Genomic DNA, 57,671 nt, shown 5'->3' on the forward strand with positions numbered 1-57,671 from the left:
CACCGCAAGGATGGAGAAAAACTGAAACTGGCAGGTGAGAAAGTAATACATGAAGGTGCTTTCACTCCGGGCAACGGTTGGCAGGAAGTACGATTTGCTGCTCCGGCGAAAGGACGTTATTTCTGTTTGGAAGCGCTTTCTCCGCAAGCAAATGACAACATCGCAGCAGTGGCAGAGTTCGATGTCCTGGGAGCTGATGGCAAACCGGTATCTCGTGAACATTGGAAGATTCGTTATGCCGATAGCGAAGAAACGCGTAGCGGCAACCGTACAGCCGACAAAATATTCGACTTGCAGGAATCTACTTTCTGGATGACTGTGGATAATGTCCCTTATCCTCATCAACTGGTGATTGACTTGAGTAAAGTGGAAACAGTGACCGGCTTCCGCTATCTGCCCCGTGCCGAAAAAGAATATCCGGGCATGATTAAAGAATATCGGGTGTATGTGAAATCTGCCGACTTTAATTACTAAACTATTGATGTACAAGCATTGAAATGATAATAGATATGAAGAAAAATATAATCCTTTTCGCACTCCTCTTCGTAGGAGTGTTGACTGGATATTGCCAACAATCTGCCTACCTGTTTGTTTATTTCACCGGCAATCGCATGAGTGAAGAAGCCGTCAGGATGGCTGTTAGTCTCGACGGATATAATTATAAAGCTTTGAATGGAAATCAACCGGTACTTGATTCCCGGGTGATTAGTTCAACAGGCGGAGTGCGCGATCCTCATATTTTACGTTGTGAAGATGGGAAGACATTTTATATGGTAGTTACAGACATGGTATCTGCCAATGGATGGAGTTCTAATCGCGCCATGGTATTGCTGAAATCGAAAGACCTTGTACACTGGACTTCCAATATCGTAAATATCCAGAAGAAATATCCCGATCAGGAAAACCTGAAACGTGTGTGGGCGCCACAAACGATTTATGACAAGGAAGCCGGAAAATACATGATCTATTGGTCCATGCAACATGGCAATGGCCCGGACATCATTTATTATGCTTATGCTAACAAGGATTTTACCGATATAGAAGGAGAACCGAAACCACTGTTTCTTCCGAAAAACGAAAAGTCATGTATTGACGGCGATATCGTCTATAAAGACGGGCTTTATCACCTGTTCTATAAAACGGAAGGGAATGGAAATGGCATTAAGAAGGCTACTACTTCCTCTCTGACCTCCGGACAGTGGACGGAATCAGATGACTATAAGCAGCAGACGAAGGATGCAGTAGAGGGTGCGGGCATCTTTCCATTGATTGGCTCGGATAAGTATATCTTGATGTATGATGTGTATATGAAAGGCAAATACCAGTTTACGGAAAGTGCTGATTTGGAACACTTCAAAGTGATTGACCATGCCGTTAGTATGGATTTCCATCCACGTCACGGTACTGTTATTCCGATTACTCAAAAAGAATTGCAACGCCTTTTCAAGGCGTATGGTAAACCGGAAGGTTTCTGATCCAAAGGAGGAAGATCAAAACCCATCTAAATTAGAAATCATCCTCGCCACAGCTTCTTGTCGCGAAGATGATTTCGTTGAAAGGAAATTTGGGTACCTCTCATCTACAAATTCAATGAATTTCAAGCGGGTAATTTTCATTTCCAGATAAATACATTCACCCTTTCGTCTTTTTTGAGTTATTAAGATAAGGTGGATTCACTAGTGTAATCCAGGAAAATAGTATACGATATTGGAAAAAGTGTATATTTTACCCTTGTTTACTTGTTTCTTATATATTTTTAAGTGTAAAACAACCAATTATAGCTTGAAATATATCAGTTAGAATAATGAAAATCTTAACTTTGCGATTGATAATCTTAATGCAATAGATACCATGAGAAAATTATTCCTGTTTTTAGTTGTCTTGTTTTTGTCGTTTCAGCAAGTCACTTTAGCTGCAATCAAAGAAATGACGAGTACCCCCGATTCGGTTTATCTCTTTTCCTTCGCTACTTCCGGAGACGACGGACGTAGCGGGCTTCGTTTTGCCTGGAGCATGGATAAGGAAAACTGGTTTGAAGTCGGCCGGAACTACGGATATCTCCGGTGTGATTACAGCCGTTGGGGATCACAGAAGAAAATGCTCGACCCTTATTTGAAACAGTCGCCCGCTGGCGAATGGATATGTACCTGGAAATTGAATGATCGTGATGGATACGGTCAGGCCACTTCTAAAGACTTGATAAACTGGACCAGCCAGAAATATCCCCGTACTACTTCCGATTTTAACGGAACAAGAGTGAAAGCCGTAGTTGCCGGAGAGGAGCAGAAAGGAACTATCAACCGGGTAGCGTGGACTTTGGTAGATGGATTAAATAAGAATTATGGCTGGAATCAATATCGGAACTCATTGCATGGAGAACGTCCGGTACAGGATGGAGAACGTTTTGCCGGTTTGAAGCCTGTAAAAGCAACGGTCACCGTACAACCCGAACGTGCCAAGGCCATCAGCGATGTCTTGTTGGGTGCTTTCTTTGAAGATATTAATTATTCGGCAGACGGAGGACTCTATGCAGAGCTGATCCAGAACCGTGATTTCGAATACGACCCTTCAGACAGGGAAGGGGATAAGAACTGGAATAGTACTCATTCCTGGACATTGAAAGGAGATAAAACCACTTTCACTATTGCTACTACCGATCCTATTCATGCCAATAATCCGCATTATGCCGTATTGAATGTAGAACGACCGGGAGCCGCGTTAGAAAATACAGGCTTTGATGGTATCGCGCTGAATGTCGGAGAGAAATATGACTTTTCCATATTTGCGAGGGTTCCGCAGGGGCAATCAAACAAATTGCAGGTTCGTTTGGTAGATAGAGAAGGAAATATATGTGGAGAGACTTCTCTGACTGTGTCTTCCCGCCAATGGAAAACGTATAAAGCAGTGATTACTGCCAAAGCCACCGCAGATACTCGCCTCGAAATCATTCCCCAATCTGCTGGAGAATTGAATCTGGATATGATTTCTTTGTTTCCGCAGCATACATTTAAAGGACGCAAGAACGGACTCCGCAAGGATCTGGCTCAAGTGTTAGCTGACATTCATCCCCGTTTCATCCGTTTTCCCGGTGGCTGTGTGGCTCATGGTGATGGTCTGAAGAATATCTATCAATGGAAAAACACAGTCGGTCCGTTAGAAGCAAGAAAGGCGCAACGTAACCTTTGGGGATATCATCAAAGCATGGGACTGGGATATTTTGAATATTTCCAATTCTGCGAAGATATTGGCGCAGAACCGCTTCCGGTATTGGCTGCCGGTGTTCCTTGCCAGAACTCTGCCTGTCACGGTGACTTGAGAGGCGGGCAGCAAGGCGGTATCCCAATGAGCGAAATGGGTGCTTATATTCAGGATATTCTTGATCTGATAGAATGGGCAAACGGCGACGCTAAGAAGACAAAGTGGGGAAAGGTACGTGCCGAAGCAGGCCATCCGAAACCTTTCAACCTGAAATACATCGGTATCGGAAATGAAGATCTCATCACCGATATCTTCGAAGAACGTTTTACAATGATATTTAATGCCATCAAAGAAAAATATCCGGAAATGATCGTTGTAGGTACAGTAGGACCGTTCAATGAAGGTACAGACTACGTAGAAGGATGGAAACTGGCCGACAAACTGGGTGTGCCGATGGTGGACGAACATTATTATCAGACTCCGGGATGGTTCCTGAACAATCAGGATTTCTACGATAAATACGACCGTTCGAAAAAGACAAAAGTATACCTGGGCGAATATGCGACTCATATCCCGGGACGAAAAGCGAATATCGAAACTGCACTGACGGAAGCTCTTTATCTTGCTGCCCTGGAACGCAATGGAGACGTTGTACACATGACTTCTTACGCTCCTCTTCTCGCCAAAGAAGGACATACCCAATGGAATCCGGATTTGATTTACTTCAATAACCGGGAAGTGAAACCGACCACCGGATATTATGTGCAGAAACTCTACGGACAGAATGCCGGAAACGAATATTTGCCGTCGAAGATCACTTTGGATAATAAAGACGATAAAGTGCAGAAACGTTTTGCTTCTTCCATTGTCCGCGATTCGGCAAGTGGAGATGTGATTGTGAAGTTGGTCAACTTACTTCCAGTAGAGGTGAATACCCATGTCGACCTTTCCGGAATCGGTGCGGTACAGCCTTCTGCAAAGAGAACCGTACTGACCGGCAAACCGGCAGATACTCCGCTACCTGTTGAAGATACGGTGGAAGTGGCAGAAAAGTTTGATTGCCAATTGTCTGCCTACTCTTTTACGGTGATCCGGATAAAAAAGGCTAATGAGAAATAACAGGAAATAAATGAAGAACATAATAACATGAATAATATGAAGAAGATAATAAGCGCTCTGCTGGCTGGTTGCTGTCTGACTTCGCTGATGGCACAAGACGTGGTCGTGAAAGGACCGGATGAAAAACTGCAATTGGTTGTCTTTACTTCCCTTGCCGAAAAGCCAAGTTATTCCATTACCTATAATGGGAAAACCATGCTGGAAAAATCACCTTTGGGTATGAACACGAATATCGGTGACTTTGCTAAAGGAATGAAACTGACAGGGCATACGGTCACCCCTATTGATACTGTCTACCATCAGGATCGTATTAAAACCTCACAAGTGCATTATCAGGCAAACGAGCTGAACTGTCATTTTGAGAATCCGAAAGGGCAGAAAATAGACGTTGTCTTTCGTGTCAGCAACAATGATGTAGCTTTCTGTTATACCCTGCCGCGTCAGGACGGAAAAGGGAGTGTAACGGTGACTGCCGAAGAAACCGGTTTCCGTTTTCCGCAACAGACTACTACTTTCTTGTGTCCGCAAAGCGATGCCATGATAGGATGGAAACGTACAAAACCCAGTTATGAGGAAGAATACAAGGCAGATGCTCCGATGAGCGACCGTTCTCAATACGGGCATGGTTACACATTCCCTTGCCTGTTCCGTATCGGTGACGATGGTTGGGTGCTGGTCAGCGAGACAGGAGTGGACAGTCGATATTGCGGCTCACGCTTGAGTGATGTGAGCGAAGGTAATCTGTATACGATTGCTTTCCCGATGGCAGAAGAAAATAACGGTAACGGGACTTCAGCTCCGGCGTTCGCTCTTCCCGGTGTCACTCCCTGGCGTACCATAACTGTTGGCGAAACTTTGAAACCGATTGTGGAAACAACTGTTGCGTGGGATGTCGTGCATCCTCTTTATGAAACAAAATATGACTACCGTTTCGGACGCGGCACATGGAGCTGGATTCTTTGGCAGGATGGTAGTATCAACTATGACGATCAGGTGCGATATATTGATTTTGCTGCGGCAATGGGATATGAGTATGCGTTGATTGATAACTGGTGGGATACGAACATCGGTCGTGACCGCATGAAGTCTTTGGTAGAATACGCACGTAGTAAAGGCGTGGAACTCTTCTTATGGTATAGCTCTTCCGGTTATTGGAATGATATTGAGCAAGGACCGGTTAATCACATGGACAACGCCATTATCCGCAAACGCGAGATGAAATGGTTACAGAGCCTCGGAGTAAAAGGCATTAAAGTTGATTTCTTTGGTGGCGACAAGCAAGAAACGATGCGCCTGTATGAAGATATCTTGAGTGATGCCGACGATCACGGCCTGATGGTGATCTTCCACGGTTGTACAATCCCTCGCGGATGGGAACGCATGTATCCGAATTATATAGGTAGTGAAGCCGTACTGGCATCCGAGAATATGGTATTCAACCAGCACTTCTGCGATAAAGAGGCTTTCAATGCTTGTCTGCATCCGTTTATCCGTAATACGGTGGGTAGCATGGAATTTGGCGGCTGTTTCCTGAACAAACGGCTGAACCGCAACAATGACGGAGGAACTACGCGTCGCACTACTGATATATTTCAATTAGCCACTACCGTGTTATTCCAGAATCCGGTACAGAACTTTGCACTTGCCCCCAACAACCTGAAAGATGTTTCCCCTGTTTGCATGGACTATATGAAAACGATTCCTACCACGTGGGATGAGACGTGTTTCATTGACGGATATCCTGGAAAATATGTCGTGTTGGCACGTCGTCACAATGATACTTGGTATCTGGCTGCTGTGAATGCAGGAAAAGAAACATTGAAGTTGAAACTGGATTTAGAAATGTTTGCCGGAAAAACGGTTACCCTGTATAAGGATGATAAGAAAGGAGAGCCACAGCTTGTGCCGTTGAAAGTGAAAGAGAACGGTAAAGTGCAGCTGGAGATTCTTCCACAGGGAGGTGCTGTATTGGTAAACAAATAGATGATATCTCTATCGTTTGTTGTGGGATCATGTGGCAATGATTGTTCGGTAAAAGTTTGATAGAATCAATATTTATAGCATAATTTATGTAGCACTTTTTATGCTACACAAATTGTGCTATGAATAATTGTTTGAATATAAACAATATAGACTGCTTTCTTTATTCTTTGAATGAAACCATATTTGAGAAATGTTTCGTGGATATAATTCATTCAGTTGTGGTTGCAGACATTGCCTTACGCTGGTATACTAAAATAATCATATTCAAGAAAACACTCTTCACCTTTCACAATGCCCTGTTCATCGGCATTAGCGGGTGAAGGGCTGGCTTTCACCTTCCTTTCACCTTTCTATTCTGGCTTTCACAGCTTGTCCAGTCTTCTGCTAACTCTTTCATCTATAGTTGGCAGAAGAAGTGTTAATAGATAGCTTCCAAACTATTATAGGAAAACTTCTTTTCTATAAGGGATAAACTTCCTTTGTATAGGACCCAAACTTTCTTTGCATTATAAGAAAACTATAAATGCAAGCTTTGATTATATAAATGAAACTTCCATTTATATAATTGCAAGTTTTGTTTTTATAAACGCAACTTTCATTTATAGATTGCATTTATTGAAAAGTAAGTTTACATACTGGTAATAGGAAGTTTACCTATAATCAAAAGAAAGTTTGTTATTAATGAAAGAGAGGGTAGTTAGTAATGGATAAGGAAGCAGGTAAGGTATGTTTTCAGAAGCATAGATAGAGAAGTGCCATATAGGATTAGGAAACCGGATTATCAGAAAAGCATTTTATGTGTATATATAAATGACCTGCTCGACCAGAAAATCACTTTGTGTTGAAATCGGGTAGGTTCTTTTTATTGAGTGAACTGATAGGTGAAATCCCTATCCCTATCGTATTATATGGTAAACGCGGGCTAAAATCGAAGTGCAAATGCTCTGTAATATCGTGCATTTAGCGGAGAATGATTGTTTTTTAGTCCTTTTTTGACACATAAGTGTACCTTTATATTTAATGTATCATCTATCTTTGTAAACAAGAAATCTTATTTAATATCATGAATATGAATAGACATTGCAGAATAATCAAGTGTATATTATCAGGAGTCGTTTGTGCGTTGTTACTGCCTGTATCAATGCAGGCACAGAAGAACACGGCATTTATCCCCGGACAAGTGTGGAATGATACGGATGGAAATCCGATCAATGCCCATGGTGGCGGACTTCTTTATCACAATGGTACTTACTATTGGTATGGTGAATACAAGAAAGGAAAAACGATTTTGCCGGACTGGGCTACGTGGGAGTGTTATCGTACAGACGTGACCGGAGTCGGTTGTTACTCTTCTAAAGACTTGCTGAATTGGAAATTTGAAGGAATTGTGCTTCCGGCAGTCAAAGACGATCCGAATCATGACCTGCATCCGTCCAAAGTGTTGGAACGTCCGAAAGTCATCTTTAATAAGAAGACCGGTAAGTTTGTAATGTGGGCACATGTGGAAAGTGCCGATTACAGTAAGGCTTGTGCCGGAGTGGCAGTTGCCGATTCTCCTGTCGGGCCGTTCGTCTATCAGGGAAGTTTCCGTCCGAACAATGCGATGAGCCGCGACCAGACAGTTTTTGTGGATGATGACGGACGTGCTTATCAGTTCTATTCTTCGGAAAATAATGAAACCATGTATATTAGTCTTTTGACTGATGATTATCTGAAACCTAGCGGACGGTTTACTCGTAATTTCGTCAAAGAGTCTCGTGAAGCTCCGGCTGTGTTTAAATATAATGGTAAATACTATATGTTAAGCTCCGGTTGCACAGGCTGGGATCCGAATGTGGCCGAAATAGCAGTGGCCGATTCTATTATGGGAACGTGGAAAACGATCGGTAATCCTTGTACGGGACCGGATGCGGATAAAACGTTTTACGCACAGAGTACTTACGTTCAGCCTGTTATCGGAAAGAAGGATGCATACATTGCTATGTTCGACCGCTGGAAAAAGAAAGACTTGGAAGACTCCCGCTATGTATGGCTGCCTGTACTTGTAAAAGACGGAAGGATAACAATTCCCTGGCATGAAAAATGGACTCTTTCCATCTTTGACAAATAAAAAAGAAGATAAGCATGAAACGGATATTACTACTACTTTGCGGAATAATACTTGTTCCTACTCTTGGCTGTTCCCAGCGTTTGGTGGAAGTAGGAAAGGGATATAGCTGTACTTCGGTCAATACGACGGTCTTTCGGAATAACTCGCTGGTGACGCACGGTGAGGAACAATATATCAGTTATTACGATAACGACGGCTATCTGATACTTGGAAAGCGGAAACTGGATTCGAAACAATGGACTTTACACCGTACCCAATATCAGGGAAATGTAAAGGATGCTCATAATGTAATCAGTATGATGGTGGATGGAGAAGGTTACATACACGTGTCTTTCGATCATCATGGACATAAACTGAATTATTGCCGGAGCATTGCTCCCGGTTCTCTGAAACTGGGAGATAAAATACCGATGACCGGAGTTGACGAAGGAAATGTCACCTATCCGGAGTTTTATTCTTTATCCGGAGGAGATTTACTGTTTGTTTATCGTTCCGGTTCTTCCGGTCGTGGCAACTTGGTGATGAACCGTTATTCGCTGAAAGAACATAAATGGATTCGTGTGCAGGATATACTGATTGACGGAGAAAATAAACGGAATGCTTATTGGCAAATGTATGTCGATGAGAAAGGAACCATCCATCTTTCGTGGGTGTGGCGCGAAAGCTGGCATGTGGAAACAAACCATGATATATGTTATGCCCGTTCGTTTGATAATGGAGTGACTTGGTATAAATCAAGTGGAGAGCAATATGAACTTCCTATCAAATTGTCTAATGCAGAGTATGCCTGTCGTTTGCCTCAAAACTGTGAGTTGATTAATCAAACAAGTATGAGTGCCGATGCAGAAGGAAATCCGTATATAGCCACTTATTGGCGGGATCCCGACAGTAACGTGCCCCAATATCGTATCGTCTGGAACGATGGGAAAGTATGGTATCAACGGCAGATCACAGATCGCAAAACACCTTTTACCTTGAAGGGTGGCGGTACGAAAATGATACCTATTGCCCGTCCGCGTATTGTGGTAGAGGGTGGGGAAGTCTTTTATATTTTCCGCGACGAAGAACGGGGAAGCCGTGTATCGATGGCACATGCGTCCGACGTCGGCATTAGTAAATGGACGATAACGGATTTGACCGACTTTTCCGTGGATGCCTGGGAACCGTCCCATGATACGGAGCTCTGGAAGGAACAGCGGAAACTTCACCTCTTTGTGCAACACACCCGTCAGGGAGATGGTGAACGTACAGCGGAAATTGACCCTCAAATGGTATATGTATTAGAAACAGATATGAATATAAATAAGTAAAGATATGAAGGAATTATCTGCAACTCTTTTTTCGTACTCTTCCTAGGTGGTGTAATTCGTGTCTTAATTCATCATCAAGCTCATATATGGCTTTAACGGCCGAAGTATTCTATCTGTTAGTTCACTAATATTCATCTGTATATGCGCACCGGGCAGTCGCTCGGTACTATACATGCACTTCCCTTTACACAGATAATAATAACCGTTATTCACAGACAATTGCTTATCAGACAATTCCAACTGCATTTCATCTTCGGGGAAAGCCGCGGCATAGATTTGCAGCACTTCTTTGGCATTGATGATACGTGCCATGCCCAATGGATGTTGAGGCTGTTGATCTTCGGGAGGTAAGAGTTGAACCATGCGCTTATATCCGGTGTGTTGCCTGATAGCATACAATAGGCTATATTCCACATCTTTATCTTCAGCGCAAAGCTCATTGATAATGATATGTTTGTCTCCTTTATATATAATAGTCACCCCCTTGATTTCGTTTTCTTGTCTGGCTACAAATAAGTATCCTCCGCTGATGGCAAGATCAGTCATAATAACCTGAAAGTCTTCCAGCGTGTGCTGAATACAGCAAGCCCGTTCGGAAAGCTTCTTATTCAAATAAGAATAAATCTCTTCCTGAAATTCCGGAACCACACTGACCGCTATCTCTTTAGCAGGAATAAACTCCGGCAAAACGATCTCTTTAGTTGAATACTTGAATACGGAAGCATATCCCATGCGGGCATAATAATCGAACAACCAGGGCTCCGCCGGTATCAATGTACTGAAATGTACTCCATTCCGCAGCATCCGGGCGAAAGACTGTGATAAAAGCTCTCGCATGACCCCTTTGCTTCGGAAATCGGGATGCGTACAGGCTCCTGAAATATAGGAAGTCTGTACTGTTTCTCCGCCGAAAGTCATCGGATAAGGAAGCATCTGAAGCGCAGAGATTACCTCATCGCCACTTTGGATGGCGACATTCACCTCTGTTTTATAGCGCAGTCTGAAGTACATTTCAACGAATTCTTCACTATCGTCAAAACAGATTTTCCACAATGCTTTTACTTGCTCCTTTATCATCATATTTATAATGGATTTACCATTTTACCATATTCATGGGATGCTCTTTGAGGCAAGCCATATATTTTTCCAGAATCGTTGCCGGCTGGTAAGACAGTTTGGCTTTGCGTAAACCCTCAATACCTAAATCCTCTTCCCGGTTGATATAGATATATTGTTCGGGAATCCGGTTGGCAAATTCATAATTAATCATGGCATACGCACCTTCAATACTGGTATCCGCTTTTTCTACATGTACGCCGAATGTTTCATGATTGATAGGCATACCGAATGTGAATGCGACAATTTTACCGTTCACATGCAAGATACCTCCCGTCAGTCCGAGTGCCTCGAAGTTGTGGAGAGCATAAATCAGGGCGCGACGTTCGTTGCCTGTCCCCTCCTGTTGGTCACAATTATTCACTTTACACCACTCTGCTTCCAGATCCAGACATTCCTGAATACGGTCCGGGGTAATCGGTGTGTATTCGTAATCCGGATAAGTGTTGCGGAACCGGTTGATATGATTTCTTTTCGCCTGGAATTTCTTCCCTTTCAGCGTAGAAAGATCACTTCTCAAATAAATATAATCCGCATAGTCGCGGTCCTCTGTGAAAGTGAACTGTTCCGGAAGGATGGCTTCGAGATCAGCGCGCATATTGCTGCACACTCCCAACATACAGAAATGCTGGTTCTCTTTGCGGGCATCTTCTATCAGCTCCCACAATACTGCTTTCAAATCTCCTGTGCCTACGGGCATCATATAAGCAAGTTGTTCTCCCGCCCAGAACTTGAATACCAGAAAGTTGTCGACCACTGCGAATTGAGTGTCGTATAAGAACCTCCAACTGCAAAGATTGGAGAATGAAAGATCGCAATTGCGGCGATCACTTTTCATCGTGAATGAGGTGATTGTGTCTTTGTCTGCTAATGTGATATCTTTAAATGGAATCATAAAATTGCTTTTTGCGTTTAACTCTTTATATAACGGAAAATCAAGAGATTTTGTTTTTACAAGACACCTAATAATCGAAGGATCGTAGGTGTGAGCAGTGCAGTGAAGATTCCATTCAGTGTCAGTCCCAGACTGGCGTATGCCCCATATTTGCTGCTGATATCCATTGCGGTGGAAGTTCCGACAGCATGAGCGGCTGTCCCCATCGAAAGCCCTTGGGCGATCGGACTGCCTACACGCATGATTTTCATGGTCTTAAAACCACAGATTGCTCCTAATAAACCAACTGCCACAACAACTGCCGCCGTCAGTGACGGAATACCGCCAATGGCTTTGGTTACTTCCATCGCAATCGGAGTCGTAACCGATTTGGGAGCGAGTGACAGGATTACTTCTTGGGAAGCTCCCATAAACTTCGCAATCAGCACTACTGAAATAACTCCGACGATGCAACCTGCCAGTTGAGACAGAAGGATTGGCAATAACTGCTTTTTTATCATCTCCAATTGAAGATATAAAGGTACGCCTAAAGCAACAACAGCCGGGCGGAGCCAGAACTCGATCAGATGTCCTCCTTTATTATAGGTCTCGTATGAGATATTTGTCATTTTAAGGAAGATGATTAATAGGGCGATGGTCAGCAATATAGGATTTAATAATACCAGTCCTGTTTTCTTCTGAAGCAATTTGGCAAAGAAGAAAATCCCGAAGGTGATAGCCAGCAGGAAGAAATTATTCTCTAAGAAACTCATTTGTCTTTATTCGTTAAGTTGATTTTATCTTTAAAGTGCAGTTTCTCCGACAGATGGAAATCCGTCAGATGAAGTTTGCGCGCCAGCTTAATCTGACGTGCCAGCCTGAACTTGCGGACGATTTGATGTACCCATCCCGTAACGACAAGTACAAGCGCGGTGCTGACAATGGTCGCTGTTACTATCGGCCAGAACTCTGCCGCAATAACATCAAAGTATAGCATAAGAGCCACACCGGGCGGAACGAAAAAGAATCCTAAGTTGGCAACCAGAAAGTCGGACAATCCCTGTACCCAGTGTAGTTTAATCCAACCTAATTTTAAAAAGAGGGTGAGCAGCAGCATACCGATGATGCTGGAGGGGAGCTTGATACCCGTAAGATAAACTATTAATTCACCCAAAGCCAAACAGCCAAATAAAATGGCGCACTGACGTATCATATACTAATAACCTATTGATTTTGTTTGAAAACACTGCAAAGGTATGAAAAATAGGAGTACAGTGTTAAATATTATAATATTTTAGACTTGGGAGAGAAAAATAGCCGAAATTGTAATGTGGATATTGCAAAATTGAGTACTTTTGCACCGCAAATTACAAATTGTAAGGACGTTTTATAATAATATTCAATATATCTATGCTCAATTTAATCAACCAAATCGTGGCGCGTGCGAAAGCAAATCGCCAACGTATTGTTCTTCCGGAAGGAACTGAAGAACGCACATTGAAAGCTGCCAATATGATTTTGACAGACGAAGTCGCTGATCTAATTTTACTGGGTAAACCGGCAGAAATTAATGAACTTGCTGCAAAATGGGGATTGGGAAACATCGGTAAAGCTACTATCATTGATCCTGAAACTTCTCCGAAACACGAAGAATATGCGCAGTTGTTGTGTGAACTTCGTAAAAAGAAGGGGATGACTATCGAAGAAGCCCGCAAGTTAACGAATGATCCTTTATTCTTTGGTTGTTTAATGATGAAGAATGGTGACGCTGACGGTCAGTTGGCTGGTGCCCGCAACACTACTGGTAATGTATTGCGTCCTGCTTTGCAGATTATCAAGACTGCTCCGGGAATCACTTGCGTATCTGGTGCTATGTTGCTCTTGACTCATGCTCCCGAATATGGAAAGAATGGAATTTTGGTCATGGGTGATGTGGCCGTAACCCCGGTTCCTGATGCTAATCAATTGGCGCAGATTGCAGTTTGTACAGCGCAGACTGCCAAGGCGGTTGCCGGTATCGAAAATCCGAAAGTAGCTATGTTGAGTTTCTCTACCAAAGGCTCTGCTAAACATGAAGTGGTAGACAAAGTAGTAGAAGCAACTAAAATAGCTAAGGAAATGGCTCCGACTCTTGATTTGGACGGTGAACTGCAGGCAGATGCGGCTCTTGTTCCTGAAGTAGGTGCAAGCAAAGCTCCGGGTTCGGAGGTAGCCGGACAAGCAAATGTACTGATTGTTCCGAGCCTGGAAGTAGGTAACATTTCTTATAAGCTAGTTCAACGTTTGGGACATGCTGATGCTATCGGCCCGATCCTTCAGGGTATCGCTTGTCCGGTAAACGACTTGTCTCGTGGTTGTTCTATTGAAGATGTATATCGTATGATTGCTATCACGGCTAACCAGGCTATTGCTGCAAAGGCAAATAAATAAGTATTAGATATAAAGTAGTAAGTATTAAATTGACAACGAAATGAAAATTCTGGTATTGAACTGCGGAAGTTCATCTATTAAATATAAATTGTTCGATATGACCAGCAAAGAAGTGATTGCGCAAGGTGGTATCGAAAAAATCGGTCTGAAAGGATCTTTCTTGAAACTGACTTTGCCGAATGGTGAAAAGAAAATTCTGGAAAAAGATATTCCTGAACATACAGTAGGAGTAGAGTTTATCCTGAATACGTTGATTCACCCCGAATATGGCGCTATCAAATCTTTGGATGAAATCAATGCCGTAGGTCACCGTATGGTACACGGAGGCGAGCGTTTCAGCGAATCTGTATTGTTGAATAAGGAGGTATTAGAAGCCTTTACAGCTTGCAATGATCTGGCTCCGTTGCACAATCCTGCTAACTTGAAAGGTGTGAATGCAGTTTCTGCTATTCTTCCTAACATTCCGCAGGTAGGTGTATTCGATACGGCTTTTCATCAGACCATGCCGGATTATGCTTACATGTATGCTATTCCTTATGAATTGTATGAAAAGTATGGTGTGCGTCGTTATGGCTTCCACGGAACATCTCATCGTTACGTGTCCAAACGTGTATGCGAATTCTTGGGTGTAAATCCGGTAGGAAAGAAAATCATCACTTGTCATATTGGTAATGGTGGTTCTATTGCCGCTATCAAAGATGGTAAATGTATAGATACTACTATGGGCTTGACTCCATTGGAAGGCTTGATGATGGGTACTCGCAGCGGTGACATTGATGCCGGTGCAGTGACGTTTATCATGGAAAAAGAAGGCTTGAATACTACGGGTGTTTCCAACCTGTTGAACAAGAAGAGCGGTGTACTCGGTATTTCAGGTGTATCAAGCGATATGCGTGAACTTTTGGCTGCTTGTGCGGCTGGTAATGAGAAAGCTATCCTTGCAGAGAAGATGTATTATTATCGTATCAAGAAATACATCGGTGCTTATGCTGCTGCATTGGGCGGTGTAGATATCATTCTGTTTACAGGTGGTGTAGGTGAAAATCAGATGGAATGTCGCCGTGAAGTTTGTAAGGATATGGAATTCATGGGTATCGAGCTTGACAACGATGTGAATGCTAAAGTTCGTGGTGAGGAAGCAATTATTTCTACTCCTGCTTCTAAAGTGAAAGTAGTAGTGATTCCGACAGATGAAGAACTGTTGATTGCGTCTGATACAATGGATATTCTGAAGAAGTAACAGATTTACTGATTAATAAATAAAAAAGATGGATTCAATTTCGAGTCCATCTTTTTTTTTATGAAGTCATCAAATAGTTATAGTCATCTGAATGTAACTTTTGACAGATTATCCTTTAGGTGATATAGTCGTTTTAAACAACGATAAGCTCAATACCCATTTCTTCAATCGCTTGCGCCATTGACTGGGAAATGCCGGAGTCTGTGATTATCACGTCGATGCAGTCTAAACTACAGATTTTACCGAATCCACGTCGCCCGAATTTGGAAGAATCTGCCAGGATGATAGTACGCAATGACGCTTCTATCATTTTCTTGTTGAGGACAGCTTCTTCAATATTAGAGTTTGTGATTCCGTACTCCAAGTCGATACCGTCTACTCCTAAAAAGAGTTTTGAACAAGTGATTTGTTCAAAAAACAAAGAAGTGTAGTCGCCAATGACGGAAAAAGAATTCTTCCGTACGATTCCCCCGAGCTGGATTACTTCGATATTATTAATCGTATTTAATAATAAGGAGGTTTTCAGAGAAGCTGTAACTACAGTTAAGTGGTTGATGGGAGTGATATGCTCGGCAAACGTATGTACGGTAGAACCGGAAGCGATGATAATAGAATCGTTTTCTTCTATTAATTTAGCTGCGGCAGTAGCGATTCTTTTCTTTTCTTCTTTTCGAAGCTTTTCTTTTTCGTGCACATCAATATCTGATGTTAATGGGTTGACCGGACTTGCACTTCCATGAGTACGATAGAGAAGTTTTTTTTCTTCCAGATGTTTTAAATCTTTTCGGATCGTTACAGGAGTAACTTCCAGTTCTTTAGCGATTTCGTTTACTTTGATGAAACCGTTTTTCGCTAAACTTTCAAGAATATACTTATGTCTTTCAGCAATACTTGTCATAATTCCCAATTTTTATCACAAAGATAAACTAAATATTAATATGTGGCAAATAAAAAGATGAAAAGTTTCATTCTATGATATAAAGCTTCCGTTTTATATATAAAATGGTCTGCTAACGAAAAATAATTTGCTTTTTATATTGGATAATATTTCTTTTTGTGTATTTTTGCAGTGTTGATTTATAAATAAAGAAAGAAAACGAAATATTCATAAGGAATGAAACGAAGTGATTTGCTTGAGAGGATGCTCAATTGGAAATGTGAATGTGATATCCTGGTGATCGGTGGTGGGGCTACCGGATTAGGGGCTGCAGTGGACGCAGCCTCCAGAGGGTACAGAGTTATTCTATTGGAACAGCATGATTTTGCTAAGGGTACTTCTTGCCGCAGTACGAAGCTGGTACATGGAGGAGTTCGGTATCTGGCGCAGGGAGATGTCTCTATGGTAGTTGAAGCATTACATGAACGTGGGCGTATGAGACTCAATGCTCCTCATTTGGTAAAAGATATGCGTTTTATAATCGGTAATTACCGCTGGTGGGAAAAGCCTTTTTATGCGGTGGGGCTGACTTGTTATGATTTACTGGCCGGACGCAAAGCATTGGGACGTTCGTTACCGATGTTAAAACGTTCTGTATTAAAAGAAATACCTTCTTTAAAGCATGAAGGATTGAGAGGTGGAGTGGTATATCATGACGGACAGTTTGATGATTCGCGCATGGCTATAACGCTGGCACTGACCGCTATTGATAAAGGTGGAGTGTGCTTGAATTATATGAAGGTGAATTGTTTGCTGAAAGATGCCGCCGGGAAAATAAATGGGGTGCATGCTGTCGACACACTTGACGGGAAAGAATATCAGATCAAATCGAAAGTAGTAGTGAATGCTACCGGAGTCTTTGTGGACGATGTGATGAAGATGGATGAATGTGATACGCGAAGGAAGGTACGTCCCAGCCAGGGAGTGCATTTGGTGGTTGATAGTAAATTCTTAGGTGGCCGTTCGGCACTAATGATACCTAAAACGAAAGATGGACGTGTCCTTTTTGGAGTGCCCTGGCACGGCAAGGTGGTGCTTGGCACCACGGATACTCCTCTGAATGAGGCTTCTTTGGAACCGAGGGCATTGGAAGAAGAGGTTGATTTCATTTTAGATCAGGCCGGACAGTATCTCGACCGTAAACCGACCCGTGCCGATGTGCTTTCGATTTTTGCCGGTTTGCGTCCTTTGGCTGCGCCAACGCATGCTGATTCGAAGAAAACGAAAGAGATTTCACGGAATCATAAAATCTATCGTTCGAAATCGGGGCTTTTGACAATTACCGGAGGGAAGTGGACTACTTATCGTGCAATGGCTGAAGATGTCATCAATCAGGCCATCGTAATAGGAGGGTTGTCTCCTGCGGAATGTGTGACGAAGAATTTGAGGGTTCATGGATATACAAAAGAGCAATTTGATGAGAATGATTGGAATTATGTGTATGGCAGCGACGCGGGCAAAATACAAAAGATGATAGAAAAAGAGCCTTCTTTTGCTGAAAAGTTGTATGAAGGTTATACTTTTACAGCGGCGCATGTTGTGTGGGCGGCTCGTGAGGAGTTTGCGCAGAATATAGAAGATGTGTTGGCCCGCCGGGTGAGGATGCTATTTCTGGATGCCCGTGCTGCTCTTAAAATAGCTCCGAAAGTGGCATCGGTATTAGCGGCGGAACTGGGAAAGGACAAAACCTGGGAGCAGGCGCAGATAGCCGACTTTAATCGGTTGGCAAGAGGATATATCTTGAATTAGAAGAAAAAATTACTTTAATTGTTGTTTGTAAATAAATGCTTATGAAAAGTTGTATGGTTTTGCGGAGAGGACTCGTAGCCTCATTGATGTTTCTTCTGTTGTCAGGGATACAGTCTGTGTCGGCGCAGGGAAAACTACATCTGTTAAAGTTTGACGATGTCACACAATTGAGAGACTTCTTTAAATATGCGGGAAATGGCTCAATCATTGTAAGCGGACATCGCGGTGGGTACGAAGAAGGATATTCGGAAAATTGCATCGAAGGTTTGGAAAATGTGCTGAAGCAGATGCCGGCTTTCTTCGAAATCGATCCTCGTCTGACAAAAGATAGCGTGATTGTATTGATGCATGATGCTACTTTGGATCGTACAACAACAGGAACGGGAAAAGTTTGCGATCATACCTGGAAAGAGTTGCAGAAGCTTCGTCTGAAAGACCATTCGGGAAAAGTGACCAACTGCAAGATTCCTACTTTGGAGGAAGTAATCAAATGGAGCAGAGGTAAAACGATTATCAACCTGGATAAGAAAGATGTGCCGATGGCTATGATTGCGGCTTTAATCAAAAAGCATAAGGCGGAGGGACATGTGATGCTGACTGTGCATACCGGTGCTCAAGCCAGATATTATTATGACCGTTTCCCGACGATTATGATGTCCGCTTTCGCCCGTAATATGAAAGAGTTTGAGGACTTGTCGATATCAGGTGTGCCATGGGAAAATATGATCGCTTATGTAGGGCATAGTATAACACCCGAAAATAAGAAAATCGTTGAAATGCTACATGCTCGTGGCGTACGTTGTATGATTAGTGTGGCACCTACGCACGACAAATTGCCTTCGAAAGAAGAACGGGCTTTGAAATATAAAGAAGAGATAGATAAGAGACCGGATATTATAGAATCTGATATACCGACAGAAGTATGGACAGTTTTGCAATCTCGATAGATTGTTGCCCTGATATGGTGCAACGTCTGTTTACTATCGTAAAGGAAAATCCGGTTAGTGAACTAACAATTAATACTGTGAAAATGTCAAAAGTAGAACAAGCATTGAAAGCTGCGAATGAGACACGTGCTCTTCGTATAGGAAGCGGAATATTAAATGAAGTAGCCGGACTGTTTAAGGAACAGTTTGCAGGAAGAAAGGCTGTAGTGGTAGCTGACGTAACTACCTATCGTGTTGCCGGCGAAAGAGTAGAGAAAGAGTTGCGTAATGCGAATATAGAATTATTACCATCTTTTATTTTCACTGATTCCGATCTGTATGCGGAATATTCGTATGTTGACCGTCTGGTCGAATCGTTGAAAGTGCATGACGCTATTCCGGTAGCTGTCGGCTCCGGTACGATTAATGATTTAACGAAGTTAGCTTCTCATCTGGTTGGAAGAAGATATATGTGTGTGGCTACTGCCGCTTCCATGGATGGATATACTGCATTCGGCGCTTCCATTACTGCAAATGGCGCTAAACAGACTTTTAGCTGTCCGGCACCGCAAGCTGTATTGGCTGATATTGAAATCATAAAGAAAGCTCCTAAGCCGATGACGGCATCAGGATATGCCGACTTGTTTGCCAAAGTGACGGCTGGTGCCGATTGGATTCTGGCCGATTGGATGGGCGTGGAAGATATTGATGAAAAGGCATGGTCGATTGTGCAGGATGGATTGCATGATGCGCTTTCGAATCCTGAAGGCGCGGTGGCCGGAGACGAAAAAGCGGTGTCACAACTTATTGAAGGATTGATGCTGGGCGGTTTTGCCATGCAATGGTCTAAATCGAGTCGTCCGGCTTCGGGAGCGGAACATCAGTTCAGCCATCTTTGGAATATGGAACATCATTTAAATCAAGGTGAGCATGTTTCCCATGGCTTTCAGGTGAGTATAGGTATGTTGGCTGTAACGGCATTTTATGAACAAGTGTTGAACACCCCATTAGAGAAACTGGACGTGGAAGCGTGCTGTGCGGCATGGCCCGAACCGGAAATAGCCGATAAGGTAGCTCTTGATATGTTTGTCGGTACTGATTTTCCTACTATCGGTCTGCAGGAGACGAAAGCGAAATATGTGACACGGGAGCAATTGGCTATTCAGTTGCGGCAGTTGAAAGAATACTGGCCTGAAATTCGTGAACGTTTGTCCAAACAGTTGATTCCTTACAAAGAAGTGAAACAATCCCTGCGGCAGGTAGGTGCTCCTGTAGAACCGGAACAAATCGGTATTACACGGAAACGTCTGCGTGAAACGTTTGTTCGTGCACAATTTATTCGCCGTCGTTTTACTGTCCTCGATTTAGCTGTACGGACAGGATATATGGAACAGTGGCTGGATGGATTGTTTGGTAAAGGTAAAATATGGGAAATAACAGATTAATCACGATAGGAATGGAACTACAAGGAATGGCGCCCGAAGTGGCAAAGAAATTTAAATACTGGCAGACACGGACGATCATAGCAAGTATGATAGGCTATGCTCTATTCTATTTTGTTCGTAAAAACTTGAGTATTGCAATGCCTGCCATGCAGGATGATTTGGGAATAACCAAGGGAGACTTGGGATTATTTCTGACCTTACACGGATTACTGTACGGAGTTTCCAAGTTTGCCAACGGTTTTGTTGGCGACCGGGTGAATGCCCGCTATTTTATGGTGACAGGTTTGGTGCTCTCTGCAGCATGTAATATTTGGTTTGGGTTTAGTTCTGCTGTGGTGATGTTTGGCATTGTGTGGATGCTGAACGGATGGTTTCAGGGAATGGGATTTCCCCCTTGTGCCCGTTTATTGACTCATTGGATACCTCCTACACAGTTGGCTACAAAGATGTCGGTGTGGAATACCTCACATTCTGTTGGCGCAGGTTTAGTGGTGATTGTTTGTGGATATATTGTCAGTCTCGGATGGCGCTGGTGTTTCTGGTTTCCTTCTATTATAGCCTTGGTGGGTGCAGTCGGTTTGTGGTTTGCTTTGCGCGATACGCCTCGCTCGGTAGGTCTTCCGGAGCTCAACTCAAAAACGGGCGCAGAAGAAAAAGAAGATACTTCTGCCGAATTTAAGCAGTTTGTGCGTAAGAATGTCTTTGGAAATCCGGCGATTTGGGTACTGGCTATTGCCAACTTTTTTGTGTATATCGTGCGCTATGCTGTACTTGACTGGGGACCGACTCTTTTGGGAGAATGGAAGGGAGTTTCTATTCATCATGCAGGTTGGATGGTGGCAGCTTTTGAAATATCCGGAATTGTAGGTATGCTGGTAGCCGGTTGGGCAACCGATCGTTTCTTTGGTGGACGTGGTCCACGCGTTTGTGTGATTTGCATGGCACTGGCTACGGTGTTCGTTGCTTTATTCTGGGGAATATCCCAACCTCCCATGTGGCTTGCTACGCTTTTATTGGGGGCCGCAGGATTCTGTATTTATGGTCCGCAAGCTTTGGTAGGTATTGCTGCGGCTAATATAGCCACAAAGAAAGCAGCCGCTACGGCAGTCGGATTCACAGGATTGTTCGGATATGCCAGTACGTTGGTCTCCGGTTGGGGATTAGGATTGTTAGCTCAACATTATGGTTGGAATATTGCAGTGGGTGCATTAATCCTGATTGCTATAATGGGAACTTTGATATTTATGGCCGCATGGTCGGCAAAAGCGAATGGGTATGATAATGATTAATGAGGTAGAACATAAACTGAACGCGGAACTTATGGATCGTATTCGTCGGATCAAGCATATTGCTTTGGATATGGATGGAACGATTTATAACGGAAACACGTTATTTCCTTTTACGATTGCTTTCCTGGATAAAATGAAAGAATTGGGAATTGGTTACTCGTTTCTGACGAATAATCCTTCCAAAAGCACGAATGATTATCTTCGACACCTATCCGGCATGGGGATTAAAGCAGTGAAAGATGAATTTTATACATCGGCCCAGGCGACCATAGATTACATACGTGTACATCATCCGGAGTGTAAACGGCTTTTCTTGTTGGGCACTCCCAGCATGATAAAAGAGTTTGAGGAAGCCGGATTCGAGTCTACTGACGACAATGCTGATGATGAACCGGACGCAGTGGTTGTCAGTTTTGACATGTCGCTTGTTTACTCGCGTTTATGTCGTGCTGCGTGGTGGATTAATCAGAAGAAACTCTATATTGCCACTAATCCGGATCGTGTGTGTCCTACGGATAAGCCTTTAGTATTGGTGGATTGTGGCTCTATTTGCTCCAGTTTGGAGTATGCTACGGGGCGGGAGCCGGATGTTGTGATTGGAAAGCCCGATCCGCGAATGTTGAACGGAATAATGGAACGTCATAACTTGCGTGCGGATCAGGTAGCTATGGTGGGCGATCGTATTTATACCGACATATTGATGGCGCAGAAAGCAAAAGCTTTGGGAGTGCTGGTACTTTCCGGCGAAACGACGTATGAAACAGCTATTGCTGTCCGTCCTAATCCGGACTTGATTCTGCGTGACTTGGCAGAGCTTCAGCAAATGCTTTTATTGGCTCATGAAATAGATTAGATTGGTGCATGAAAATACAATAGTATATTTATTTTTAGTGTTTTTGATAGGTATGATGTTACGGACAGTTCTACTGTCCGTAACATTTTTTTTGATAAAGAAGATTGCATTTTGTAGTAAGAAAGCTATTATCAGGGAAGTTCATTTTCTCAACTATACTCACTCCTATGAGAAAAAATACTCATTGCTATGAGAACTTTTTCTCATTACAATGAGTATTTTTTCTCGTTACGGTGAGAATAACTCTTTGCCAGAATAGGATAAAACTGTGTTTTTTTGTTTAAATCGTACAGATCTAAGTCGGATAATTCTGTTAGCGAATTAAATCATTTACTCTTGTAATGGGTTGCGCAATTCAGACCATAAAATTGCCATCTTTTGAATTGATATTGAAGCCTGTCTAAATAGTCTTCCCAATTTTTGTGCTCTGGGCTACTCCAGCCTATTTCGGCAACAGCATTGGCGCGGGGGTATGCCATGTATTCCACTTGCTCCGGAGTTTTTATGTATTCTGTCCATACATTGGCTTGTACTCCTTTTATGTGTTTTGCTTCTTGTTCCGTCAATTCCTTGGGAATCGGGTTGTACCCGTATGTCCATTCGAGTGCGCAGATTCGTCCGTTTGCTAAAGGAGATATATCCATGCTTGCCTGGTAGTGGTCAAGATATACATAAGTGTTAGGAGTCATGATGACCGGATGCCCTGATTTTGCCGCGGTAATTCCTCCGGCAACACCTCTCCATGACATCAACGCTGCATTAGGGGCTATTCCGCCTTCTAATATTTCATCCCATCCAATCAGCTTCTTCCCATTCTTATTCAAGAATTTTTCAACTCTTCTGATGACATAGCTCTGAAGTTCATGTTCGTCTTTCAATTTCAGTTCTTTTATTTTCGATTGGCATTTCGGACAGGATTTCCAACGTGTTTTCGGACATTCGTCTCCTCCTATATGTACATATTCTCCGGGAAATAACTTGAATACCTCCAGCAGGACATCTTCAATGAAAGGATAGATGTTTTCATTACCGGCACAAAGTACATCGTTGTAGATTCCCCATCTTGTACCTACCTCATAAGGTCCTCCCGTGCATCCTAATTCGGGATAAGTAGCCAGTGCGGCGAGCATGTGTCCCGGGAGATCAACTTCGGGGATGATGGTAATATAACGTTCTTTGGCATACGCCACTATCTCTTTGATTTCTTCTTGTGTGTAAAATCCTCCATAAGGTGTACCGTCGTATATTCCCGGAATTGCGGCAGAATATCGGTTGATGATTGTTTCTTTGCGCATGGAACCGATTTCGGTCAGCTTCGGATGCTTCTTGATTTCTATCCTCCATCCTTGATCTTCTGTCAGATGCCAATGAAAACGATTCATTTTTTGCATAGACATTAAGTCAATGTATTTTTTGATAAAAGAAACAGGATATAAATGTCGGCCTACGTCTAAGTGTAATCCTCGGTATTCAAATTGTGGTATATCCATAATGTTCGCTGCGGGGATACTCCATTCGTTTGTGTATGCTGTTGTGTTGGAGTAGATTTCCGGTGGAAGCAGTTGCAATAAAGACTGTATGGCATAGAAGAATCCGGCTTCTTTGTCTGCCAGTACCTGTATCTGTTCGGTAGAAATATTGATTTTATAACCTTCATTTCCTAATGTAGGATCGTTGGCACGGCTGAAAATCAAATAGTTACCGGAAATGTTTTTAGTGCTCTTCTGTATTTTTAGAGGCAATTGTGCTATCCGAGTTAATCTGTCCGTCAAGAATCGTAAAGGCGCTTCGGCATTTTTATCTTTTAGTATAATGCGGGTTTCTTTATTAAAGATGAATTTGCCTTGCTTCTCTTCGAGAGAGCGTGGGGCAGGGATGATGTTATACATGTTTTGAGATTCTGTTCCTACCATATAATCCATACCACGAAGGCGGAAAGCATACTCTAGTGGCTTTTTCTCTGTATTGAACGCATTTTTGATGCTTGCACGCAATGTGTATTGAGGAGATTTGATATCGTCACCATTCAAAAACAAAGTAGTTTGGTTCATTGGAGACAGGGTCACTTCTTTTTGTTCCGGTTTTAAATTATCGCATTGGGTTATATGAATGTGATAAGGGATACTGCTTTTGTTGGTGACATCAACTACCATACGGGTATTATTATTGATAAGACGGGTGCGTATATCCAAAGAAGAGTTTATTAGCTTCTTTAGCCATCTTTCCTCGCCGGAAATTGTGTCGTTTAATAATTCTACAAAGCAGTGATCTAACAAAGCATTGCGGAGATATCCGTCACTCCTTTCACGTGCAAACACTAGAGTAGTTTTGTTTTTGTCTTTTATATTATCTAGTATGGTTTGACATTTTGACATCGTATATTTGCTGACAGCTACCATTCCTTTGTTTGTAGCATAGCTCGCCAGTTCTTTGTTGTTGATGAAAATACCGTTTAATCCTTTCTTGAAGGCTCCGTCTATTGCATCTTTGCTTTCGACGGGAGAGCTCAAATCGCATTTTAACAATACGAAGTCAAATAATTCCGGAGTAGATAAACTTTCTTCTTTGTTTTGTGAAAATGTAGTTAATGTGGTGAAAAGACAACACATTATACATAATAGTTTCTTGCTCATACGGGAGTCGTTTTTAAAGGGTTATATAGATTTAATACTTAATTAGGTTTTTACTTCGTTTTCTTTAGTGGCTTATTTGAAGCAAAGATAATTATAAAAGGTTATAAAACGAAACTAATTAAGAGATATTTTCTTTTTTAATTGCTTTTTCTTGTTGTTTGCTTTTGAATATTATACTTTTGTGTTTCCTTTATTTCTCTGTTTGCTTTTTATTATTAATGCTAATTTTTAAAACCATGACTCAAAAGAAACTAATTGTAAGTGTGTATGTGTTCGTTTGCTGCGTTGTTACTGCAATGGGGCAGAGTTTGAAATATTATAATGCAGATGATTTTCCGCTTATTGGTAAGATGTCTGACGATACGGAAGGGCGTTATGCCCGTTTACCTCTTTCCTGTAGGGGGGAAAGTAAAAAGTGGGTATGGATATTGGGGCAGGATACACCCGGACTGGCTGTACGCTTTGCGACCAATTCAACAGCGATTGCTGCCAAATGGGTAACAAAAAGGAATAACAGTATGTCACACATGGCCATGGTAGGCGTAAAGGGACTTGATCTTTATGTGCTAAAAAGTGGCAAATGGCGTTATGTGCGTTGTGCTCGTCCAAAAGGCAAGGAGAACGAGGGAGTTATCATTTCTGATATGAAAGGTGAAATGAATGAGTATATGCTTTACCTGCCCCTTTATGATGGTATTGAAACACTTGAAATAGGAATAGAAGAAAAGGCTGTGATTCGCCAACCGCAAGTGGAATCACCCGTAACAGAACGTCCTGTTATCTGTTATGGAACAAGTATCACTCAAGGCGGTTGTGCAACGCGTCCGGGGATGGCCTATACAAATATCCTTTCCCGTATGCTAAACAGGGAAGTTGTGAATTTGGGTTTTAGCGGACATGGGCATTTGGAATATGAAATAGCAGAATTGATGACACATCGAAATCCTTCTGTTATTGTGATGGATTTTATTCCCAATGTGAGTGCTTCTATGTTGAATGAGCGTATTGAACGATTTATGAGTATTATTGAAGATAAAATACCGGGAGTACAGATTTTGTTTATAGAACACGTTCCTTTTCCATTGGCAGAGTTTAATTTGAAAAAAGGGGAGTGGGTGGAAGAGAGTAATGAGGCATTGCGAAAAGCATTTAGGGAGTTAAAGAAGAAAGGTTATCAGAATCTGCACTATTTAAAATCGGAACATTTATTGGGCGAGGATGGAGAGAGTACGGTTGACGGCGAGCATTTTACAGATTTAGGATTTGATAGGTTTGCAAAAGGAATTTATCCGGTGGTGAAAAAGCTTATAAGGCATGCGGAAAGATGAGAGGAAAGCCTCTTCGACCACCGTTAAGGTAGAAGAAGAGGCTTCTTTTTAATAAATCCGGACTGGGGGTATGCCCTATTTATTATAACGAATAGCAAAATAATTCATGGCACTGGTTGCATCACCCTTTACCGAAATCGTAGCTCCCTTATCAACCCAGGAAGCACCGTTGCTGGCTTTGTTGTTCTCGGGCATTAAACGAATATACACATTCTCTTTACCCAGCAAGGTCAATGGCAGCTCCACATCAATGGCTTTATAGCCCGGACACTGTGATAACAACGTGTTGGCCCATACTACCATATCAGGTACGGTATAGGAGGTGATGTAATGCCAGTCGGCTTCATTGTCCATATCACCGGTCAATGACCATTCGGCTTTCCAAAAGCGAGGTTTGCTTACTTGGTTACCGGCATTATTGCTGACACTAAGCTGCATGGAAAGATGATTGGTTGTGATGTTTTTAGTCGAGAAGTTTACAATCCAGGCATACCCGCGATTGTTCTCTTCATCCCACCAGTAGGGGTTCGCCCAAGCCAGCCAGGCATTGCCGCCTGTATTGCCTTTACCGTCAGTGTTGGTATCTTGATAATTCTTCTGATAGTCTGTTCCATCTTCAAGAATAATACCGAACCCGTTTACATTACCTCTATTGTCTCCAAAAGGACCGGTTGCGCTATTACCTACAGGACCAAGATATGTGTAATCACCACTACCATTTCCACGCAAACCGTTACCGATCTGATGTTTGGTATAAGTGTGACGGAAGCGACCTCCATCTCCATAGGTAGAAGGGAAAGAACCATCTTCTTTGATGATGCCATTGGTGTTGATATAACGGAATTCAGTAATTAAGCCTGAAAAACTGTTTTTGAAATCATCTGCCATCTTAAAGTCGGATCTCGACATGTGGCGAATCTGATAACGACCGATGTCGCCGGCTTTTTCTTCATCAATCAATCCGTTTGCTGCTTCCAGGTATTCGAAACGAGTGAAAAGCTCATGTACGATAACACCGGACATGTTACCTGAACCATAAGGCAAACGAGTACCGTCACGGCGATAAAGGCAAGTCGTATTGGTGTAGATATACATGCTGTTACCATTGATATCACGCATCAGCGTTGCATATTTGGCACAGCGATGGGCACCACCGGCATTGGCATAACCTTCGTTGATCGGAGTCAGGCTGCCTTTGCGGACAGGCAGTTCACAATCTTTCAGTGTGACATAAGTATAGATGTCTTCGTCCGTCAGATCTCTCATATATTTTTCTTTTACAGGCAAATCCGACGCAGTACCTTCAGTGGACGACATGACCATAGAAGCTGTTACTCCGGAAATCGTGTAACGTTCGGGATCTTCTTGCAGGATTACCTTGGTTCCTTTTAATAGGATCTGCACTTTGCTGTAACGTGAGAACGTATTGTCGTCCACTGTGGGAGTTTCAATACAAAATCCGTAACGTCCGTCAAGGCTCTCGATATAAGCGGTCTTCTGTGCGATAGTATAGTCAATTGAATTTTGGGTAGTCTGTATGTTATCGCCTACATTGCCGGAGTTGCGGTCGCTTACTACATATCCGGTAATATAAATATCATCGGTCACCTTCATGCCGTCCGTATCACCCAAATTGCGAACATCTATAAACGAAACCTCAACGCCCAACTCGTCCTTTGCATTTGCTTGCATTAGGAAAAGTTGTTGTTTGTTTTCGACTTCCCAACCGTCAATGAAAACCAAATTAACGGTAGCAGTACGTACTGCGCGTTCGTCGGGATTCGGATCGGTCTGGATGATAAGAAAACCATTCTCATAAGTGATATCCCTGACCCAACCATCCTCTTTGTCGAGCACTGTCATAGCTGCTTCGTCACTTGTGTAATCTACACTGATATGGAGATCTTTTATGTCGACATTCATATCAAGCTCTGCTCTAACTTCGCCTCCATAACCATGTACAGTCATATTAGGCTTGGCTAATTTAAATGTCGGGGTTTTCACGCCTTTCTGTTTCAGGTAGATCGTATCTGAAAGGTTTGCACTAGTGGCAGTCAGGCAGATCTTCGCCATACGCGGGAAGCCGTCGTTAAAATCGTACTCTACATGGAGTGTGCCGTCTCCCGAAAGATTTCTTTCGGCTACTGCTACCCATTCACCGTTATTATCTTCAAGCGCAATGTTATAATTCTGGTTTGAATAGACTTTAATTGCCAAGTCGCCAGCATCAGAAGAGAGCGTATAGGTTTTTCCGTCGGCTCCAAATTCTTCAAAGTTGGCTTCATCTCCATTGTCCAATTCGCAGGCGGACAATGAAAGCATGAAAGCTCCTAAAAAAGTGACCAGTTGTATTGGTCTGTATTTAATAAATTGTTTCATATTAGAGTCATTGTATTTAACTGATAAACACTAATTCTTTTATTTTCATTCCTTTCCCAGTTGGGTAATCGTAGTGCTGGTTGTCACTACTTTCTGACCACCATTAATTGTATTGGCGGGGATGGAAATTGCTAAACGCACTTGGGCGCTGCGGGGCTCATAAGCAGGATTGGCAGCCAGTTTGATATGAAGTTTTTCGCTATCATAGGATACTTCTTCAATCCAATTTTCTTCGGGGTTTTCGGAGCTATACGTTACGAGATACCTGATGCGGTAGAGGTCGTACTTTAGATTCGTGTCGAGCTCCAAGTCGAGTGTAGTGGTGGAAGCTGGCGTTTCTACTGTCTGTTCATTGATGATAAGACGAGCGTCACTTGACGAAATTTCGCCGCTCTGTACCAATGTTATTGTATCACGAAGATGCTCTTCGGTTTCAAAAGCCAGTTGCACTTTACGGTTTACACCATAGTTGGCAGCGTATGAGAATATGATTTCGCTGTTCTCCTTACCAGAGAGGCGGTCGATAGAAGCCCAGTCCACTTTCTCCACGAAATGAGCATTCCAGTTCTTTGTGGCATACACTAAGATGTGGGTGGTTCCTGTGCCCGAAGATAAAATCAGATTCTTCTGTGTGAAAGCCAGTGGAAGTTCCCATTCAAAATCTTTCTCACAGCTTGTAAGTATGAAGCTGAATGTCGAGATTATCAGTAGGAGTGAATGATATAAGTATTTTCTTCGTATCATAATTGTAAATTGTTTCATTAATTATAGTAACAGTTCTATCATTTTTCCCAAGTCATATAGACCGGACGATGGTCGGAGTATTTCTTGGTAAAGTCGTCGATGATAAAGTTCCCTCTGGTGAAAGCGGACTTCAAGTCAGGCGAAATATAGATGAAGTCAATACGTGCCCCGAAATTTTTCTCCGAAAAGTTTTTATCGAGACGTGCCGAATCAATAAAACCGAAATCAAGAATACGTTGATGCACCGAGTAGTCGATTTCTCCATTTACGAGATTCTTTAATGCAGGGCGCTTTTCTTCTTCTTTGCGAAGGCGGTCGGCCAGGCGTCCGTCGGCATATTTTCCGGCATCGACGGGGGATACGGAATTGAAGTCACCCATGATGAGCCATTTCTCGAATGGTCCATTTTGGCGGATGGTTTCGAGAATAAGGTCAATGTCAAGCTGGCGGCTCTCATAACGGTGTGGACTAAGGTGCAGCGAAATAATGTGGTAACCATTTATCGTACCCATTACGAATCCATGCCACATGTTGTTTTCCACCTTCATGATGTTCACGATAGGATATTTAGATGTTATGGCAGTCGGAAATCCTTTCTCTTTCTGCAACACTGCATAAGGGTGCCCATAGGAGGCAGCTAATGCTTCAAGTGATTTCTGCGTAAATTTATTGGCTTCCTGCAGACATACGATGTCGGGATCCTGGTTGCGCATCCATGTAGAGAATATGGTCTTTCCTGCGGTGGTATCGGCACGCATACCATATTCTATGTTGTAAGATATAATTTTCATGGTCTGTTTTCCTCGTTTGTCTTTGGCAAACCCAGGCAAAGCCATCATTAATGCAAATAGTGTTATTCCTAGACAATTAAGTTTCATATGATTTGAATATCTGGATAAATTATTATTGAGGAGTAGTTGAACCATAGTAAGCATCATAAGCTTTGTTATCGAGTGCATAGCCGGAATAAACGACCTGCGTGTCCGGAATCGGATAGTATTCATGACAAGGACGGATATTCTCTTTTAAACTTGATGAACCGGTGTTTTCATAAGTCTGCGTATACCAGATTCCCCAACGAACCAGGTCGAATTTACGCTGGAACTCACCAATCAGTTCGCGTCCGCGCTCTTTTTGGATTTCATCCATCAATCGTGCCCAAGTGCGGAATTTCGGGTAGTCACCAATGCCTGCACGGTTGCGGGTCATATTCAGATATTTCATGGCAATGTCAGGATCTTGCTCCAGCTGGCAGTAACATTCTGCTTTCATTAACAGTGCGTCGGCATAGCGGAATATCTTATAATTATTTCCGTCGCGGCTACTGTCAAGATATGGACACCAGAATTTCGGGCCCGGCCAGGGGGCAGTGCTTACACTTTTGAAAGCATGGCCGTTGTATTCCCAAGCCATATTATATTTGGCACGTAAGTCACCGCCAATCTTTGTTTGCAGATTCTGGCAGAAATAAGCAGTGGGACGCCAGGGAGTCCAACAAGTAGACTTGTCGCCCAATTCCGGAATTTCCACGCCGTCATATTCGCAGGTACCTGAACGGCGGGTGATAGGCATACAAATGCTGGCAAGGTTGGAGGTATAGTTCAAACCACCGGCTACATAAGAGTGCTGGATTTCAAAGATTGATTCAGGCGTATTCTTGTTACGGAACATTACATCTTCGAGTGGATATTGACCGAGGTCGCCATAAATCTCTTCGAGCTTGGATATTGCGTCAATCGCTGTATCCCACTTCTTGTTCCACATCGCCATTTTGGCAATCAGCATCCATCCTGTGGCAGCACCCGTACGATTGGAGGCCACTTCTGACGAACGTACCTGATCCATCAGGGGAACAATTGCTGATAATTCCTTTATTAGATATTCACGCGTTTCCACAGCCGACATACGGCCCAAGCGTCCTATCTTTTGCTGTGTTTCCACATCTGCCACATGTTCTGTATAAAAAGGCACATCGCCAAAGAATGAAGTCAGTAGGTAGTAATAGAACGCACGCATGATTTTGCCTTCGCCTAACAGAGGAAGTTTCTCATTCTCTTCGAGTGGAGAGTTTTCGATTCCATTGATGGCAGCGTTGCAGTACATTACGCCTTTGTAGCCATTGTTCCAAACGGTTTCACCGTGGCGGGGCTTTGCGGGGGAAATATCCAGACGGGAATCCAATGTACCCGAATTGATATACATGAGGTCGGTGCAAGACTCTGTAGCGATAAAGAGTGTATAGTTATAAGTTCCGTTTAAAGGAATGTAACACGAGTTGAGTGCAGAGAGACATTGTTCCTTCGTCTGATAAAAGTTATCGGGTGTAGAAAAACTTGACGTATCTTCTTCCAGACTACAGGAAGCTAGCACGAACATTGACAGAAGAGCGGTCAACCAATTTTTTCTTTTCTTCATTATCATAGTTTTCATATTATTGCATTAATTAATATCTGATTTGGGCACTGAACGTAATGGTACGCGGTTTTGGGTATGCACCCAAGTCCATACGTCGTAGGGTAGAATCGCCGCTGGTTGATACGTCAGGGTCGAATCCGTTGTATTTCTTCCAGAGGTAGAGATTCTCACCGTTTACACTCAAAGTCAGATCACGGATACATTTCGTTTTCTTGTAAAGGTTGAATGTGTAGCCGATGGAAATACTCTTCAAGCGCAGGAAGGTTGCATCATGAATTTGCAAGTCACTGGGTACGTGTGTATCAATACTCCCGGCACGAGGAAGATCGGAGTTCGGGTTACGAACCGGATGCCAAGAGTCGAGCATGTAACGGTATTGGTTGGTAAACGTACTTCCCGACATATAGAGTTCGGCATAGTTGTAAATTTTGCCACCCAGGGAGTAGTTGAAGTAGATACCCACTTTTAAGTTACCGAAACGGAAGGTGTTCTGCAAACCTCCATAAATCCAAGGATCGGCATTGCCCAGATAAACCAAGTCGTCCTGACTAAGCGTTCCGTCGTGGTTGATATCGTAGTAACGCACCGAACCGTTTGAAGTTGTAGAAGGAGATGCGTAGGCAAAAGTAGCTTTATTACGGTTCACTTCGTCTTGGTTTTTCCATACACCACCATATTTGAATCCCCATAGGGCGTTCAAGGGGTAACCTTTTACATAACCATACATCATGTATGAGTTGTTGCCTGGTGCACCATAAGCTTTCACGAAATCTTCCGTACCGATGTCATCCACATTTTGTTCATTGTGAGCAATGGTGAAGGTAGTCGACCATGAGAATTTCGGTTTCTCGATATTACGGCTCTCGATGGTTAGTTCGATTCCCTTGTTTGAGGTCTTGCCAATGTTGGTCAGGCGGGAAGAATAACCGGTTTGTGTCGGTGTCTGTAAGGTTAGCAACAAGTCTCTGGTTTTCGAAATGTAGGCTTCGGCAGTCACGAACAAACGGTTGTTCAGGAACGCCAGGTCAATACCAAGATTGTAGAGGTCGGTCTTTTCCCAAGTCAGGTTAGGGCTTGCCAGACGCGAAGGATAGTATGCCGCAGGTTGTGAACCACCAAAAAGATAACCATTTGTGGTACTGGAAAGAGCGGCCAGCGAACGATAGGTGCTGATTGCGTCATTACCGGTACGTCCGGCACTCACGCGGATCGCCATTTCATTAACCCAGTCGACCCCTTTCATAAATTCTTCTTTAGCAGCATTCCATTTCAAAGCTGCGGAAGGGAAGAATCCCCACTTGTTATTAGCGGCAAAGTTGGAAGCACCATCATAACGGCCAGTTACAGTTAAATAGTATCTCTGTTTGTAGTTATAGTTGAAACGAGCCAATAGAGACATTTTAGTACGCTTGCTGGTGCTCGATGAGGCCGAGTATGTTTGTTTGTCTTGTACGGCATTCATGTTGTTCCATTTTACGTTGTCGTCCATATACCCTTTGCCATTCAGCGAGAAATCATTTGAAGAAAGGCGCTGTCCCGTGAAACCAAGAAGCCCGTCGAATGTGTGGCCCGAGTCCAATGTTTTTAAATAAGACAGGGTGTTTTCGGTCAGGAGGTTGTGGTCGTCATACTCGGCGCGATAGGCTTCGCCTCCCTCTCCTTCAACCTTGGCAGGCAAGGTGCTTGGATAGTAGCGGTAAGTGTGACGCTGGTACATATAGTAGGTGAACTGACTTTTAAACCTCAAATTCTTAATGGGTTCGATTTCGATGAAACCGGTATGGTTAGTAGAGTGGCGTACCTGATAATTGGTGTTGAGCAATATGGTAGCCAACGGAGTGTTGATCTTCTGTCCGGAATAATAGAACGGGTTATAGTCATCCATTGGTTTAATGGTAGGACTCAAATAGATAGCGGAGTTCCACCATCCTGTACCACCGATAGAAGCTAAATTCTCGTCGTTGTGTCGCCAAGTGTAATTGCCGGTATATCCCACTTTCATCCAATTAAAAAGTTGGTGGGTAAGTGAAACACGCCCCGTGATACGTTCCTGACCGCTGCGGCGAATTACCCCCTCGGTGTTGTTGTAGCTTAAAGAAACATAATAAGACGTTTTCTTTGTTCCTCCTGACAAAGAGAGTGCGTAATTCTGGTACATGGCTGTACGTCCGATCGTATTTACCCAGTCGGTTCCTTCGCCCAAAGAGAAGGGATCGGAGTAAGGGTATGATGACAGGGGAGTGCCATCGGTAATCTCATCATTTCCATCCGCGGTATTAAAATAAGCATAATCGTTACGATATTGTGCCAGTTCAGATGCATTCATGATGTCGAGCTTCTGTGGAATTTTGGAGAAACCGATATCTGTTTTGAAGCTAATACTCGGTTTGTCTGCATTTGACAGTCCCTTCTTGGTGGTGATGATGATAACACCATTACTACCTTTCGAACCATAGATAGCCGTAGAAGATGCATCCTTCAGTACAGAGATGGATTCGATATCGGCGGTGTTCAAGTCGTTCAGGTCATGAACGGCGTCCATAACACCATCGACTACGATCAGCGGTTCATTAGAGGCCGAGATTGACCGTGTACCACGGATACGGATAGAAGTCGTGGCACCCGGTTCACCGGTCGTTGACATGATATCCGCACCGGCAATACGTCCTTGCAAAGCCTGGTCGATAGAAAGTACCGGAGCGTCTTGGATATCTCCCATTTTAACATTCGATACGGAACCGGTCAAATCGGCCTTCTTAACAGCTCCATAACCGATAACTACAACTTCGTCCAAGGCTGTTTTCTTATCTGGTAAGAGCTTTACATTGATCTTTTCGCGTCCCGTCACATTGATTCTTTTCTTTTCATAGCCGATAAAGCTAACCTCCAGGGTGCCATTGGCAGGGACCTGTATCTCATACCACCCGTTAAGGTCGGTCAAGGTGCCGACATGTGTTGTGGCTTCCCTGATGGTTGCTCCAATCATGGGCAAGCCTTCTTCGTCGAATACCGTTCCGGTCACTTTGATTTTTCGATTTGCGTTCTGCGCCACTGCTTCCGGAAGCAACAGGCAACATGCCACCAGCATGAGCAAAGCATTTCGGAAAGTATTCCGATAGAGCGATGCATTGTATTTATTTACTAATTGTCTCATGTGCTTTTATAGATTAAGCGCTTTCTTAAATAAGTTTATTCATTATAAATGCGGCAAGTTACCGTCACTGGATAGTGATCGGAATAGTTGTCGGTGAAATTGTCCATCAAGATCTGGGCATTGAGCATGTTGCGCATAGCCTCTCCTGATGCATAGATGAAATCGATGCGCGAACCTTTATAAGATTCGGTGGGACCTGTCCATCCTCCGTAGATGGTAGGGCAGCTGCGCACAAAGTTGATATTCATCTCACGGACAGGATCTCTATATCCATTGTCGAGAATGGTTTGATGCACCTGATAATTGATAGTGTTTCCCCCGGAAAGATCGTTTTTATCAAGTGGGGAGAACGAATTGAAGTCGCCCATCATCAGCCAGTATTTTTCATCAGGATACTTGCGGATAGTATTGTCGAGATACGTTTGAACCTCTTCCAAACGGTAAGCGTCGCCATTGGCGGCATTTGAACCGGAGGGGGTATACGAGAAAGGGTAAAGATGAAGTACCAGAATGTTGATACCTTTGATCTTGACATGAATACCTCCGTGCCATACCCCATCCAAAATGCGGCTTACCACTTCAATGGGATATTTGGAAGTGATAGATACGGGATAGCCGCTTTCCTTGCACATTTCGGCATAGGGGTGTCCCCAACGAGCTGATAATGCTGTTAGCTTTTCTTTGGTAAATCCATTGGTTTCTTCAATGGCCATAATGTCGGGGGCCTGTTCGCTGACCCAAGTTACAAAGTTGTTGTAGTCGTTGGCTTTATCCAACTTCATTCCTTCAAGTACGTTGTAACTCAACACTTTTAATGTTTCAGTCGTCACACTGGAACCGCTGTTTAATTCGAGGTCTCCAGTCGGCAGTTCTTCATCATCGCTACAACTGAAGTTGCATACAGCCATTGCCAATGCCATTGCAGCATAAAGTATTTTGCTAAATTTATTCATTGTACGTTATCTATTTATTTGTTATAGCGAATGCTTACATACATTAGTCCACTTGTGCTGTTGTTGTTAATTACAGCTGTGTCATAAGTAGTGGTTGTTCCGGCTTTATTAGCTGAAGGAATCAGGCGCAGATAGACAGTGCTTTTACCCAACAAATCAAGAGGTAACTCTATATTAGTATTTTTCCATGCATTCAATTGTTCGTAGAGTGTATTTCCCCATTGTACTACGTCAGGAATTGTGTACTCACCAACTTTCGTCCATTCGCCATCTTCGTTCCCATGTTCAGACCATTCTACATTCCAGTAGCGAGGTGCGCCAACGCTGTAATTCAATGTGGCAAGTTGTAGTGATACGTGTGTGCCGGTGATGCCAGAAGTCGAACACTTAATCATCCAGCTATTTGCTTTTCCTGTAGAAGAGTTCCACCAGGTTTTAGCTTGGAAGGCCAAGTTCTTGCTAGCGGATATAATACCTTTTCCGTCAGTTACTCCGTCAATAACTCCCAGATAACCATAATCGGTTGAGGCTGTTGGAGTTACGGCAGTATGCCATAATTCACCATTTCCTTCAGAAGGAAGTACTTTCGTACCTGAAAGCTTAAATGCATTCCATTCAGCAATAATAGTAGAAAAACTATTGTTTTTCGATTGGTCGATTTTAATGTCTTCACGCGAGAGATGACGCATCTGATAGTGTCCGATATCTCCACCATTCTCGAAACGAGTGTATTCTTCATGTACAATGACGCCTGATATTGTTCCTGAACCTTGTGGCAATATATTGCCATCGCGACGGTAAGGACAATCAATATTTGTCATCAAAAACATACTTTGTCCCTGATTGTCGTGCATTAATAAAGGATAACGGTCAACACGTTTCTGATTGTAAGTGGGACAGTAACCCTCATTGAAAGGTGTAAACGGCCCTTTACGAATAGGAAACTCGCAGTTTTTCAATGTTACAAAAGTATACACATCATTATCAGTAAGTTCAGACATTGTGCGTTCTTTCTTTACCAACTTCGTAGCATCACCTTCTTCTTTAGAAATAAAGCTCTTGAAAGTCATGTCTGTCAATGTGTAACGTTGAGGATTATCTTCTTTCTTTAAAGTCAGACCTTTCAACCAGATTTTCACTTTATCGAAGGGAACAAGTTCATTCAGTTCTTTTGTATCAAAAACCAAAGCAAAACCATACTTTCCATCTAAACTCTGCACATAAGTAGTGCGATAAGTAGTACTTAGGTCAATATCTGTTTTAGAAAGCTGCGTATTAGCTGCATTATTAGCACCGGTAGCATCGCAAACGACTATCCCCTCAATAGCCACATCCTCCTCAATTTTTTGAGAACCAGTCGCATCGTTCACTAGTTTGCGAACCTCGGCAAATGAAATGGTTTCGGTTTGCTTGGTACCTCCCATCTCCATCTGACCTATATTAAAATCTGTAGTATGAGCTTTTCCCCAGTCATCAACATACGTAATATGTAGTGTAGCATTACGTTCTCCCACTTCAGGCTCATTGGCAGCAACCTTCACCTGCATTTTATTCATTTCTTTGTTAAATAAAAGCTGTGATACCCACTCTTCGCCTTTGTCATAATCCACAGTCATCGCAATACGAGTACTGTCACTAGCAGGAATATTAGTATTCAAATTCACTTCCAATTCTTTACCTACTGCAGAAACACGGGCTTCTTTGTCTGGAAAAGCGATAGAAGGAGATACACCATATTGGTAAATATAGATAGTATCTGCTTTTACTTTATTGGCAAGTTTTACAATCACTTTACCTTTGCGAGGAAATTTTTCATTAGCTCGCCAAACTAAATTAAAACTTCCGTCTCCTTCTCCACTCTTACGCTCAATATTGACCCATTGACGGGTTAATGAATCGCGCTCCACCGTCCATGCACATGTCGCTGTCAAAGGGACTTCACGCCTGCCTGCTTCTGACGAAATATAAATATTGGACGCATCACCAATGGTTACCACTTCCAGTTCTTCATCATCATCACATGAAAAACAGGAAAGTGACAAGGTCACGATACTAAGATATAGAAATATGTTTTTCATTACTTTGTTTTTATTCATCTAATAAATAATAATATACATCGTCCAAGCGATAGACATAGAAATTATCTACAAATACACGATTATTGCCTGTAGTGAGAGTGTAGTCACCACCAATGATTTGAAATTTGGTATTAGCAGTAACAGGGCGTTCAGGAGGACTTACCACATAAAAATTATGGCGTCCTTTATTCCACATTGTAGTAAGTACATCAGGATCAAGAGGGTCATAATAATCCAGATCGATCGTTTTTGTCGTAGTGTGGGTGTCAGCAAATTCGCCTCCATTCAATATGTTGATAACTAATTTATTATTATCTTTTGTCCCATCCTCTTCAGTATAAGCAACCGCATCAAATGAAACAAGCAGTACAGAGTCTCTTACAATGTCAGTAATGTAGGGTGTGATAAGATCAGCACCATGTCCTTGATCGTCACCAAGGCGGATAAAGCCGAATTTACCATAACAATAAGCTTTGTCTTCCTCCTTTGCGATAGTTGACGACCACTGATACTCTTTCTGTGCTTCCGTCCAGTCGCCAATCAATTTCTCATTCGTAGTCACATTGGGAGAGGCGGTAGATGAACCATACTTCAGCCATTCAAAATCTTCACCTAGCCGGGTTGTGAATCCCTGGCGAATGTTGATAAACCTACCGTAGTCGACCTCGGGGGAGGTGATTGAAACGGTTGCGATACGGCGTTTGTAATCTTTGGTTTGTGCTTCCCATGCGAGATGCCATTCGTCTTCACCAGTCGCTTCGTTCCGGCCCACTTTTTCTGCTTTCAACCAATTTTCAATTACTTCTTCTTCCTCCTGTTCGTTAGCAGGAACTTTGCTTTGTACTAAAACTGAATAATTCGTATTAGTCTTAACAAAGATTGAAAGCTGTCCTGCCTTAGGAGGAATATTGAGAGCTTCATCAGGCTTCATCTCTACTTTCTCTCCTGTCTGGTTGTCCACATGACTCACACTAATAAACTCGTTTCTTCCTTCTTCGCTGTCATCGCAACTCCAGTAGGAAGGAAGTAATAAGAATAAGGTTAACAGAGGTAACCACCGCCTCCATTTTACATTCTTGGGCAAATGTTTGCACAATAAATTAATTTCCATCATATAAAATATAAATTAATTAAAAATAAAATACTCTTTGTTTTAAGTGCAAATGACTATATAATATATTGCTTAATAATGACGGAGGATTTACAGTTCTGTTAAGAGGTTATCTATTAGAACAAAATCGGAATAATTTAGCATGGGTTTCATGCAAAATTCACATCGGTAAAGTGATAAGTGTTTCTTTCTTTTCATAGCGTTTGTAGTTTCTACTTTTATCTTTTATTATAGGTTGACGCCACAAATATAAATATAAAAAGCATATAAACAAACTTTTTAGAAATAAAACGAAAGAAAATAGATGTAATGGAAAGAAAAAGAAAGGGAAGGTACATGAAAAATAACTTTTTATTGTGATAGATTGTTTTCTTGGAGATGATTTATCGAAGGTGTTTGCCACAAAAAACAAAAGCTACGGGAGTTTCCCCGAAGCAAAAGTCTTGAAGCTTCGGGGATGTTTTTATATTGATGGAAAAAGTATTGTGGTAGCACGAAACATCGTCGGTGCTACATATTCTTGTTTATTACTTGTTTTCACCTTCGGACGAATATAGTTGGGATAGTGGTCAGACAATGCATGCGTATTCTTTTTCACGTCTTTGTGGATGAACCGGCATAAAGCCGACGTAGATAACATATTTACCTATCTTTATGTGTTGACAAAAAACAAGGCGATCGATATGAAACGAAAAGAAGTGCGCTGGGATTATCTGACTTTAGAAGATGTACACGATGACTTATTTCATTGTTCAGTTACTCCGGAAACCACCATCGTCTCGAAAGAAGAAATCAGCCTGATTCATTCAATCATTAAAAGCTTGCCGGAGAAAAGAAGAAATGTGTTAATGCTAATCAAGTATCATGGTCTGAAGAATAAAGAAGTGGCGGAAATCTTGGGTGTTTCGGTTAAAACAGTAGATAATCATTTGGCTGCGGCTATTCGCGACGTACTGGAGGCATTACAAAAGCAAGATATAGATTCCGGTAGCCGGATGAGGCTTATAAGTTGGTTACTTTAGTTTTTCTTATAAAATTGCGGAGACGAATCCTCGTTCCATTTATTTTTCGTCAATCTAAGAAGCTGTTTCCTTTTTTTTGTCTTACTTTGCATATCAAATAGTTATATTCCATTTTTGATATGCGTTACTCCGTCATAATCCCCGTTTATAATCGTCCCGATGAAGTGGATGAATTATTGCAAAGTCTTACCATGCAACACTTTAAAGATTTCGAAGTCGTTGTTGTAGAAGATGGTTCCTCCATTCCCTGTAAAGAAGTAGTAGACCGTTATGCAGACCGGTTGAATATAAAATACTTCTCTAAACCTAACTCCGGTCCGGGACAAACCCGCAATTACGGGGCAGAACGTAGCGAAGGGGAATACCTTATTATATTAGATTCTGATGTCATTCTTCCCGAAGGATACTTCGATGCGGTAGAGAAAGAACTTCTCGCTTCTCCTGCCGATGCTTTCGGCGGTCCCGACCGTGCGCACGATTCTTTCACGGATATCCAAAAGGCGATAAACTATTCCATGACTTCTTTCTTTACGACCGGAGGAATCCGTGGCGGGAAAAAGAAGATGGACAAATTCTATCCCCGTAGTTTTAATATGGGAGTTCGCCGGGCAGTGTATGAGGCTTTAGGCGGATTCTCAAAGATGCGTTTTGGAGAGGATATTGACTTTAGTATCCGTATCTTTAAGAACGGCTATACTTGCCGGCTTTTTCCGGATGCCTGGGTGTATCACAAACGCCGCACTGATTTGAAGAAGTTCTTCAAGCAAGTGCATAACTCCGGCATTGCCCGTATTAATCTTTATAAGAAATACCCGGACTCTCTGAAACTGGTGCATTTACTTCCTGCTGTATTTACGCTGGGAGTGGCACTCTTATTATTAGGAACCCCATTCTGTCTTTTCAGTTTTACGCCGATCATTCTTTATGCATTGCTGGTATGCATGGATTCTACTATTCAGAATAAGAGTCTGACTATTGGCATATATTCCATAGCCGCTGCATTTATACAACTTATCGGCTATGGTACAGGCTTTTGGCGTGCATGGTGGCAGCGTTGTGTCAGAGGAAAAGATGAGTTTGAGGCTTTCCAAAAGAATTTTTATAAGTAACCTACTTTTAATTTGTTTACTACCATTTCTATTTTTACTTAAAAGGAATGTTGCATGACACCCGGGTCTCAATACGTCTGACACCCGGGTCTCATGCTACTCAACACCCGGGTGTCAGGTATGCTGAGACCCGGGTGTCGTACAACTTGTCTCTGCATAGAAAAAAGAAGAAGTCTGCAACCAATTTTTTTTCTCATTGCCTCTATCATTAAATTAAATAAGCCTACCTTTACACCTTCAAAACATAGCAAATGGAAAGTAAACACAAACTATCCATCAACCAATGGGCACTGGAGGACCGCCCACGGGAGAAAATGATGGAAAAGGGAGCAGCAGCATTGAGCGATGCCGAACTACTCGCTATATTAATCGGCTCCGGAAATACGGAAGAAAGCGCTGTTGAACTGATGCGACGCCTGCTCCTGTCTTGTGATAACAATCTCAATTCTCTAGCGAAATGGGAAGTCTGCGATTATTCCCGTTTTAAAGGTATGGGACCGGCGAAGAGTATTACAGTGATGGCAGCATTGGAACTTGGAAAGCGTCGGAAACTGCAAAACACAAAAGAAAGGCCTCAAATCACCTGTTCAAAAGATATTTATGATATCTTTCAACCTTTGATGTGCGACCTCGAACAAGAAGAATTCTGGGTTCTTTTATTGAATCAGGCAACGAAACTGATTGATAAGGTGCGTATCAGTACCGGTGGAATAGATGGAACATACACCGATGTACGCACCATCCTTCGGGAAGCATTGCTGCAAAGAGCCACCCAAATAGCTGTGGTCCATAATCATCCTTCAGGGAATATCCGTCCTAGTCAGCCTGACAAAACACTGACAGAACATATTCGTAAAGCGGCAGATACAATGAATATCCACCTGATAGATCATGTCGTCGTTTGCGAAGACGGGTTCTTTAGCTTTGCGGATGAAGGATTGCTTTAATTTTCTCTACATCTTTATTCCCTTTTGCAACAATTTACCATCTGGGTACGTTTTTCATATTAGTGAAGATGGAGAATAGATGTAATATTCTTTAGGTACACGATGCTCATTCCGTACCTAATTTTTTATGTTTCATTTTTTATCTCTATCTTTGCGATACATAACAAAATGAGAAGACGTATGGAAAAGATTGAAATAGAAGAAAAGATTGTAGCCATGCTAAAAACGGTGTACGATCCGGAAATTCCGGTGAATGTATACGATCTTGGACTGATTTATAAGATAGATGTCTCCGATACTGGAGAAGTGGTACTTGATATGACATTGACAGCCCCTAACTGTCCGGCTGCTGATTTTATCATGGAAGATATTCGTCAGAAAGTGGAATCGGTGGAGGGTGTGACTGCGGCTACCATTAATCTGGTGTTTGAACCGGAATGGGACAAAGATATGATGAGTGAGGAAGCGAAACTCGAACTCGGTTTTCTCTAGTTACGAGTGATAACCTCATAATCAATCTCTTATAACTAACAACTCAAAACTCATGAAGAACGTTTATTTCCTTTCCGATGCGCATCTTGGGTCCCGTGCTATTGAGCATGGACGCACGCAGGAACGGCGTTTGGTGAACTTCCTTGATAGTATAAAGCACAAGGCTTCTGCTGTTTATCTGTTGGGAGATATGTTTGATTTCTGGTATGAATTCCGGCTGGTCGTCCCCAAAGGATATACCCGTTTCTTGGGAAAAATCTCCGAACTGACAGATATGGGAGTAGAAGTTCACTTCTTTATTGGCAATCATGATATTTGGTGTGGAGATTACCTCACGAAAGAGTGTGGTGTCATTATGCATCGTGAGCCGTTGACTACCGAAATCTATGGGAAAGAATTCTATCTTGCTCATGGTGACGGGTTGGGCGATCCGGATAAGAAGTTTAAATTACTCCGTCAGATGTTTCATAGCAAAACATTACAAACATTGTTTTCCGCTATTCATCCCCGATGGAGCGTGGAACTTGGTTTATCATGGGCGAAACGCAGCAGGCAGAAACGGACTGACGGAAAGGAACCGGATTATATGGGGGAAAATCAGGAGCATCTGGTACTATATACAAAAGAGTATTTGAAAAGTCATCCTAATATAAACTTCTTTATTTACGGACATCGCCACATTGAACTTGATTTGATGCTAAGTGTCACTTCACGTGTGCTGATACTTGGAGACTGGATTAATTTCTTTTCTTATGCCGTATTCGACGGCGAGAACCTTTTTCTTGAAGAATATATAGAAGGAGAGACGCAGGTTTGAGGCGGATAGTTTCATCCCGGTTTGAAACAAAAAGTTTCCCGGTGTGAAACGGAATGGTTTCTCGGTGTGAAACACTTCGTTTCTCGGTGAGAAACAAACAGTTTCAAGGCATGAAACAACTAGCTCGCTTAAAAGGATTGAAAAAGAGCTCATGCTTGAAGAGAAAAATCTCTACCGATAAGAAATAATTAAAGCAATAAATCCCTGCTCCAACATTGTGGAACAGGGATTTATTACATTATTATGGGTTGTTTTCTATGATAACTCTGATTACAACCGTTCAATCAATTGTTTACTGGAAAGTTGGTGTATAACTTGAAGCTATTAGCAGGTATAACAACAGGCTGTTCAGAACTGTTAGTCACATTCAATGTTTCACCATTCAATTCATACCAATCTCCCGTGTTACCAAAGTACACACCTGTATTAATCTGTTCATTCTTGAAATTGCCTACTACAACCAGTTTCTTTGTAGTGGATTCCAATCTTAGATAACGACCTTTATCCCAATCGGAAACACTTACTTTCCAGTCTTTGAATGCGTTGTCGCTGAATAAGTCCGGATTATCATTGCGTAATTTCAGCAAAGTGCTATAAGTGTCGTATAATCCTTTCCGATATTGGTCAGTAAGATAATCCCATTTCACAGGCTTGGCATCAGTATTCTTTTCAGTTCCCATTGTTCCATCGTACTTATACATTATGGAATAATCATATCCTAGTTCGCCAAACTGCCAAATCATTTTCGGTCCTGGAACGGTCAGGAAGAAGGCTGCATTTGTTCCCAGTTGTTTCATGCGGATATCAAGACCTGCATTTTGAAGATTGCCAAAAGCAGTTTGCTTGTATGCAACTCTTTCTTCATCATGGCTTTCCATGAAATTAACCCATCCTTCAGCAGGCATTCCGCTATTTCGCATGTATGAAAAATCAGAATTGCTTGATTCTCCCATTCCGGATTGGCAATAGCTTTCATTCATATTATGCCATAGTTTCATCCCTGCTTTAGCCAATTCTGACTCTTCATCCAAATTGCAGAAGTGTTCGAGAATCATCACTGCATTAGGATTGGTCGTATTCACTGTTTTATAGTAATCTTTCAAGATAACAATACGGGAGTCATCTTTGTTGCTTGCCGTTGATTCATTGCTCTTGTTTTGAGTAAATCCTTTGGTTAAGTCAAAACGGAAACCGTCAAACTTATACTCTTCCAACAAGAACTTCAAGTTACGTTTTACAAATTCACGTACAAGCGGCGATTCGTGATTGAAGTCATGGAATACGCTGAATGGATGCGGAGCATCGACATTGAACCACGGATTATTCTTGGCTGTCTTGCTTTCTTTCGAATTCCAATAAAGTTTAGCAAATGGATGACTGCCAGTAGCATGGTTGTAGACTACATCCAGTAATACTGCAATGCCTTGTTTATGACATTCATCAATGAATTGCTTATATTCCTCTTTCGTTCCATATGCTTTGTCCATTGCAAAATAATAACATGGATTGTATCCCCAGCTATTATTCCCGTCGAATTCTTGTATAGGCATCAGTTCAATCGCATTCACTCCCAGACTCTTGATGTAGTCCAAATGTTTAGTAGCCTCTTTGATTGTACCCGTAGCAAGTTCGGAACCTACTTGTGTGAAGTCACGGAATAGTAACTCATAGATTACCATATTGTCAGGATTATCAATCTTGAAGTCGGATACTTGCCAATTGTAGGATGCCGGTTTTGTTTGGAATACGGAGACAATGCCTGTTGTCTTTCCATTCGGATACTGTATGGCACTAGCCGGATAAACTCCTTGTTCTACAAGATATTTATCGTTCGAGCCATCCAGCACTTTTTCACAATAGGGGTCGCCAATACGAACATTGCCGTCTTTTTCACTACCCATGTAATATTGGAAACCATACTCTTTGGCGGGGTCGATGCCTGTAACGGTGTACCACCAGAAGTGTTTGTCGTTATCACGCTTCATCTGATATTCAGTACTAAGTTCCCAATCATTGAAGTCGCCAATGAGACAAGCATAATCCTTGTAATTGTTATCCGTATCCAAATCGTATAGTGCGAAAGTCACAGACGTTCCGTCAGCCGATGGATGGATACCCGCTTCTTCTACCGGGCAGGCAGCTATCTCTACCGGAGCCGGTGTGAAAGTCTTGTCTCCTGTTACTGTGATAAAAAAGTCGCTGGTTTTCTTTTCGTCAGTCAACGCTTCATTATTGCGGAAGAGGATGCAGACATTTTGAATGTTTGCTGCATTTTCCGCGCCAAACCATTCGCGTACTGTCGGGGCAAGTGTAAAGCACCAAATATTATCCGCCACTTTCTCTGCCTTGTATTTATCTTCATTTACCCCCCATTCCGTAGGAACATACATCCAGTCATTGATACCGATGTGAACATATACATCACCTTCATAGCCGTACAAGTCGTCGCCGGCTGCTGCTTTATACCAGATTTTACCTTGCTTGTCGCCCTTGAATTTAGTGGGGTAATTATTGATTCCTTCTACCAATTCTTCGATAGACGGCTCGTGATCCAGTTCGGGGATTTCCGGACCGGTGATTAACATCTCATGGTTTTCGTCGGAACATGCTACTATCGTGAATAGACAGAGCAGCATCCAGAATATATGTTTTATATCTTTTTTCATAATGTATTTTCCATTTATTATTCTTTGATGAGGACTAGTCTACCGTTCAGATAGAATTTGATGGTATAGTTACCGGTTGCGTCCATTGAAATATTATCTCCAGCAAAAGGACTGGGTGTATCTAATGTTCCCCCGAAACTAACACCGGAGTCCCAACTGGAATTGACGCGGAGTTTAAATTCACCCACTGCCATTTCAGTCTTTGCAGTCCAGCATTTTTCTGTTGCATCATAAGTTAATTCTTTGCCGTTTTCCCATCCTCCTGTGGCTGTACCTATAATATCCATAGATGTTATTTCTGTTGCAGAGACGTACTTGTCGTCCAAATTGACTACAATGTAATAAATACCCTGTGGTAAAGATAAGTTTCCACCATCATTTGTCATACCTTCTTTCGAGGTAAAATAGTCATATCCATAATCAAGTCCGCCATTCGAACCATCCGGCCAATAGGGCTGTGCGGTAAACTTAAAGCCACCGTTCAATTCCGACATTCCCCAATAAGCATTGTTTCCTTCTGGCTTATATAAAGTCGGTGCTTGTGAAGGCTTCCATTCCTGATGATTTCCTGGTATCCATAAATGAGGTGCATCCATTGTTTTCTCAATCTTGTAAGTGCCTTCCATCATGTTGATAGAGATTCTAACTGATTTATAATCACCACCGGATATTTTGATAGGATTTGCTGTTTCTGATAAAATGAGATTACCTTCTGGAGCATCGTTGTCAGCATCAACCGCACCAAGTGATTTGCCTGAGTTGGATTTAATCAGGAAATAGGCATCTTTTGCACCGGTGTTATCTGTAACCAGAGCAGGAACTGTTGTTGTAAAGACTGAATTGGTATAAGGATCACCACTTGTATTAACAAATGCTACATTCTGTTCCCAAGTCAGAGAGCCATTAATATAATAAGCTCCCTCAATCACCGGTGCTTTCGGAGTTACTTTCAACTCATAGCTTTCAACCGGTGCCGCATATACTGTCTTTCCGACAGCCACGTATGCCGTTAATACAGCATTCATGGTACGTTCTACCGGACGGATACCATATATTTGCGCCACTGCATTCTGCAAATCTTCCGTTGCTACGTATCCTTTGTCGTCTACAGTTAAAGTCACTTTATTATCTAACTTCATTTTATAAGATAAAGTGGCTTCTTCTTCAACGGCAGGAGTTGTAAATACGGCAACCGCTACGGATTCTTCCTCGACATTTCCAAGATTAATCGGGGCTACACCTGTAGCTGTAAAAGTTATTTTGTCAGCAGCTTCTTCCTGTCCGTAAGACTGTGGGGAAGCTACCCCTTCATTAAAATCTTCGTTGCAGGCTGTTAGTGCGGCAGCCAGTAACACGGTTATATATATTGATAATTTTTTCATATCTATCTGCATTTAAGATTAATCTATTTTGCTTTGAAGTAATAGCACTCGTCCAGTTCGTTGAACAGTACAGTATAATCACCCGGTTTGCAACTGATGGTAGCTCCATCAACAAATGAGCCAAACGGGAATACCTCTCCACCCCAAGTCTTGTCGCCGGAAGTAAATTTGGCTTTGCAGCTTGCCGCGATTGTTATGTCGGCATACCATACATGTGAATGCTCCATGGTAACTTTGGTCATGTTTACAGATTCCGAACCATAAATCAATGTGACGGCATCATATTCTGTCGGTTGAGTTTCAAAAGTAGTAGCTTTCATTGTCAGTTTATTTTCAAGCGTATTGAGATGAAGTGTGTACCAGCCGGCCGCATTCACTTTAATATTTTGAGAGTTCTTGTCATTTACCAAATTGGTGAATCCTTCGCTGTCAGCATTTCCCCATTGGTCGTCCCATGCACCGGGAGTAGCCACTACCTTAAATCCTTTATCTGCTGGGATATATCCTGTGTAGGTAAATTCTCCTTTACCAGTATTGGCATCATACGCATATCCTTTTACCAGTGACATCGAGAAATAAGCGGTACCTGCTGCCATTGTCGGATTTCCCCAGGGAACTTCACCGATGAAATCGCTCAGTAAATAATAAGTGGCAGGAACGGCATCAGATATATCCATATAATAAGGTATAACTTTCAATTCAATCGAATTGGAATGTATAGGATACCCTTTATCTCCGATATGTGCGTACAAACGTACAAATACACTCATCGGTTCGCCGTCATAATCATTCTCCGATGTCCAGCCGGCAAGTTTTACGATTGCCTTATTCAATTCCTGTGTGTTGGCATCCACTTTGGCTGATGTAGATATGGAAGGTAGTGTCAGATAAGAGGCGTCTGCCGTTTCCGTTTCATCAGTCCATTTGTCTGTTAAATCCGCTTGCATGGTGTAAGTCACTACGGCAGGGTAGCCATAGTCCGGTTGCGTACAAGTCAACTCGATATTCTTGGATTGATTTAGGTCATAGACGTTGTACGTTGCATTGGCAGGGGTGTTCAATACAAAAGTAGTAGGTTCCTGTATGGTAGGATTTGAGTCCCTGTCATCCTCGCAGGCGGTCAGCAGGGCTGTCGCTACTAGTATGGACGTCAATATATTTATTTTTTTCATATTACTCTGTTTATTTAAAAGTATAACTTCGGTCTGATTTAATACTCGGGATTCTGATCCAGATTTGTATTCGCATTGATATCATTGGCAGGAATAGGATAAATGTTGCGGAACTCTTTTATTTCAGTACCTTGTTTTTCTCCACCTTTCCAATCCCAGTTATAGTCGGTGTGTCCGCCGAAATCGCCGAAACGAATCAAGTCAATGCGGCGGCGACCTTCAAACCAGAACTCACGTGCCCATTCGTCACGGATGTCCGTCAATGTATATGAATCAGATTCGGCGGCGTTCGCACGCTTACGGATTTCATGCATAGCGTCTATGGTCTCCTGAGTAGAAACACCATTGTTGGCACGGATGCTGGCTTCTGCTACAATCAGATAAGCTTCTGCCATACGAAGAAGAGGTATATCCATATCAGGATTATCCGTATCGCTTGTCAGTCCGTTGTCTGCACGGATGTTCGAGAATTTGGCACATGCGAATCCGTCCGTAAAGCTCATATTGTCTCCTGTCGACGTACTTCTCTGCACTCCGCACATCAAGGCACGGTCATCTTTTGCTGCCACTACCATTTGGTCTTCCAATACGGAAGGAGCATCATTTACGTTCGGGAAGAATTTGGCTACCATTGCCTGGCGACAATGCGGACCACCCCATCCTTGTTTGCTTCCCCAGGGATTCATGCCTGTGTCACTTTTGTGCGTACCTGCAATCAAGAACAGCGAACCACCCCAACTCTTGGTTCTCACACCATCTTGCAAAATCGGAAGTATCACTTCCTGTCTTGCCTTGTTGACATTGCTGCCATCATTATCTGCCATGAACAGGTGTTTGTAGACAGGAGCCAGCTTATAGCCGGAGCCAATCACCTTCTGGGCATATTCCTTGGCTTTTCCCCATTGAGGCGTGCCGGTATAGACTTCTGCGTTGAGATACATACGTGCCAGCAATAACCAGGCGGCAACACGGTCTACACGGCCGTAAGTCGTTTGAAGCGGCTGTGCCAGTGTGGCGGTGGCGTCGTCACCGATTTCTTTCAACTCTTCTTCAATCTTCGCGAAGAGATCCGCACGTTGTATTTGCTGAGGCTTCTCTGTCGATACTTTATCGCAATACGGCGGATTGCCGAACATATCCATCAGGTAGTAGTTGTTCAAAGCACGGATAAAACGTACTTCTGCACGTTGGCGTGTCGTTTCATCATCTGTCAGTCCTTCCGTTTGTTCCAGGAAGTAGTTGCACAATGTGATGTCAAATGTCAGACGGTAATAGAGTCCTGTCACGATTTCATTGGAAGAACTCCAACTGCAATCGGCAATAGTAGCGACACCGGCATCGTTCCATGAATTGACAATCGCTTCATCTGTCATCAATTGGTTGGCACACCAAGTCATACGGTAGAAAGAGGAAGTACCTTCGTCGATGTCGTCCAAGTCACCGCTTCCGTCGGGGCCTTTCTGACCTGTCAGTCCGAGGGTTCCATATATCTTGTTAAAAACGCTTGCCTGGTCGAATGTCATCACTATATTCGGGTCGATAGGAGTCGCATCCAGGTCACCGATACATGAAGTCACGCTGACTGCCAGTAATAGTGAGGCAGCCGATAGGATTGATTTTATATATCTGAATTTCATAATTGGTATTTTTAGTAGGTTTAGAAATTAAGGCTTAAACCGATTAATGTAGTCAGAGGACGCGGATAAATATTGTTATCCAATCCCTTTTCTACTTCAGGGTCAAGTCCTTTGTATTTGGTGATAGTGAATACGTTCTGTACGGCTGCATATACGCGTCCGCCAATCGGAGCGCCGAACAGCTTTTTGAACGAGTATCCCAAAGTGATGTTGTCACATTTCATGAAGGAAGCATTCTGTACGAAGTAATCGGATAATAAGGTGTTGTCGTTCTTGCTTTGGATATTGTTTGCCACTCCCATCAACGGGCGGTTGTTGAGTGCGCCGAATGAATAGACAGAGGTCGGGTTGCAGTCGGAACCGCCTGCTTCGACAGAGTTATACACATAGTTGTTCAGGCTGGCGCGCAGTGAGAAACTGAAATCCCATGACTTGTATGAAAGACGGGAAGTAAGTCCCATAAGTACGTCGGCTGTCGGCTTTTTGTAGAAGTAGCGGTCGTCACCGTTAATCGTTCCGTCTCCGTTGCGGTCTACAAATTCGTTCTCTATAGGCTTTCCATTCTCGTCATACACTTGCTGGTAAACATAGAAGGAAGAAGCCGGATGTCCTACGGCGTGCGCCATTGCTTTCATATCACGTCCGCCACCGATATTGTCTCCGGCAGCAACATAATAATTTTCGCTATCTCCGGTAGTTAATTGGGTGATTTCGTTTTTGTTGTAAGTGATATTGAAGCCAAGATCCCATGTCCAGTCGGTAGTTACAACCGGTTTTGAATTAATGGAGAATTCGATACCTGAATTTTCTAATGAACCGACGTTGGACAATACCTTGTTTTTGAAGTTCGTTCCGGCAGAAACGAATACGCTGTTCAGCAAATCGGTGGTCTTACGATAGTAATAATCCACAGCACCGTTGATGCGGTTGTTCAGGAATCCGAAGTCCAAACCTACATTATAAGTGGTCGTCTTTTCCCATTTCAAGTCCGGGTTGTATGCATTCGGGCGGTAAGTGGTTCCTTCTCCCAGGATAGGATAGTAAGCCCCGTCTTTGTTTGTCTCATAAACAGCCAGATACGGATAGTCGCCCGAATTGATATTCTGCTGACCGGTAATACCATAGCCAAGACGAAGTTTTAAATCAGAAAGTACATCAACGTCTTTCAGGAAAGCTTCTTCTTTCAACTTCCATCCCAAGGCAAAAGACGGGAACAATCCCCAACGGTTGTTTTTGTGGAAACGGGAAGAACCATCCTGGCGTACGGTTGCCGTAAACAGGTAACGGTCCAACAGTGTGTAATTGACACGACCGAAGAAAGATACAAGATAACTTTCCGTAGCCGAACCACTTGAGGTATTGTTGTAACGCTGACCTCTGTTCTCTACCACGTTGTTCGACAGCGGATAGAGTCCCCAATATTCCTGGTCGGACGTATCATGGAAGTGCTGCCATTCATAGCCTGCCATTACATCGAAACGATGTTTGTCAGTAAAATCTTTGCTGTATTGCAGGTAAGCATTCAAAGAGAGGTTGTACTTGTCTTTCTGTTCCCAGCCATAGCTGCCATAATAGTTGTTGGTCGAAGAATAGGGAGAGACATCCGTATATTGCTTACCCGTAGAGAGGTCCATGCCACCGTTCACGTGTGCGTGCAAGTCCGGCAAGAAATGAAACTTATAATCCAGTTCCAGATTACCGATTAAAGATTTGGAGATGGCACGGTCGTCCTTTTCTTCCAACAAGGCAACCGGATTACCCGGAGCATTGCCGTTGAAAGTACGTTTCCATGTGTCGTCATTCAAAGAAGAAGCGTCCGTATTCCATTGGAAATATCCGTCGAAATAATATTGATGGTAAGGATCGTCGGAGCGGACGGACTGTGTAGGGGCAAAGCTGACCGCAGAACCTACCGCACTACCGTCAGCGTAGCGGTTCTTGGCAATCATACCTTTCAGGTTGGCATTTACTTTCAGATGGTCTTCAAAGAAAGAAGGAGCCAAGCTGACAGAAGCCGTATAACGTTCGAACTTGGATGTTTTCACAATACCGTTCTGGTTGGTATAACCGAACGATACACGGTAAGGCATATTCTTCAATCCACCGGAAATGGTGAGGTTATGGTCTGTACTTACGGCTGGGCGGAATATTTCTTTCTGCCAGTCGGTGTTGGCATTTCCTAATTTGCTATAAGCTTCGCTGTCTTCTCCCCAAATGTCTTTGATGAAAGAACGGAACTGGTCTCCGTCCATTACGTCGACGGTAGATTTTACAGTGCTGACAGATACATTGCCGTCATAAGAAATGGTAGGACGTGCGCCTGCCTGACCTTTCTTCGTTGTAATGATGATAACGCCATTAGAAGCACGCGAACCGTAGATGGCGGTAGCCGAAGCATCTTTTAATACGGTAAAGCTTTCAATATCATTCGGATTGACCATAGACAGAGGATTGGCCAAACCTTTCACTCCCTTATTATCCATTGCCAGACCGTCGATTACAATCAGCGGGTCGTTTTCTGCAGTCAGTGAAGAACCGCCACGAATACGAATCGTTGCGCCCTCGCCCGGAGCTCCGCCTTTGCTGATAACGCTTACACCGGCAATCTTACCAGTCATCATATCCTGTGCGTTGGTAATCAAACCTTTGTTTAGTTTGTCCGGTTTGATGGCCGTAACCGAACCGGTCATATCGTTCTTTTTCACCGAGCCGTAGCCGATAACGACTACTGCGTCCAGTACTTGAGAATCATCTTCCAATGTAACCATTACAGTAGAAGCCGCTTTCACTTCTGCTGATTTATAGCCGACGAATGAAACGGAAAGAATGGCATCTTTCGGTACATTCAACATAAAGTTACCATCGAAATCAGTTATTGTTCCATTGGTTGTACCTTTCACCAGTACGTTAGCACCGATGACAGGCTCACCCGTTGTGTCTTTCACATGCCCCTTGACAGCTATTTGCTGAGCAAATGCTCCAATGGAAAGGAAGAGTCCCACCAATAATGTGAGCAGGGCTTTTAGTCTTAAGCTCTTTTTCATGTCTCTAATTTAAAGTTATTTTATCAAAATCAAATATATCTCTCTAAAAAATACCTACTGAAAACTATATTCTCCCAATCTTATTCCCTAAAATTTCTTTAGTCCTTTTACTTCCGCTTTATCCTTTACTTCCTTGATACTGATGGCATAACCGCCACCGTTGGCAGCGCGCAAGTTCAGTTTGCTTTTGTTTGTCAGGATACCTTTTTTGATGGTATAAGCTTGCGGATTTTCTTTCCAGTCGGCATCTTTAGCATCCGCATAAACAGTGGCAATGTATTGTTTTCCCGGTGTGAGGAAGTCGAATACCAGTTTGGAAGTATGACCGTTCTCACCGGCTGTACAACCTACATACCAGTCGCCTGTACCTTTTGCCTTACGGGCGATAGTGATATATTCTCCCGGTTCTGCTTCCAGATAGTTTGTTTCGTCCCAGTCGATTGCCACGTCTTTGATGAATTGGAAAGCATCCATGAAACGTTCGTAGTTTTCAGGAATATCGGCAGCCATTTGCAGCGGGCTGTACATGGTCACGTACAAGGCTAACTGGCGGGCGATGGTAGAACGTACCTGTGAATTGTTTGCAGGATTCATCTTGTTACAATGAGTTTCGAAGATACCCGGAGTGTAATCCATCGGGCCGCCGACCAAACGGGTGAAAGGAAGTATAGTTGTGTGATATACTTTGTTTCCGCCGAATGATTCGTATTCGGTTCCGCGTGCGGATTCGTTGCCGATTAAGTTAGGATACGTGCGGCAGATACCTGTCGGGCGGGTTGCTTCGTGAGCATTTACCATGATTTTGTAGTCGGCTGCTTTCGTCACTGCATACAGGTAGTGGTTGTTCATCCATTGTCCGTAGTGGTGTTCGCCGCGCGGAATGATATTGCCTACATAACCGCTCTTTACAGAATTGTAACCGTTGTCTACCATAAACTGGTAAGCCTTGTCCATATGGCGTTCGTAGTTGCGGACAGATGCGGAAGTTTCGTGGTGCATCATCATCTTGATACCTTTGCTCGCTGCGTAACGATGTACTTCTTTTACATCGAAATCCGGATACGGAGTGACGAAGTCGAATACATAGTCCTTGCTATTGCCGAACCAGTCTTCCCAACCTTCATTCCAGCCTTCTACCAATACAGCGTCGAACCCGTTTGCTGCGGCGAAGTCAATATAGCGTTTCACGTTGGCAGTGTTGGCAGAATGTTTGCCGTTCGGTTTGGTTTTAGAGTAATCCGTTTCTCCCAGTTTTACGCTAGTCAGTTCGTCGGTATAAGCCCATGAACCTTTTCCGGTAATCATATCCCACCATACGCCGATATATTTCACAGGCTTCACCCATGAAGCGGCATCTGCGATTTTGCATGGCTCATTCAGGTTCAGAGTGATGCGGGATGCAAGAATATTGCGGGCATCATCGCTGACGATAACGGTACGCCACGGAGTATTACAGGGAGTTTGCAGATAACCTTTGTCTCCTTTAGCATCCGGAGTCAGCCAGGATTCGAATACCATATTTTTGTCGTCCAGATTCAGGTGCATACATGAGTAATCGATGAGAGCAGCTTCGTGAAGATTGATATATAAACCGTCATCCGTTTTCATCATCAGTGCAGTCTGTACGCCTGTCTGTGAGAAAGGAGTCTGAGAAGAGTTCGGAGTAATGGCTTCTTTCATCAAACCTCTGATTTCTGACAGGCGGGAGATAGTGTAATCATATTCCTGAGTCTCATAGTCGCCCGGTATCCAGTAAGCGATGTGGTCGCCTGCCATTGCAAACTGGGAATGTTCTTCTTTGATGATGAAGTAGTTCAGAGATTTCTGCTGCGGGAATTCGTAGCGGAATCCTAAACCATCGTTGAACAACCGGAAACGGATAAGGATAGAACGGTCGTTCATGGGCTGATACAGCGTGGCTGCCAGTTCGTTATAATGATTGTGGATTTCTTTTTCTTCTCCCCATACCGGTTGCCAAGTTTCGTTGAATGTGGAAGTCTTGACGTCTTTCACTTCGAATCCGTTATAAAGATTAGTCTTTGAATCAAGTTTTGTCAGATCCCGGCGGTCTACCCAGTCGAAATCTGTGCGGGTATTATCTTCTTTCTTTAATTCCAGTCCCAGGGTACTTGGTTTGATAACCGTTTTGCCTTTATAAATCAAGTCGTACGTTGGAGCACCTTCTTTGTTAACCTGGAAGGTCATTACTAGATTTCCATCCGGCGAAGTGAGTTTCTGTTGTGCATTCGCTATAAACGAGATACAGAGAAATGCGATAAGCAAAAGATTCTTTTTCATTTTATTTTTATGGTATTAAATTGTGAGCTAACCTATGTTTTTATTCCTTTTGTTTCGGATATTGCAAATGTAGCGACCGTCTGAACTGAGTTTTCCAATTAGAATAAAAATACAAGTTAGTATAAACTTTATTATTTTGATTTATAGCTAAATAACTGCTTGGGTACTTCGGATAAATATAAGTCGTAGTGAACTTCTTTAAAAGGATAAAAGGTATATCCCACGGCTCGGAAGTGTTAAATCCTTTCCTAATTCTACTTTTTTATCTTCCAATACATTGTATGCAGAAGTATCAGGCAGTATTTCCCGGTAAGTATCCAAACTGATAGTCTGTTCCCGGTCTGTTCCATTCAGGAGAACAACGACTGATTTATCACCCTGTTTCCTTTCGTACGCATAGATACCTTTACTCGGTGCGAAGTGTTTCAGTTTTCCTTTGGCTATAACTTCGTTTCCTTTTCTCCATTGGAGCAGTTTCTTCAGATAAGAGAAAGCTTCATTTTGTAGCGGAGTGCGGTTTGCCGCATCGAAGTAATTATGAGTATCATTTTGCCAGCCGCCCGGAAAGTCACAGCGAAGTAATCCGTCACCGTTGGCTTTATCGGCAGCCATCAGGATTTCTGTTCCGTAATATATTTGTGGAATTCCGCGTGTTGTCAGAAGGAACACTAATGCTTGTTTGTATCGGTTCAGGTTTTTAGTATCCGCTTCCGAACGATAAAAACGGGAAGTGTCGTGATTATCCAGGAAAGTCAATAGATTCATCGGGTCGGCAAAGACGATATCTTGCGACAGGTATTCGTAAAGTCGGCACAGTCCGCCGTTCCAGTCGGTTGTTTCCTCATCGAAAGCTTTGTTCATATGTTCCATCAATGGGAAGTCCATAACAGTGGGCAGGTAGGTGTTTTTAGGATAGGTCAGTTTGCTGTCTTTCTGCCAATAAGAGATAAGTACATTGCTGCCTAACCAAGTTTCGCCTACAATATTGAATTTGGGATATTCTTCGTTCACTGCCTTGCACCAATGAGCCATCATGTCAAAGTCCGCATAAGGGTGCGTATCCTGGCGGATTCCGTTAATACCGGCATACTCTATCCACCAGATACTGCTCTGAATCAGATAAGTAGCTACATGGCGGTTCCGTTGGTTGAAATCTGGCATAACCTGGCTGAACCAACCGTCAACTGCTATTTTCTTTTCGTAATCAGAAGCATACGGGTCTAGTTGGGTGGCAGTCTTAAAACTTGTCTGCACATAGTTGCCTTTGAAGTTGAACCAGTCTTTGGATGGCATATCCTTATATAGATAGTTTTCACTACCGCAGTGGTTGAAAATCATATCCATGACTACTTTCATCCCTTTGGCATGTGCCTGGTCTACAAGGTTCCGGAATTCTTCATTATTCCCAAAGCGGCGGTCTGCCTGATAATAATCAGTGATGGCATAACCGTGGTAAGAGCCTTCCTTCATGTCATTCTCCTGAATCGGATTCAGCCATATGCTCGTCACACCTAAGTCTGCGATATAATCCAGATGCTTTTCTATCCCTTTGAAATCACCTCCATGGCGGGCGAAGGAGTCGTTGCGGTCTACTCTGGCTTCCAACATTCCGGAAATTATATCATTAGAAGAATCACCGTTAGCAAAACGATCCGGCATAATGAGATAAAGCACATCGCTAGAGTTGAAACCTTCTATCTGAGAAGAACCC

41 protein-coding genes (1 of these 41 running past the window's edge) are annotated in these 57,671 nt (G+C 42.8%); 19 read left to right on the top strand and 22 right to left on the bottom strand.

Features of this window, described 5'->3' with window-relative positions:
* From KFO40_RS16375 to KFO40_RS16400, 6 genes are all read left to right on the top strand, one after another.
* A partial coding sequence (locus KFO40_RS16375) for a discoidin domain-containing protein (RefSeq protein WP_211146590.1) occupies positions 1-474 on the top strand: 474 nt, incomplete at its 5' end.
* A 23-nt stretch (positions 475-497) separates the two neighbouring features.
* Positions 498-1,475, top strand: a complete 978-nt coding sequence (locus KFO40_RS16380; RefSeq protein ID WP_049701745.1) for a glycoside hydrolase family 43 protein — start codon at positions 498-500, stop codon at positions 1,473-1,475.
* A 376-nt stretch (positions 1,476-1,851) separates the two neighbouring features.
* Positions 1,852-4,317: an alpha-L-arabinofuranosidase C-terminal domain-containing protein gene (locus KFO40_RS16385; protein ID WP_211146591.1), complete on the top strand. Its 2,466-nt coding sequence runs from the start codon at positions 1,852-1,854 to the stop codon at positions 4,315-4,317.
* Positions 4,318-4,353: 36 nt separating this feature from the next.
* A complete protein-coding gene (locus KFO40_RS16390; RefSeq protein ID WP_211146592.1) occupies positions 4,354-6,300 on the top strand; it encodes a glycoside hydrolase family 97 protein in 1,947 nt (648 codons plus the stop codon).
* A 1,069-nt stretch (positions 6,301-7,369) separates the two neighbouring features.
* Positions 7,370-8,410 carry a glycoside hydrolase family 43 protein gene (locus tag KFO40_RS16395; RefSeq protein WP_211146593.1) on the top strand — a complete coding sequence of 347 codons (1,041 nt, stop codon included), beginning with the start codon at positions 7,370-7,372 and terminating at the stop codon, positions 8,408-8,410.
* A gap of 14 nt (positions 8,411-8,424) precedes the next feature.
* On the top strand, positions 8,425-9,720 hold the full coding sequence (locus KFO40_RS16400) for a BNR repeat-containing protein (protein ID WP_211146594.1): 1,296 nt from the start codon (positions 8,425-8,427) through the stop codon (positions 9,718-9,720).
* Between the two features lie 63 nt (positions 9,721-9,783).
* On the opposite strand, the gene KFO40_RS16405 is transcribed toward KFO40_RS16400, so the two are convergent.
* Genes KFO40_RS16405 through KFO40_RS16420 form a run of 4 tightly spaced genes read right to left on the bottom strand, consistent with a single transcriptional unit; the run spans position 9,784 to position 12,923 of the window.
* Positions 9,784-10,800 carry a GNAT family N-acetyltransferase gene (locus KFO40_RS16405; protein WP_211146595.1) on the bottom strand — a complete coding sequence of 339 codons (1,017 nt, stop codon included), beginning with the start codon at positions 10,798-10,800 and terminating at the stop codon, positions 9,784-9,786.
* A 13-nt stretch (positions 10,801-10,813) separates the two neighbouring features.
* Complete coding sequence (locus KFO40_RS16410; RefSeq protein ID WP_004305058.1) at positions 10,814-11,731, bottom strand: DUF2156 domain-containing protein; 918 nt, start codon at positions 11,729-11,731, stop codon at positions 10,814-10,816.
* A gap of 56 nt (positions 11,732-11,787) precedes the next feature.
* Positions 11,788-12,483, bottom strand: coding sequence for an LrgB family protein (locus KFO40_RS16415; RefSeq protein WP_004305057.1), 696 nt, complete (start codon positions 12,481-12,483; stop codon positions 11,788-11,790).
* Complete coding sequence (locus tag KFO40_RS16420) at positions 12,480-12,923, bottom strand: CidA/LrgA family protein (protein ID WP_008645890.1); 444 nt, start codon at positions 12,921-12,923, stop codon at positions 12,480-12,482. Before KFO40_RS16420 ends, KFO40_RS16415 begins: the two co-directional genes overlap by 4 nt.
* Positions 12,924-13,120: 197 nt before the next feature.
* Here KFO40_RS16420 and pta point away from each other — a divergent pair, with 197 nt between their 5' ends.
* Together pta and KFO40_RS16430 are read left to right on the top strand one after the other, a co-directional pair.
* Positions 13,121-14,140 carry a phosphate acetyltransferase gene (gene pta, locus KFO40_RS16425; protein WP_009039813.1) on the top strand — a complete coding sequence of 340 codons (1,020 nt, stop codon included), beginning with the start codon at positions 13,121-13,123 and terminating at the stop codon, positions 14,138-14,140.
* Positions 14,141-14,180: 40 nt separating this feature from the next.
* The gene (locus tag KFO40_RS16430; RefSeq protein ID WP_004314424.1) at positions 14,181-15,380 is read left to right on the top strand and encodes an acetate kinase; all 1,200 of its coding nucleotides are present in this window, start codon (positions 14,181-14,183) and stop codon (positions 15,378-15,380) included.
* 133 nt (positions 15,381-15,513) lie between these two features.
* Here the strand turns inward: KFO40_RS16430 and KFO40_RS16435 are convergent, their stop codons facing one another.
* Positions 15,514-16,278 (bottom strand): DeoR/GlpR family DNA-binding transcription regulator, encoded by a 765-nt coding sequence (locus tag KFO40_RS16435; protein WP_008645897.1) that lies wholly within the window; start codon positions 16,276-16,278, stop codon positions 15,514-15,516.
* A 216-nt stretch (positions 16,279-16,494) separates the two neighbouring features.
* On the opposite strand from KFO40_RS16435, the gene KFO40_RS16440 reads away from it, so the two are divergent.
* The 5 genes from KFO40_RS16440 (at position 16,495) to KFO40_RS16460 (ending at position 22,579) form a co-directional block, all read left to right on the top strand.
* Complete coding sequence (locus tag KFO40_RS16440; protein WP_211146596.1) at positions 16,495-18,066, top strand: glycerol-3-phosphate dehydrogenase/oxidase; 1,572 nt, start codon at positions 16,495-16,497, stop codon at positions 18,064-18,066.
* Positions 18,067-18,107: 41 nt separating this feature from the next.
* Positions 18,108-19,013 carry a glycerophosphodiester phosphodiesterase family protein gene (locus KFO40_RS16445; protein ID WP_211146597.1) on the top strand — a complete coding sequence of 302 codons (906 nt, stop codon included), beginning with the start codon at positions 18,108-18,110 and terminating at the stop codon, positions 19,011-19,013.
* Between the two features lie 83 nt (positions 19,014-19,096).
* On the top strand, positions 19,097-20,437 hold the full coding sequence (locus KFO40_RS16450; protein ID WP_195354334.1) for a sn-glycerol-1-phosphate dehydrogenase: 1,341 nt from the start codon (positions 19,097-19,099) through the stop codon (positions 20,435-20,437).
* Between the two features lie 11 nt (positions 20,438-20,448).
* Positions 20,449-21,726, top strand: coding sequence for an MFS transporter (locus tag KFO40_RS16455; protein ID WP_055235296.1), 1,278 nt, complete (start codon positions 20,449-20,451; stop codon positions 21,724-21,726).
* On the top strand, positions 21,713-22,579 hold the full coding sequence (locus KFO40_RS16460; RefSeq protein ID WP_369904810.1) for an HAD-IIA family hydrolase: 867 nt from the start codon (positions 21,713-21,715) through the stop codon (positions 22,577-22,579). The genes KFO40_RS16455 and KFO40_RS16460 overlap by 14 nt, the downstream gene beginning before the upstream one ends.
* A 326-nt stretch (positions 22,580-22,905) precedes the next feature.
* Here KFO40_RS16460 and KFO40_RS16465 read toward each other — a convergent pair whose 3' ends face one another.
* Positions 22,906-25,212 (bottom strand): Sb-PDE family phosphodiesterase, encoded by a 2,307-nt coding sequence (locus tag KFO40_RS16465; protein WP_120145173.1) that lies wholly within the window; start codon positions 25,210-25,212, stop codon positions 22,906-22,908.
* Between the two features lie 236 nt (positions 25,213-25,448).
* On the opposite strand from KFO40_RS16465, the gene KFO40_RS16470 reads away from it, so the two are divergent.
* Positions 25,449-26,540, top strand: coding sequence for an SGNH/GDSL hydrolase family protein (locus KFO40_RS16470; RefSeq protein ID WP_120145174.1), 1,092 nt, complete (start codon positions 25,449-25,451; stop codon positions 26,538-26,540).
* Positions 26,541-26,615: 75 nt separating this feature from the next.
* Here KFO40_RS16470 and KFO40_RS16475 read toward each other — a convergent pair whose 3' ends face one another.
* From KFO40_RS16475 to KFO40_RS16515, 9 genes are all read right to left on the bottom strand, one after another.
* Complete coding sequence (locus KFO40_RS16475; protein ID WP_120145175.1) at positions 26,616-28,919, bottom strand: DUF5689 domain-containing protein; 2,304 nt, start codon at positions 28,917-28,919, stop codon at positions 26,616-26,618.
* Positions 28,920-28,964: 45 nt separating this feature from the next.
* The gene (locus KFO40_RS16480; protein WP_158593291.1) at positions 28,965-29,663 is read right to left on the bottom strand and encodes a BACON domain-containing protein; all 699 of its coding nucleotides are present in this window, start codon (positions 29,661-29,663) and stop codon (positions 28,965-28,967) included.
* Positions 29,664-29,701: 38 nt separating this feature from the next.
* Complete coding sequence (locus KFO40_RS16485; protein ID WP_233562269.1) at positions 29,702-30,541, bottom strand: endonuclease/exonuclease/phosphatase family protein; 840 nt, start codon at positions 30,539-30,541, stop codon at positions 29,702-29,704.
* 25 nt (positions 30,542-30,566) lie between these two features.
* Positions 30,567-32,078: a RagB/SusD family nutrient uptake outer membrane protein gene (locus KFO40_RS16490; RefSeq protein ID WP_233562271.1), complete on the bottom strand. Its 1,512-nt coding sequence runs from the start codon at positions 32,076-32,078 to the stop codon at positions 30,567-30,569.
* 28 nt (positions 32,079-32,106) lie between these two features.
* Positions 32,107-35,232, bottom strand: coding sequence for a SusC/RagA family TonB-linked outer membrane protein (locus KFO40_RS16495; protein WP_192918788.1), 3,126 nt, complete (start codon positions 35,230-35,232; stop codon positions 32,107-32,109).
* Between the two features lie 35 nt (positions 35,233-35,267).
* A complete protein-coding gene (locus tag KFO40_RS16500; protein ID WP_120145179.1) occupies positions 35,268-36,185 on the bottom strand; it encodes an endonuclease/exonuclease/phosphatase family protein in 918 nt (305 codons plus the stop codon).
* A 14-nt stretch (positions 36,186-36,199) separates the two neighbouring features.
* A complete protein-coding gene (locus KFO40_RS16505; RefSeq protein WP_008645137.1) occupies positions 36,200-38,263 on the bottom strand; it encodes a DUF5689 domain-containing protein in 2,064 nt (687 codons plus the stop codon).
* Between the two features lie 10 nt (positions 38,264-38,273).
* Positions 38,274-39,377, bottom strand: a complete 1,104-nt coding sequence (locus KFO40_RS16510) for a hypothetical protein (protein WP_008645140.1) — start codon at positions 39,375-39,377, stop codon at positions 38,274-38,276.
* Between the two features lie 460 nt (positions 39,378-39,837).
* A complete protein-coding gene (locus KFO40_RS16515) occupies positions 39,838-40,014 on the bottom strand; it encodes a hypothetical protein (RefSeq protein WP_008645144.1) in 177 nt (58 codons plus the stop codon).
* Here KFO40_RS16515 and KFO40_RS16520 point away from each other — a divergent pair.
* The 5 genes from KFO40_RS16520 (at position 39,983) to KFO40_RS16540 (ending at position 43,761) form a co-directional block, all read left to right on the top strand.
* Positions 39,983-40,396 carry a sigma-70 family RNA polymerase sigma factor gene (locus KFO40_RS16520; RefSeq protein WP_032842314.1) on the top strand — a complete coding sequence of 138 codons (414 nt, stop codon included), beginning with the start codon at positions 39,983-39,985 and terminating at the stop codon, positions 40,394-40,396. The genes KFO40_RS16515 and KFO40_RS16520 overlap by 32 nt on opposite strands.
* 119 nt (positions 40,397-40,515) lie before the next feature.
* Positions 40,516-41,505, top strand: coding sequence for a glycosyltransferase (locus KFO40_RS16525; protein WP_117809388.1), 990 nt, complete (start codon positions 40,516-40,518; stop codon positions 41,503-41,505).
* A 251-nt stretch (positions 41,506-41,756) separates the two neighbouring features.
* Positions 41,757-42,452, top strand: a complete 696-nt coding sequence (gene radC, locus KFO40_RS16530; protein ID WP_004314429.1) for a RadC family protein — start codon at positions 41,757-41,759, stop codon at positions 42,450-42,452.
* Positions 42,453-42,632: 180 nt separating this feature from the next.
* A complete protein-coding gene (locus KFO40_RS16535; protein ID WP_004314431.1) occupies positions 42,633-42,944 on the top strand; it encodes an iron-sulfur cluster assembly protein in 312 nt (103 codons plus the stop codon).
* 52 nt (positions 42,945-42,996) lie between these two features.
* Positions 42,997-43,761 carry a UDP-2,3-diacylglucosamine diphosphatase gene (locus KFO40_RS16540; protein WP_134985140.1) on the top strand — a complete coding sequence of 255 codons (765 nt, stop codon included), beginning with the start codon at positions 42,997-42,999 and terminating at the stop codon, positions 43,759-43,761.
* A gap of 284 nt (positions 43,762-44,045) precedes the next feature.
* Here the strand turns inward: KFO40_RS16540 and KFO40_RS16545 are convergent, their stop codons facing one another.
* From KFO40_RS16545 to KFO40_RS16575, 7 genes are all read right to left on the bottom strand, one after another.
* A complete protein-coding gene (locus tag KFO40_RS16545) occupies positions 44,046-46,427 on the bottom strand; it encodes an alpha-amylase family glycosyl hydrolase (protein WP_211146598.1) in 2,382 nt (793 codons plus the stop codon).
* Positions 46,428-46,444: 17 nt separating this feature from the next.
* On the bottom strand, positions 46,445-47,809 hold the full coding sequence (locus KFO40_RS16550; protein WP_248005599.1) for a DUF5115 domain-containing protein: 1,365 nt from the start codon (positions 47,807-47,809) through the stop codon (positions 46,445-46,447).
* A gap of 23 nt (positions 47,810-47,832) precedes the next feature.
* The gene (locus tag KFO40_RS16555; protein WP_211146600.1) at positions 47,833-48,981 is read right to left on the bottom strand and encodes a SusE domain-containing protein; all 1,149 of its coding nucleotides are present in this window, start codon (positions 48,979-48,981) and stop codon (positions 47,833-47,835) included.
* A 38-nt stretch (positions 48,982-49,019) separates the two neighbouring features.
* Complete coding sequence (locus KFO40_RS16560) at positions 49,020-50,618, bottom strand: RagB/SusD family nutrient uptake outer membrane protein (protein ID WP_008016762.1); 1,599 nt, start codon at positions 50,616-50,618, stop codon at positions 49,020-49,022.
* Positions 50,619-50,638: 20 nt separating this feature from the next.
* Positions 50,639-53,662, bottom strand: a complete 3,024-nt coding sequence (locus KFO40_RS16565; RefSeq protein ID WP_211146601.1) for a SusC/RagA family TonB-linked outer membrane protein — start codon at positions 53,660-53,662, stop codon at positions 50,639-50,641.
* A gap of 87 nt (positions 53,663-53,749) precedes the next feature.
* The gene (locus tag KFO40_RS16570; protein ID WP_211146602.1) at positions 53,750-55,960 is read right to left on the bottom strand and encodes a glycoside hydrolase family 97 protein; all 2,211 of its coding nucleotides are present in this window, start codon (positions 55,958-55,960) and stop codon (positions 53,750-53,752) included.
* A 198-nt stretch (positions 55,961-56,158) separates the two neighbouring features.
* A protein-coding gene (locus KFO40_RS16575) for a glycoside hydrolase family 13 protein (protein WP_211146603.1) crosses the window boundary here: on the bottom strand, positions 56,159-57,671 show its 3' portion. Its footprint extends 341 nt past the window's final position; the window shows 1,513 of its 1,854 coding nt (coding positions 342-1,854); its start codon lies off the right edge, out of view — the gene reads right to left on this strand; its stop codon occupies positions 56,159-56,161.

It is taken from the genome of Bacteroides sp. 1001302B_160321_D4 (genome assembly GCF_015667765.1).
GTDB classification, from domain to species: Bacteria; Bacteroidota; Bacteroidia; order Bacteroidales; family Bacteroidaceae; genus Bacteroides; species Bacteroides xylanisolvens.

Bases quoted from the DNA above. Each gene is read 5' to 3' on its own strand.
- KFO40_RS16380 (WP_049701745.1), top strand. From the start codon at position 498: ATGATAATAGATATGAAGAAAAATATAATCCTTTTCGCACTCCTCTTC.
- KFO40_RS16385 (WP_211146591.1), top strand. From the start codon at position 1,852: ATGAGAAAATTATTCCTGTTTTTAGTTGTCTTGTTTTTGTCGTTTCAG.
- KFO40_RS16390 (WP_211146592.1), top strand. From the start codon at position 4,354: ATGAAGAAGATAATAAGCGCTCTGCTGGCTGGTTGCTGTCTGACTTCG.
- KFO40_RS16395 (WP_211146593.1), top strand. From the start codon at position 7,370: ATGAATAGACATTGCAGAATAATCAAGTGTATATTATCAGGAGTCGTT.
- KFO40_RS16400 (WP_211146594.1), top strand. From the start codon at position 8,425: ATGAAACGGATATTACTACTACTTTGCGGAATAATACTTGTTCCTACT.
- KFO40_RS16405 (WP_211146595.1), bottom strand. From the start codon at position 10,800: ATGATGATAAAGGAGCAAGTAAAAGCATTGTGGAAAATCTGTTTTGAC.
- KFO40_RS16410 (WP_004305058.1), bottom strand. From the start codon at position 11,731: ATGATTCCATTTAAAGATATCACATTAGCAGACAAAGACACAATCACC.
- KFO40_RS16415 (WP_004305057.1), bottom strand. From the start codon at position 12,483: ATGAGTTTCTTAGAGAATAATTTCTTCCTGCTGGCTATCACCTTCGGG.
- KFO40_RS16420 (WP_008645890.1), bottom strand. From the start codon at position 12,923: ATGATACGTCAGTGCGCCATTTTATTTGGCTGTTTGGCTTTGGGTGAA.
- pta (WP_009039813.1), top strand. From the start codon at position 13,121: ATGCTCAATTTAATCAACCAAATCGTGGCGCGTGCGAAAGCAAATCGC.
- KFO40_RS16430 (WP_004314424.1), top strand. From the start codon at position 14,181: ATGAAAATTCTGGTATTGAACTGCGGAAGTTCATCTATTAAATATAAA.
- KFO40_RS16435 (WP_008645897.1), bottom strand. From the start codon at position 16,278: ATGACAAGTATTGCTGAAAGACATAAGTATATTCTTGAAAGTTTAGCG.
- KFO40_RS16440 (WP_211146596.1), top strand. From the start codon at position 16,495: ATGAAACGAAGTGATTTGCTTGAGAGGATGCTCAATTGGAAATGTGAA.
- KFO40_RS16445 (WP_211146597.1), top strand. From the start codon at position 18,108: ATGAAAAGTTGTATGGTTTTGCGGAGAGGACTCGTAGCCTCATTGATG.
- KFO40_RS16450 (WP_195354334.1), top strand. From the start codon at position 19,097: ATGTCAAAAGTAGAACAAGCATTGAAAGCTGCGAATGAGACACGTGCT.
- KFO40_RS16455 (WP_055235296.1), top strand. From the start codon at position 20,449: ATGGAACTACAAGGAATGGCGCCCGAAGTGGCAAAGAAATTTAAATAC.
- KFO40_RS16460 (WP_369904810.1), top strand. From the start codon at position 21,713: ATGATAATGATTAATGAGGTAGAACATAAACTGAACGCGGAACTTATG.
- KFO40_RS16465 (WP_120145173.1), bottom strand. From the start codon at position 25,212: ATGAGCAAGAAACTATTATGTATAATGTGTTGTCTTTTCACCACATTA.
- KFO40_RS16470 (WP_120145174.1), top strand. From the start codon at position 25,449: ATGACTCAAAAGAAACTAATTGTAAGTGTGTATGTGTTCGTTTGCTGC.
- KFO40_RS16475 (WP_120145175.1), bottom strand. From the start codon at position 28,919: ATGAAACAATTTATTAAATACAGACCAATACAACTGGTCACTTTTTTA.
- KFO40_RS16480 (WP_158593291.1), bottom strand. From the start codon at position 29,663: ATGATACGAAGAAAATACTTATATCATTCACTCCTACTGATAATCTCG.
- KFO40_RS16485 (WP_233562269.1), bottom strand. From the start codon at position 30,541: ATGAAACTTAATTGTCTAGGAATAACACTATTTGCATTAATGATGGCT.
- KFO40_RS16490 (WP_233562271.1), bottom strand. From the start codon at position 32,078: ATGAAGAAAAGAAAAAATTGGTTGACCGCTCTTCTGTCAATGTTCGTG.
- KFO40_RS16495 (WP_192918788.1), bottom strand. From the start codon at position 35,232: ATGAGACAATTAGTAAATAAATACAATGCATCGCTCTATCGGAATACT.
- KFO40_RS16500 (WP_120145179.1), bottom strand. From the start codon at position 36,185: ATGAATAAATTTAGCAAAATACTTTATGCTGCAATGGCATTGGCAATG.
- KFO40_RS16505 (WP_008645137.1), bottom strand. From the start codon at position 38,263: ATGAAAAACATATTTCTATATCTTAGTATCGTGACCTTGTCACTTTCC.
- KFO40_RS16510 (WP_008645140.1), bottom strand. From the start codon at position 39,377: ATGATGGAAATTAATTTATTGTGCAAACATTTGCCCAAGAATGTAAAA.
- KFO40_RS16520 (WP_032842314.1), top strand. From the start codon at position 39,983: ATGAACCGGCATAAAGCCGACGTAGATAACATATTTACCTATCTTTAT.
- KFO40_RS16515 (WP_008645144.1), bottom strand. From the start codon at position 40,014: ATGTTATCTACGTCGGCTTTATGCCGGTTCATCCACAAAGACGTGAAA.
- KFO40_RS16525 (WP_117809388.1), top strand. From the start codon at position 40,516: ATGCGTTACTCCGTCATAATCCCCGTTTATAATCGTCCCGATGAAGTG.
- radC (WP_004314429.1), top strand. From the start codon at position 41,757: ATGGAAAGTAAACACAAACTATCCATCAACCAATGGGCACTGGAGGAC.
- KFO40_RS16535 (WP_004314431.1), top strand. From the start codon at position 42,633: ATGGAAAAGATTGAAATAGAAGAAAAGATTGTAGCCATGCTAAAAACG.
- KFO40_RS16540 (WP_134985140.1), top strand. From the start codon at position 42,997: ATGAAGAACGTTTATTTCCTTTCCGATGCGCATCTTGGGTCCCGTGCT.
- KFO40_RS16545 (WP_211146598.1), bottom strand. From the start codon at position 46,427: ATGAAAAAAGATATAAAACATATATTCTGGATGCTGCTCTGTCTATTC.
- KFO40_RS16550 (WP_248005599.1), bottom strand. From the start codon at position 47,809: ATGAAAAAATTATCAATATATATAACCGTGTTACTGGCTGCCGCACTA.
- KFO40_RS16555 (WP_211146600.1), bottom strand. From the start codon at position 48,981: ATGAAAAAAATAAATATATTGACGTCCATACTAGTAGCGACAGCCCTG.
- KFO40_RS16560 (WP_008016762.1), bottom strand. From the start codon at position 50,618: ATGAAATTCAGATATATAAAATCAATCCTATCGGCTGCCTCACTATTA.
- KFO40_RS16565 (WP_211146601.1), bottom strand. From the start codon at position 53,662: ATGAAAAAGAGCTTAAGACTAAAAGCCCTGCTCACATTATTGGTGGGA.
- KFO40_RS16570 (WP_211146602.1), bottom strand. From the start codon at position 55,960: ATGAAAAAGAATCTTTTGCTTATCGCATTTCTCTGTATCTCGTTTATA.